Origin of the sequence: Pseudomonas sp. IT-P4 (assembly GCF_949767755.1) — a bacterium.
GTDB classification, from domain to species: domain Bacteria; phylum Pseudomonadota; class Gammaproteobacteria; order Pseudomonadales; family Pseudomonadaceae; genus Aquipseudomonas; species Aquipseudomonas monachiensis.
The window spans coordinates 1-54,509 of the sequence record NZ_CATKPX010000036.1 but is presented as its reverse complement, the minus strand read 5'-3'; the positions used below and the strand labels follow the sequence as shown (position 1 = coordinate 54,509).

At 59.0% G+C, this 54,509-nt stretch carries 52 protein-coding genes and 2 pseudogenes; 33 read left to right on the top strand and 21 right to left on the bottom strand.

The genetic code is table 11. The annotated features are described in order from the left end of the window. The 8 genes from ACM6IT_RS16560 to ACM6IT_RS16525 all read left to right on the top strand — a co-directional run. The coding region (locus ACM6IT_RS16560) for a hypothetical protein (protein ID WP_414918359.1) at nt 1–235 on the top strand (235 nt) is incomplete at its 5' end. Nucleotides 236–248: 13 nt separating this feature from the next. Continuing rightward, nucleotides 249–1,040 (top strand): enoyl-CoA hydratase/isomerase family protein, encoded by a 792-nt coding sequence (locus ACM6IT_RS16555; RefSeq protein WP_056725050.1) that lies wholly within the window; start codon nt 249–251, stop codon nt 1,038–1,040. A gap of 40 nt (nt 1,041–1,080) precedes the next feature. Continuing rightward, a complete protein-coding gene (locus tag ACM6IT_RS16550) occupies nt 1,081–2,241 on the top strand; it encodes an acyl-CoA dehydrogenase family protein (RefSeq protein WP_414918358.1) in 1,161 nt (386 codons plus the stop codon). Nucleotides 2,242–2,259: 18 nt separating this feature from the next. After that, entirely contained in the window at nt 2,260–4,359 is a 2,100-nt protein-coding gene (locus ACM6IT_RS16545) for an acetate--CoA ligase family protein (RefSeq protein WP_414918357.1), read from the top strand. A gap of 10 nt (nt 4,360–4,369) precedes the next feature. Next, nucleotides 4,370–5,977 carry a 5-guanidino-2-oxopentanoate decarboxylase gene (locus ACM6IT_RS16540; protein ID WP_414918362.1) on the top strand — a complete coding sequence of 536 codons (1,608 nt, stop codon included), beginning with the start codon at nt 4,370–4,372 and terminating at the stop codon, nt 5,975–5,977. Between the two features lie 24 nt (nt 5,978–6,001). Next, nucleotides 6,002–7,192, top strand: coding sequence for a pyridoxal phosphate-dependent aminotransferase (locus ACM6IT_RS16535; protein WP_414915047.1), 1,191 nt, complete (start codon nt 6,002–6,004; stop codon nt 7,190–7,192). Next, entirely contained in the window at nt 7,185–8,600 is a 1,416-nt protein-coding gene (locus ACM6IT_RS16530; protein ID WP_056725041.1) for an aldehyde dehydrogenase family protein, read from the top strand. The genes ACM6IT_RS16535 and ACM6IT_RS16530 overlap by 8 nt, the downstream gene beginning before the upstream one ends. A gap of 88 nt (nt 8,601–8,688) precedes the next feature. Further along, entirely contained in the window at nt 8,689–9,387 is a 699-nt protein-coding gene (locus tag ACM6IT_RS16525) for an NAD(P)H-dependent oxidoreductase (protein WP_414918356.1), read from the top strand. A 116-nt stretch (nt 9,388–9,503) separates the two neighbouring features. Here the strand turns inward: ACM6IT_RS16525 and ACM6IT_RS16520 are convergent, their stop codons facing one another. Further along, nucleotides 9,504–10,604, bottom strand: coding sequence for an RHS repeat-associated core domain-containing protein (locus ACM6IT_RS16520; protein WP_414918355.1), 1,101 nt, complete (start codon nt 10,602–10,604; stop codon nt 9,504–9,506). A gap of 655 nt (nt 10,605–11,259) precedes the next feature. Here ACM6IT_RS16520 and ACM6IT_RS16515 point away from each other — a divergent pair. From ACM6IT_RS16515 to aspT, 4 genes are all read left to right on the top strand, one after another. Continuing rightward, complete coding sequence (locus ACM6IT_RS16515) at nt 11,260–11,622, top strand: DUF6124 family protein (RefSeq protein WP_414918354.1); 363 nt, start codon at nt 11,260–11,262, stop codon at nt 11,620–11,622. A gap of 205 nt (nt 11,623–11,827) precedes the next feature. Beyond that, a complete protein-coding gene (locus ACM6IT_RS16510) occupies nt 11,828–12,283 on the top strand; it encodes a hypothetical protein (protein WP_414918353.1) in 456 nt (151 codons plus the stop codon). A 228-nt stretch (nt 12,284–12,511) separates the two neighbouring features. Then, nucleotides 12,512–14,122: a mechanosensitive ion channel family protein gene (locus tag ACM6IT_RS16505; protein WP_414918352.1), complete on the top strand. Its 1,611-nt coding sequence runs from the start codon at nt 12,512–12,514 to the stop codon at nt 14,120–14,122. A 25-nt stretch (nt 14,123–14,147) separates the two neighbouring features. After that, complete coding sequence (gene aspT / locus ACM6IT_RS16500; protein WP_414918351.1) at nt 14,148–15,839, top strand: aspartate-alanine antiporter; 1,692 nt, start codon at nt 14,148–14,150, stop codon at nt 15,837–15,839. 153 nt (nt 15,840–15,992) lie between these two features. Here the strand turns inward: aspT and ACM6IT_RS16495 are convergent, their stop codons facing one another. The 9 genes from ACM6IT_RS16495 to ACM6IT_RS16455 form a co-directional block, all read right to left on the bottom strand. After that, the gene (locus ACM6IT_RS16495; protein ID WP_056725031.1) at nt 15,993–16,493 is read right to left on the bottom strand and encodes an outer membrane beta-barrel protein; all 501 of its coding nucleotides are present in this window, start codon (nt 16,491–16,493) and stop codon (nt 15,993–15,995) included. 70 nt (nt 16,494–16,563) lie between these two features. Continuing rightward, on the bottom strand, nt 16,564–18,159 hold the full coding sequence (locus ACM6IT_RS16490) for an EAL domain-containing protein (protein WP_414918350.1): 1,596 nt from the start codon (nt 18,157–18,159) through the stop codon (nt 16,564–16,566). A gap of 264 nt (nt 18,160–18,423) precedes the next feature. Further along, entirely contained in the window at nt 18,424–19,437 is a 1,014-nt protein-coding gene (locus ACM6IT_RS16485) for a helix-turn-helix domain-containing protein (RefSeq protein ID WP_414918349.1), read from the bottom strand. 127 nt (nt 19,438–19,564) lie between these two features. Further along, entirely contained in the window at nt 19,565–19,897 is a 333-nt protein-coding gene (locus ACM6IT_RS16480; RefSeq protein ID WP_056725025.1) for a hypothetical protein, read from the bottom strand. Between the two features lie 177 nt (nt 19,898–20,074). Next, nucleotides 20,075–20,365: a hypothetical protein gene (locus ACM6IT_RS16475; RefSeq protein WP_223541199.1), complete on the bottom strand. Its 291-nt coding sequence runs from the start codon at nt 20,363–20,365 to the stop codon at nt 20,075–20,077. Between the two features lie 193 nt (nt 20,366–20,558). Beyond that, entirely contained in the window at nt 20,559–21,041 is a 483-nt protein-coding gene (locus ACM6IT_RS16470) for a hypothetical protein (RefSeq protein ID WP_056725023.1), read from the bottom strand. Further along, the gene (locus ACM6IT_RS16465; protein ID WP_414918348.1) at nt 21,038–21,859 is read right to left on the bottom strand and encodes a winged helix-turn-helix domain-containing protein; all 822 of its coding nucleotides are present in this window, start codon (nt 21,857–21,859) and stop codon (nt 21,038–21,040) included. Before ACM6IT_RS16465 ends, ACM6IT_RS16470 begins: the two co-directional genes overlap by 4 nt. Nucleotides 21,860–22,514: 655 nt before the next feature. After that, entirely contained in the window at nt 22,515–22,976 is a 462-nt protein-coding gene (locus ACM6IT_RS16460; RefSeq protein ID WP_082562968.1) for a YMGG-like glycine zipper-containing protein, read from the bottom strand. A 115-nt stretch (nt 22,977–23,091) separates the two neighbouring features. Then, on the bottom strand, nt 23,092–23,772 hold the full coding sequence (locus ACM6IT_RS16455; RefSeq protein ID WP_056725017.1) for a DUF3313 domain-containing protein: 681 nt from the start codon (nt 23,770–23,772) through the stop codon (nt 23,092–23,094). A gap of 307 nt (nt 23,773–24,079) precedes the next feature. Here ACM6IT_RS16455 and ACM6IT_RS16450 point away from each other — a divergent pair, with 307 nt between their 5' ends. Then, nucleotides 24,080–24,880: a transporter gene (locus tag ACM6IT_RS16450; protein ID WP_409079243.1), complete on the top strand. Its 801-nt coding sequence runs from the start codon at nt 24,080–24,082 to the stop codon at nt 24,878–24,880. A 34-nt stretch (nt 24,881–24,914) separates the two neighbouring features. Further along, the gene (locus ACM6IT_RS16445) at nt 24,915–25,307 is read left to right on the top strand and encodes a GFA family protein (RefSeq protein ID WP_056725014.1); all 393 of its coding nucleotides are present in this window, start codon (nt 24,915–24,917) and stop codon (nt 25,305–25,307) included. An 84-nt stretch (nt 25,308–25,391) separates the two neighbouring features. Here ACM6IT_RS16445 and ACM6IT_RS16440 read toward each other — a convergent pair whose 3' ends face one another. Next, nucleotides 25,392–26,345 (bottom strand): diiron oxygenase, encoded by a 954-nt coding sequence (locus ACM6IT_RS16440; RefSeq protein WP_414918347.1) that lies wholly within the window; start codon nt 26,343–26,345, stop codon nt 25,392–25,394. Between the two features lie 188 nt (nt 26,346–26,533). Between ACM6IT_RS16440 and ACM6IT_RS16435 the strand changes: the two genes are divergently transcribed. Further along, nucleotides 26,534–27,490, top strand: coding sequence for an AraC family transcriptional regulator (locus tag ACM6IT_RS16435; RefSeq protein WP_056725010.1), 957 nt, complete (start codon nt 26,534–26,536; stop codon nt 27,488–27,490). Nucleotides 27,491–27,544: 54 nt separating this feature from the next. Here the strand turns inward: ACM6IT_RS16435 and ACM6IT_RS16430 are convergent, their stop codons facing one another. Beyond that, nucleotides 27,545–28,129, bottom strand: coding sequence for a DUF4157 domain-containing protein (locus ACM6IT_RS16430; protein WP_414918361.1), 585 nt, complete (start codon nt 28,127–28,129; stop codon nt 27,545–27,547). A gap of 190 nt (nt 28,130–28,319) precedes the next feature. On the opposite strand from ACM6IT_RS16430, the pseudogene ACM6IT_RS16425 reads away from it, so the two are divergent. Beyond that, nucleotides 28,320–28,424: pseudogene (locus tag ACM6IT_RS16425) on the top strand (DUF2628 domain-containing protein); the annotation flags it as partial. Between the two features lie 8 nt (nt 28,425–28,432). Here the strand turns inward: ACM6IT_RS16425 and ACM6IT_RS16420 are convergent. After that, complete coding sequence (locus ACM6IT_RS16420) at nt 28,433–29,254, bottom strand: helix-turn-helix transcriptional regulator (protein ID WP_414918360.1); 822 nt, start codon at nt 29,252–29,254, stop codon at nt 28,433–28,435. Between the two features lie 96 nt (nt 29,255–29,350). Between ACM6IT_RS16420 and ACM6IT_RS16415 the strand changes: the two genes are divergently transcribed. From ACM6IT_RS16415 to ACM6IT_RS16390, 6 genes and pseudogenes are all read left to right on the top strand, one after another. Continuing rightward, on the top strand, nt 29,351–30,307 hold the full coding sequence (locus tag ACM6IT_RS16415; RefSeq protein ID WP_056725004.1) for a threonine dehydratase: 957 nt from the start codon (nt 29,351–29,353) through the stop codon (nt 30,305–30,307). 110 nt (nt 30,308–30,417) lie between these two features. Next, nucleotides 30,418–31,113, top strand: coding sequence for a tRNA (adenine(22)-N(1))-methyltransferase (locus ACM6IT_RS16410; RefSeq protein WP_409079222.1), 696 nt, complete (start codon nt 30,418–30,420; stop codon nt 31,111–31,113). 100 nt (nt 31,114–31,213) lie between these two features. Next, nucleotides 31,214–31,648 carry a hypothetical protein gene (locus tag ACM6IT_RS16405; protein ID WP_414915040.1) on the top strand — a complete coding sequence of 145 codons (435 nt, stop codon included), beginning with the start codon at nt 31,214–31,216 and terminating at the stop codon, nt 31,646–31,648. A gap of 255 nt (nt 31,649–31,903) precedes the next feature. Beyond that, complete coding sequence (locus tag ACM6IT_RS16400) at nt 31,904–32,554, top strand: hypothetical protein (protein WP_223541201.1); 651 nt, start codon at nt 31,904–31,906, stop codon at nt 32,552–32,554. A gap of 91 nt (nt 32,555–32,645) precedes the next feature. Beyond that, nucleotides 32,646–32,762, top strand: a pseudogene (locus ACM6IT_RS16395) (peroxiredoxin); the annotation flags it as partial. Nucleotides 32,763–33,207: 445 nt separating this feature from the next. After that, the gene (locus tag ACM6IT_RS16390) at nt 33,208–34,668 is read left to right on the top strand and encodes a multiheme c-type cytochrome (protein ID WP_056725000.1); all 1,461 of its coding nucleotides are present in this window, start codon (nt 33,208–33,210) and stop codon (nt 34,666–34,668) included. Nucleotides 34,669–34,785: 117 nt separating this feature from the next. Here ACM6IT_RS16390 and ACM6IT_RS16385 read toward each other — a convergent pair whose 3' ends face one another. The 4 genes from ACM6IT_RS16385 to ACM6IT_RS16370 all read right to left on the bottom strand — a co-directional run bounded on the left by ACM6IT_RS16385 (nt 34,786) and on the right by ACM6IT_RS16370 (nt 36,805). Continuing rightward, nucleotides 34,786–35,253, bottom strand: coding sequence for a thiol-disulfide oxidoreductase DCC family protein (locus tag ACM6IT_RS16385; protein WP_414918346.1), 468 nt, complete (start codon nt 35,251–35,253; stop codon nt 34,786–34,788). 51 nt (nt 35,254–35,304) lie between these two features. Continuing rightward, nucleotides 35,305–35,511 carry a co-regulatory protein PtrA N-terminal domain-containing protein gene (locus tag ACM6IT_RS16380; protein WP_056724998.1) on the bottom strand — a complete coding sequence of 69 codons (207 nt, stop codon included), beginning with the start codon at nt 35,509–35,511 and terminating at the stop codon, nt 35,305–35,307. A gap of 83 nt (nt 35,512–35,594) precedes the next feature. After that, on the bottom strand, nt 35,595–36,248 hold the full coding sequence (locus ACM6IT_RS16375; RefSeq protein ID WP_056724996.1) for a hypothetical protein: 654 nt from the start codon (nt 36,246–36,248) through the stop codon (nt 35,595–35,597). A gap of 278 nt (nt 36,249–36,526) precedes the next feature. Then, on the bottom strand, nt 36,527–36,805 hold the full coding sequence (locus tag ACM6IT_RS16370; protein WP_056724994.1) for a DUF2790 domain-containing protein: 279 nt from the start codon (nt 36,803–36,805) through the stop codon (nt 36,527–36,529). 583 nt (nt 36,806–37,388) lie between these two features. On the opposite strand from ACM6IT_RS16370, the gene ACM6IT_RS16365 reads away from it, so the two are divergent. The 9 genes from ACM6IT_RS16365 (at nt 37,389) to ACM6IT_RS16325 (ending at nt 46,909) form a co-directional block, all read left to right on the top strand. Further along, complete coding sequence (locus tag ACM6IT_RS16365; RefSeq protein WP_409079226.1) at nt 37,389–39,515, top strand: TonB-dependent siderophore receptor; 2,127 nt, start codon at nt 37,389–37,391, stop codon at nt 39,513–39,515. Between the two features lie 252 nt (nt 39,516–39,767). After that, nucleotides 39,768–40,445, top strand: coding sequence for a thermostable hemolysin (locus tag ACM6IT_RS16360; RefSeq protein ID WP_223541169.1), 678 nt, complete (start codon nt 39,768–39,770; stop codon nt 40,443–40,445). After that, on the top strand, nt 40,435–41,916 hold the full coding sequence (locus tag ACM6IT_RS16355; RefSeq protein ID WP_414918345.1) for an AMP-binding protein: 1,482 nt from the start codon (nt 40,435–40,437) through the stop codon (nt 41,914–41,916). Before ACM6IT_RS16360 ends, ACM6IT_RS16355 begins: the two co-directional genes overlap by 11 nt. Further along, complete coding sequence (locus ACM6IT_RS16350) at nt 41,913–42,587, top strand: TenA family transcriptional regulator (protein WP_414915034.1); 675 nt, start codon at nt 41,913–41,915, stop codon at nt 42,585–42,587. Before ACM6IT_RS16355 ends, ACM6IT_RS16350 begins: the two co-directional genes overlap by 4 nt. Further along, entirely contained in the window at nt 42,574–43,383 is an 810-nt protein-coding gene (locus ACM6IT_RS16345) for an SDR family oxidoreductase (protein ID WP_414918344.1), read from the top strand. The genes ACM6IT_RS16350 and ACM6IT_RS16345 overlap by 14 nt, the downstream gene beginning before the upstream one ends. Then, nucleotides 43,380–44,024, top strand: a complete 645-nt coding sequence (locus tag ACM6IT_RS16340; RefSeq protein ID WP_056724963.1) for a tetratricopeptide repeat protein — start codon at nt 43,380–43,382, stop codon at nt 44,022–44,024. Before ACM6IT_RS16345 ends, ACM6IT_RS16340 begins: the two co-directional genes overlap by 4 nt. 11 nt (nt 44,025–44,035) lie before the next feature. After that, nucleotides 44,036–44,698 carry a response regulator gene (locus ACM6IT_RS16335; protein ID WP_056724962.1) on the top strand — a complete coding sequence of 221 codons (663 nt, stop codon included), beginning with the start codon at nt 44,036–44,038 and terminating at the stop codon, nt 44,696–44,698. Continuing rightward, a complete protein-coding gene (locus ACM6IT_RS16330) occupies nt 44,695–46,062 on the top strand; it encodes an ATP-binding protein (protein ID WP_414918343.1) in 1,368 nt (455 codons plus the stop codon). Before ACM6IT_RS16335 ends, ACM6IT_RS16330 begins: the two co-directional genes overlap by 4 nt. A gap of 145 nt (nt 46,063–46,207) precedes the next feature. Then, on the top strand, nt 46,208–46,909 hold the full coding sequence (locus ACM6IT_RS16325; RefSeq protein WP_414915032.1) for a response regulator: 702 nt from the start codon (nt 46,208–46,210) through the stop codon (nt 46,907–46,909). Here the strand turns inward: ACM6IT_RS16325 and ACM6IT_RS16320 are convergent. The 4 genes from ACM6IT_RS16320 to ACM6IT_RS16305 all read right to left on the bottom strand — a co-directional run bounded on the left by ACM6IT_RS16320 (nt 46,906) and on the right by ACM6IT_RS16305 (nt 52,824). After that, nucleotides 46,906–48,396 (bottom strand): sensor histidine kinase, encoded by a 1,491-nt coding sequence (locus ACM6IT_RS16320; RefSeq protein ID WP_414918342.1) that lies wholly within the window; start codon nt 48,394–48,396, stop codon nt 46,906–46,908. The genes ACM6IT_RS16325 and ACM6IT_RS16320 overlap by 4 nt on opposite strands. A 419-nt stretch (nt 48,397–48,815) precedes the next feature. Next, nucleotides 48,816–50,081, bottom strand: a complete 1,266-nt coding sequence (locus tag ACM6IT_RS16315) for an MFS transporter (RefSeq protein WP_056724954.1) — start codon at nt 50,079–50,081, stop codon at nt 48,816–48,818. A gap of 51 nt (nt 50,082–50,132) precedes the next feature. Further along, nucleotides 50,133–51,203 (bottom strand): sugar phosphate isomerase/epimerase family protein, encoded by a 1,071-nt coding sequence (locus tag ACM6IT_RS16310; protein WP_414915029.1) that lies wholly within the window; start codon nt 51,201–51,203, stop codon nt 50,133–50,135. 112 nt (nt 51,204–51,315) lie between these two features. Then, nucleotides 51,316–52,824: a PLP-dependent aminotransferase family protein gene (locus ACM6IT_RS16305; protein WP_414915028.1), complete on the bottom strand. Its 1,509-nt coding sequence runs from the start codon at nt 52,822–52,824 to the stop codon at nt 51,316–51,318. A gap of 296 nt (nt 52,825–53,120) precedes the next feature. Here ACM6IT_RS16305 and ACM6IT_RS16300 point away from each other — a divergent pair, with 296 nt between their 5' ends. Together ACM6IT_RS16300 and ACM6IT_RS16295 are read left to right on the top strand one after the other, a co-directional pair. Continuing rightward, nucleotides 53,121–53,993, top strand: a complete 873-nt coding sequence (locus tag ACM6IT_RS16300; protein ID WP_414915027.1) for a DNA/RNA non-specific endonuclease — start codon at nt 53,121–53,123, stop codon at nt 53,991–53,993. A gap of 198 nt (nt 53,994–54,191) precedes the next feature. Further along, a partial coding sequence (locus ACM6IT_RS16295; protein WP_414918341.1) for an Orn/Lys/Arg decarboxylase N-terminal domain-containing protein occupies nt 54,192–54,509 on the top strand: 318 nt, incomplete at its 3' end.

The window sequence follows — 54,509 nt, the reverse complement described above, 5'->3', positions numbered from 1 at the left end:
TCCCACATTGGTTTTGTGGTGGGCAAAAGATCTGCGGCTGACGTCCTGTCACCAGTTGTTCGAAGTTGTAACAGCGCCAACGGCTTACGCTCGCCCATCTATAAATAAATCAATAAAACCAATGTGTTACATGATTTTTGAGCTTGTTACAGCTCATCTCCCCGCCGATTGCCGCCTTACTGAACACTCGTTTAGTATGGCCTCAAGTCGCATCACCTCAGACCAATCACAATAATTCGAGGATTCCCATGACCACTCAATCGTCGCTGCTCAGCCAGGTCGAAGCAGGCGTTGCCTGGATCACCCTCAATCGCACTGCCCAGCGCAATGCGCTGGACATTCCGACGCTGAAAAACCTGCATGGCCTGCTCGACGCTTTCAACGCCGATCCGGCGGTGCGCGTGGTGGTGCTCACCGGTAGCGGCCGCAGCTTCTGCGCCGGCGCCGACCTCGATGAATGGGCCGATGCCGAAGCCCGGGGCGCGCTGGAGACCTACGGCTGGACCGAAACCGCCCACGCCCTGATGACCCGCCTGCACAGCCTGGAAAAACCCACCATCGCCGCCATCAACGGCACCGCCGTCGGCGCCGGGATGGACCTGACCCTGTGCTGCGACCTGCGCATCGCCGGGCAATCGGCACGCTTCAAGGCCGGCTACACCAGCATGGCGTACTCGCCGGACGCCGGCGCCAGTTGGCACTTGCCGCGTTTGATTGGCAGCGAACAGGCCAAGCGCCTGCTGTTCCTTGACGAGTTGTGGGGCGCCGATCGTGCCCTCGACGCCGGACTGGTCGGCGATGTCTGCGCTGACGATCAACTGCTGACGGTCACCAGCGAACTGGCCGCACGCCTGGCCGCCGGCCCGACCTTCGCCTTCGCCCAGACCAAAAAACTCATGCGTGAAGGCGCCGAACGCAGCCTCGCCGAACAACTGCAAGCCGAGCTCGCCGCCGGCCTGCTCTGCGGTCGCAGCGAAGACGGCAACGAAGCCCTGCGCGCCGCCATGGAAAAACGCCCGGCACGCTTCATCGGTCGTTGATTCCTCTCCATCTCCCAGAACACGAACAACAGGTAGCAGCATGAATTTCCAACTGACCCAAGAACAAGAAATGTTGGTGGACTCGGTACGCAGCTTCGTCGAGAAGGAACTGCTGCCCTATGAAGAACAAGTCGACCGCGCCGACGAGGTCTCTCCGGAACTGGCGGCGCAGATTCGCGGCAAGGCGATCGCCGCCGGCTTCTACGCCTTCAACATGCCCGAGGAAGTGGGCGGTGGTGGCCTGGACTACCTGTCCCAGGCGCTGATCGAACGCGAGCTGTCCAAGGTGTCCTGGGCGCTGCACGTGTTCGTCGCGCGGCCGTCGAAAATCCTCATGGCCTGCACCGGCGACCAGATCAACGACTACCTGTTGCCGTGCATCCAGGGTGAGAAGATCGACTGCTTCGCCCTGACCGAACCGGGTGCCGGCTCCGATGCCAATGCGATCAAGACCCGCGCCGTGCGTGAAGGCGACGACTTCATTCTCAACGGCAGCAAGCATTTCATCAGCCACGCCGGCCATGCCGATTTCGCCATCGTCTTCGCCGTGACCGACACCTACGAACACAACGGCAAAAAGCGCAACGCCGTGACCTCGTTCCTGGTCGACCGCAACACCCCGGGCATGACCATCCGCCGTGGACCGAAGTGCGTGAGCAACCGTGGTTATCACACCTTCGAAATGTTCTTCGACGACTGCCGCGTGCCGGCCAGCAAAGTGCTGGGCGAAGTCGGCAAGGGTTGGGACGTGGCCAACGCCTGGCTGACCGCCGGGCGCGTGATGGTCGCGGCCAACTGCGTCGGTCAGGCCCAGCGTGCACTGGACGTGTCGCTGCAATGGGCGGCGGACCGCAAGCAATTCGGCCAGCCGATCGGCACTTACCAGGGCGTGTCGTTCAAATTGGCCGACATGGCCACGCAAATCCGCGCTGCCGAACTGCTGACCCTGCACACCGCCTGGAAAATGGACCAGGGCACCATGACCGATGGCGAGGCCGGCATGGCCAAGCTGTTCGCCAGTGAAGTACTGGGACGCGCCGCCGATGAAGCGGTGCAGATCTTCGGCGGCATGGGCCTGATGGACGAAGGTCCGGTGGAGCGCATCTGGCGCAACGCACGGATCGAACGGATCTGGGAGGGCACTTCGGAAATCCAGCGCCACATCATTTCCCGCGAGTTGCTGCGGCCGTTGCTGCGCTGACCGGCCCGGAGAATTCCCATGTCCCAAACCATTCGTGACAACCTCAAACGCATGCTCGCGCCGCAACACGTGGCGTTCGTCGGCGGCCGCAGCATGGCCCGCGCCCTCAAGCGCTGTGCCGAAGGCGGTTACCAAGGGCAAATGTGGCTGGTCAACCCGCAACACGACAGCCTTGAAGGGGTGCCGTGCGTGCGCAGCGTTGCCGAACTGCCTTGCGGCCCGGACGCCGTGTTCATCGCCACCAACCGCGAACTGACCCTGACCTGCGTCGCCGAACTGGCCGCCATCGGCGCGGGCGGCGCGATCTGCTACGCCTCCGGCTTCGCCGAGACCGGCGCCGAAGGCCAGGCCCTGCAACAGCAACTGCTCAAGGCTGCGGGCGACATGGCCTTGCTCGGCCCCAACTGCTACGGCCTGCTCGACTACCTGCACAGCTGCGCGCTGTGGCCGGTGGCCCATGGCGGCAAAGCGGTGGAGAAGGGCGTGGCGGTGCTGACCCAGAGCGGCAACTTCGCCTACAACCTGTCCATGAGCGACCGCTCGCTGCCGGTGGCATACATGGCCTCGGTGGGCAATCAGGCGCAATTGGGCGTGGCTGAACTGATGGACGTGTTGCTCGACGAACCTCGGGTCACCGCCATCGGCCTGCACCTGGAAGGCCTGAAAAACGTGCCGGGGTTTGCCCGCGCCGCGCACAAGGCGCTGGAGAAAGGCATCCCGATCATCGCCCTGAAAACCGGCGTGTCGCAGATCGGCGCCGAACTGGCCTTGAGTCACACCAGTTCGTTGTCCGGCTCCGATGCGCTCTACGACGCGCTGTTCGACCGTCTCGGCGTGATTCGCGTCAGCGGCCCGGTGAGTTTTGTCGAAACTCTCAAAGCCGCGGCTTGCGGCAACCTGCCGGCGGGCAACAGCCTGATCGCGCTGGCCTGTTCCGGTGGCGATGCCGGGTTGATTGCCGACTACGCCGAACGCAACGAACTGGACCTGCCGCAACTCGATCAAGGGCAGGTCGGCGAACTCGCACAAGTGCTGCCGACCTACGCCAACCTGGTCAACCCGCTGGATTTCACCACGGCGATCTGGGGCGACGGCGAAGCCTTGAACCGCATGCTCGACAGCGCGCTGCGCACCGAAGCCGATGCGGCGATGCTGGTGCTCGATTACCCGTCGGAGTTCACCGGCGAGCGCAAGGAATGCGACCTGCTGCTGGAGTTGTACTGTGCGGCACTGCAACGTCACGGCAAGACCGGCTTCGTCACCTCGGCTTTCCCCGAGCTGCTGCCGGCCCATGCCCGTGAGCGTCTGCACGCCCAAGGCGTCGCGGCCTTGCAAGGTGTTGAAGATGGCTTGGCCGCGTGGGGTCGCATCGCCGGTTATCAGCGCAATCGCCAGGCTTTGCTGGCGCTGGGGGAATCGGCGTTGGTGCCGTTGTGCCCGCAAGCGCTTGCAGGCGAGGGACGCTTGCTCAATGAGTGGGACTCCAAACAGGCGTTAAAAGCCTTTGGCCTGCCGACGCCGAACGGCGTATTGAGCACCCCGGACAAGGCAGTGAAGGACGCCGAGGCATTGGGCTATCCGCTGGTACTCAAAGCGGTCAGCGCTCAACTGCCACACAAGACCGAGGCCGGTGCCGTGGCGCTGAACCTCAAGGACGGCGTGGCATTGAGCGCTGCGCTGGAGAAAATGCGCGCCAGCATTGCCGCTTATGCCCCGGGCGTAGCCTTCGACCAGCTGTTGCTCGAACCCATGGCCAAAGCGCCGCTGGCTGAACTGATTGTCGGCGTCAAGCGTGAAAACGATTTCGGCCTCGCGCTGGTGATCGGTGCCGGCGGCATTCTGGTGGAGTTGCTCAAGGACAGTCACAGCCTGTTGCTGCCGACCACCGACGGCGCGATCCGCAATGCCTTGCTCAGCCTGCGCAGCGCGCCGTTGCTGCAAGGTTTCCGTGGTCGCGAGCCTGCTGACCTGGACGCCTTGGTGACCGCCATCCGCGCCGTGGCCGACTATGCCTGCGAGAACGCCGCTCACCTGCTGGAACTGGATGTGAACCCATTGTTGGTCGGTGCCCAGGGCACAACTGCGGTCGATGCGTTGATTCGCCTCGGCCAGGAGTGAGGACATGAATATGCAAAGCAAAACCTTGACCGGTGGCCAGGCCCTGGTGCGTCTGTTGGCCAACTACGGCGTCGATACCGTGTTCGGTATCCCCGGCGTACACACCCTGGAACTGTATCGCGGCTTGCCCGGCAGCGGCATCCGCCACGTGCTGACCCGCCATGAGCAGGGCGCCAGTTTCATGGCCGACGGCTATGCCCGGGTCAGCGGCAAACCCGGCGTGTGCTTCGTCATCACCGGCCCCGGCGTGACCAACGCCGCCACCGGTATCGGCCAGGCCTATGCCGACTCGATTCCGATGCTGGTGATTTCCAGCGTCAACCACAGCGCCAGCCTGGGCAAGGGCTGGGGCAGCCTGCACGAATGCCAGGATCAACGGGCGATGACCGCGCCGATTACTGCGTTCTCGGCAGTGGCACTGACCGCCGAAGACCTGCCGGAGCTGATCGCCCGTGCCTACGCGGTGTTCGACAGCGAGCGCCCGCGCCCGGTGCACATCTCGGTGCCGCTGGACGTGTTGTCGGCACCGATTACCCGTGACTGGAGCAACGAGGTGGTGCGTCGCCCGGGTCGCGGCCCGGCTTCCGCCACCGCCATCGATCAAGCCGTGGCCAGACTGAAGGCTGCCAAGCGCCCGATGATCATCGCCGGTGGTGGTGCGCTCAATGCCACCTCTGAACTGCAAGAAATCAGCACCCGACTGGCCGCGCCACTGTTCACCAGTGTTGCCGGTAAGGGCCTGTTGGCACCGGATGCACCGTTGAGCGCCGGTTCATCCCTGTGTGTGGAACCGGGCTGGAACCTGATCGCCGAGGCCGACGTGGTGCTGGCCGTCGGCACCGAAATGGCCGACACCGATTTCTGGCGTGAACGCCTGCCGCTCAATGGCGAACTGCTGCGCATCGACATCGACCCGCGCAAGTTCAATGACTTCTATCCGTGCGCGGTTGCCTTGCACGGCGATGCACAACAAACCCTCAGCGGTGTGCTTGAGCGCCTGCCATCCGACGTACGCGACGCCGGCGCCGCCACTGCCTCGGTGGCCGCGCTGCGCGACTCGGTCAAGGCCAGCCATGGCCCGTTGCAGTCGATCCATCAATCGATTCTCGACCGTATCGCCGCAGAGCTGCCGGACAACGCCTTCATCAGCACCGACATGACCCAGCTTGCGTATACGGGTAACTACGCCTTCGATAGCCTGGCCATCCGCAGCTGGCTGCACCCGACGGGCTACGGCACCCTGGGTTACGGCTTGCCCGCAGGCATCGGCGCCAAATTCGGCGCGCCGCAGCGGCCCGGCCTGGTGTTGGTGGGCGACGGTGGTTTTCTCTACACCGCCCAGGAGCTGGCCACCGCGGTGGAAGAACTGGACAGCCCGCTGGTGGTGCTGCTGTGGAACAACGACGCCCTGGGGCAAATCCGCGACGACATGATCGGCCTGGATATCGAGCCCATTGGCGTGCTGCCGCGCAATCCGGATTTCGCCGCCCTCGCTCGTGCCTTCGGCTGCACCGTTACCCAGCCGCAAAGTCTCGCCGAGTTGCAAACCGACCTGCGCCACGGCTTCAAGCGCAACGGCGTGACCCTGATCGAGCTCAAGCACGCCTGTGCGCAGTGATTTGCATTTTAAGGGGATGAAGCGATGCGCTTTTCCGATCTGACTCAACGAATCGCCGGTGACGGCGCCGCCGCGTGGGACATTCACTACCGCGCCCTGGCACTGCGCGAACAGGGCGAAGACATTCTGCTGCTGTCCGTGGGCGACCCGGATTTCGACACGCCACAGCCCATCGTGCAGGGTGCTATCGACAGCCTGCGCAGCGGTAACACTCACTATGCCGAGGTGCGCGGCAAGCGTGCCCTGCGTGAAGCCATTGCCAGGCGTCATCAGCAACGCAGCGGCCAGTCCGTTTCGGCGGATCAGGTCACCGTGCTGGCCGGGGCGCAATGTGCACTGTTCAGCGTGGCCCAATGCGTGCTCAATCCGGGTGACGAGGTGATCGTCGCCGAACCGATGTACGTCACCTACGAAGCGGTGTTCGGGGCTTGCGGCGCCGTGGTGGTGCCGGTGCCGGTACGCTCGGAAAACGGCTTCCGTGTGCTGCCCGAAGATGTCGCCGCGCGCATCACCCCGCGCACCCGGGCGCTGGCACTGAACAGCCCGCACAACCCGTCGGGCGCGAGTCTGCCGCGTAGCACCTGGGCCGCCTTGGCTGAGTTGTGCATCGGCCACGACCTGTGGCTGATTTCCGATGAGGTCTACAGCGAACTGCTGTTCGAAGGCGAGCACGTCAGCCCGGCGAGCCTGCCGGGCATGGCCGGGCGCACCGCGACCCTCAACAGCCTGTCGAAGTCCCACGCCATGACCGGCTGGCGCGTCGGCTGGGTGGTGGCACCGCCATCCCTGGCCGCGCACCTGGAAAACCTCGCGTTGTGCATGCTCTACGGCTCGCCGGATTTCATTCAGGACGCCGCCGTGGTGGCCCTGGAAAGCAACCTGCCGGAACTCGAGGCCATGCGCGAAGCCTATCGCCAGCGTCGCGACCTGGTGTGCGACAGCCTGGCCGATTGCCCCGGTGTGCGGGCGTTGAAACCCGATGGCGGGATGTTCGTGATGCTCGATATCCGCCAGACCGGGCTCAGCGCCCAGGCGTTTGCCGACCGTCTACTCGATCGCCACGGTGTGTCGGTGCTGGCGGGCGAGGCCTTTGGCCCGAGCGCAGCGGGGCATATTCGCCTCGGTCTGGTGGTCGGTGCCGAACCGCTGCGCGATGCCTGCCAGCGCATTGCCCGTTGTGCTCAAGAACTGATGGAGGCCCAGGTTCATGCTTAATCACAAGACACTGTTTATTGGTGGTCGCTGGCAAACCCCTTCGGGGCAGGGCATCGCCGAGGTGATCAATCCGGCCACCGAGGAAGTCTGCGGTAGCGTTCCGCTGGGTGATGAACTCGATGTCGAAAACGCCGTGGCGGCGGCTCGCCGGGCCTTCGCTTCGTGGTCACGCACACCGTCCAGCGTGCGTGCCGGATATATCCGTGCCCTGGCCGAGCAACTGCGCAATCGTGCCGATGAGATGGCCGCGGTCATCACCACGGAACTGGGCATGCCGGTGCAGTGGTGCCGCTCGGTGCAGGTCGACGGGCCGATCATCGGCCTTGAGCAATACGTCGAACTGGCTCATCTCATGGACGAAGTGCGCGAAGTCGGCAATTCGCTGGTGATCCGCGAGGCGGTGGGCGTCTGCGCGTTCATCAACCCGTGGAACTACCCGCTGCATCAGTTGATCGGCAAACTCGCCCCGGCACTGGCCGCCGGTTGCACGGTGGTGGTCAAGCCGAGCCAGGAAACCCCGCTGCATGCCTTCCTGCTGGCGCAAATGATCGAGGACATCGGCCTGCCGGCCGGGGTATTCAACCTGGTCAGCGGCCCGGGTTCGAAAGTCGGCGAAGCGCTGGCCAAGCACCCGGACGTGGACATGGTGTCGTTTACCGGATCCACCGGCGCCGGCGTTCGCGTCGCGCAGGCGGCGGCGCCATCGGTCAAGCGGGTGTGCCTGGAACTGGGCGGCAAGTCGCCGTTGCTGATCGCCGAAGACGCCGACCTGGCAGCGGCGGTGCGCTACGGCGTGCAGGACGTGATGATCAACTCCGGCCAGACCTGCACCGCGTTGACCCGCATGCTGCTGCCGGCCAGCCGTTACGCCGAGGCCGTGGAACTGGCACTGGCGGAAACCCTGAGCCTGCCCATGGGCGACCCCCTCGACCCGCAAAGCTTCCTCGGCCCGATGTGTTCGGCCGGGCAGAAACGCACTGTGCTCGACTACATCAAGGTCGGCCAACAGGAAGGTGCACGGCTGCTGTGCGGCGGTGACACGCCGTCCGCGTTCGAGCGCGGCTTCTATGTCAGCCCGACCCTGTTCGCCGATGTCGACAACCGCATGCGCATTGCCCAGGAAGAAATCTTCGGCCCGGTGCTGTGCCTGATTCCCTACGCCGATGAGGCGCAAGCGATCCAGATCGCCAATGACTCGCCGTTCGGCCTGTCCAGCGGTGTCTGGGCCGGCAGTGCCGAGCGCGCCTTGCAACTGGGGCGGCAGATGCGCGCCGGTCAGTGCTTCCTCAACGGCGCGGCGTTCAATTATCAGGCGCCGTTCGGTGGCTACAAACAGTCGGGTAACGGTCGCGAATGGGGTGAGGAGGGGTTGAACGAGTTCGTCGAAGTGAAGGCGATCCAGGTGTGACGGTTGGCGATTCAAACTGTTCGTCAACCACGATGGTTGCTACTCCACACCGTCAACCGATACGCGGGAACAAATCTAAGGAATCACCATGAAAGTACTGATCGTCCACGCCCACCCGGAACCGCAATCCTTCACCGCCGCCCTGCGGGACCAAGCCGTCGCCACCCTCCAGGCCCAGGGCCACGAAGTGCAGGTCAGCGACCTGTACAAAATGAACTGGAACCCGGTGGCCAGCGACGCGGACTTCTCGAATCGGGAAAACCCCGAATACCTGGTCTATGCCCTGGAACAACGCCTGGGCGTGAAGAGCCAGTCACTGGCGGCGGACATCCAGGCTGAACTGGACAAACTGCTGTGGGCCGACCTGCTGATCCTCAACTTCCCGATCTTCTGGTTCTCCACCCCGGCCATGCTCAAGGGCTGGATCGACCGGGTACTGGTGTCCGGCATCTGCTACGGCGGCAAGCGCTTCTACGATCAGGGCGGATTGGCAGGCAAAAAGGCGCTGGTGACCGTGACTCTGGGCGGACGTGAACACATGTTTGGGGAGGGCGCGATTCATGGGCCGTTGGAAGACATGTTGCGGCCGATCTTGCGTGGGACCTTGGCTTATGTCGGTTTTGATGTGCTGGAGCCGTTCGTGGCGTGGCATGTGCCGTACATCAGTGAAGAGGCGCGCCAGCAGTTTCTGGTTGATTACGGGCAGCGGTTGCAGCATCTGAGCGATGATCAGCCGCTGGTGTTTCCGAAGTTGGCGGAGTTTGATGAGAAGCTATACCCGTTGTGAAATGCAACTGCTGTAGAAGCCTAGTCTGTTTAACCATTACCATTACCATTACCATTACCATTTCCCTGTCGGGGAGTGGTTAAACAGACTGGTGTGAAGAATTATTGTTTATGACCTCAGCTAATTAGGTATTTGTTATAAATTCTAAGCTGTTCGCCTCTTAGTCTTGATACTTCTTTAGGTATGGCTGTTCTTATTCTTTTTATGTATGTGTTGATTTGTATTTTGTTTGCATAAGATCGCTCTAATAACTGGAGCTTGGTCAATGTGTTTGGGCCGATGACGTTGAAGTCGTCCATGGCCGTGAACAAAGGGGCGTAACTTGCCTGTTCGAATTCTGCACCTCTTTTTATAATTTCTGATTCAGACCAACTGAATTTAGCTGCTATATTTTTTGGGGTTTGAAATACGTCAGCCTCAGACCGCAGGCTCTTATAGGAAAGCTGCTCAAGAAGGGATGGAGATTTTTTGTCATGGCTAATGCTAGCTATTACCGTAGCCTTGTCTTGGTTGAAGGTATCGAGTTGCGCCTGATCTATGCTTGTTTTTATCTTGTTTTTTAATTCCTGTACGCGGGTATACGCCTGTCTTCCTTTCCTGGCTGTGACGCCAGGCTTGGACCAAATGCCGTCTCCATAATATGTTGACTTTCTACCCAGTTGTCTCGCAATCCAACTAATAATGCTGTGTCCCGTTGGATCTGTATTGTTGATTGGATCCGCTTTGCAATACGCATATGAATTCAACCCTCCCTTCCCAAACGGACTCAAACTGTCCGGACTATTAAAACGCATCAACACCGGACTAAACGCCCGATACCCATTACCCAACAAATAATGCCCGGTCACCGGATCCGGCCGTTCACCGTTGAACCCCAGCAAACTGGTCAGGCCACTTTCGGCGAGACGATGGCCGTAAGGGGAATAGACGATGGGTTGTGCTTGTCGGCCGCTCTTGAGCGTGTGCAGCACCGAACGTTGCAGGTCCGTGGCTAGCAGGGTGGAGTCGAGCAATCCATTCTGGCGCTGATGTTGCGCCAGCAACAGGTCACCCTGCTGGACAATGGAGTATCCGATGGCACCTTGTATCTCGGTGGCCAGGCGGTTTTTGCAGTAGAAGCGATGACGTTCCGGGGTATCGGACAGATTGTGGCTGGTGAGGCGATCCAGGGGATCATAGCGATAACTGCAATTCAGGACTTTTTGAGGGGAAGACATGGCGACTCCTACTCTCATGGAGGTGAAAGCCTGAGTTTGGGCTCAATAGTTTTCGGCGGGTACTAGCAGAACTGATAGTCGGAGGGGCGATAATAGCGCGGGCTGCACTGACGCCATCGCGAGCAAGCTTGCTCCCACAATGATTGGCGTTGTCGCAGATACCCGGGTACCCACACAAATCCTTGTGGGAGCGAACTTGCTCGCGATGACTGACTACCAGCCAATATAGATGTCGACTGACAGTCCGCTATCGCGAGCAAGCTCGCTCCCACAGGGGCCGTGTATTGGTTGCCTGAATCGAGGTGTGTTTAAGAGTTGTTTAGCGGCTGTCAGCGTTACTTCCCGCAAGCTACGACGGCTTGCGTCATTGCCTACAGCTACGCCAGAATCCGCCGGCTTGTGCGCCTTGGAGCCGAGTTCTATCGTTTGCCGGTCGCTGGAAAACAGCAGCGATCGGGTTTGGTAGCCCGGTGTTACAAGGTGCAATGCGTCGCTATCAGCAGCGTTTTTCTGCTCTGCTACATGGTGGCCATGCACAGGGCGTCTTCGGGCGCGCCGGTCCTTGTACCCGGTCTACCAACCTGCGTATGGCCACCACCCAACGTTTGGTAGCGTGAGAGTGATGGCTCCTTTTTACGGTACAAGGAGTTTCACTATGTTCAAAGTCACACCCAACCCGCCGGACACCGATCCGACATCCCCGTACGAAAGCCTCGACTCCCAAAAACTCCACGAAGCCGCCGAGCGCGCCCTCGATCATTACCTCAACCGCGGCCCCGACATCATGGCCACGCCGCGTAAACCCAGTTCCATGTTCATCGTCAATCCCGAACTCAATGTCGAGACTTTGCTGGTCCATGCCTGTGAATCGCTGGCGTCGGCCAATGTCATGGCCACCGATCTGGTGGATCATCTGCAAGGAACCAGCCGCAATGCGCTGCTCGGCATTGCGCAGGTGATCATGCTCGGCGAACTGGCGGTCAATCGGGCGCTGGATCGGCTCGATCCGCCGGAGTAACCGAACATCACCAGTAAACCTGTGGGAGCGAGCAGGCTCACTCCCACACAACTCCCACCGCCTGTTCGGAAGTCCATCCTTGCGGGGTCGTTGAACTACACTTTTCAGTTGTTCCACCCGATCGGCAGGGCGACGCATGACGTCGCTTGCCATCCGCCAGTCGCCCCAAGGCTTGCCCATTGTTGCAAGCCTGTCGGAGGTCATCATGAATAGGTTTTCACCGGTCAGTCTGTGCATCGCATTGTCGGTTTTGAGTAGCCCGGGATGGGCGCAATCGGTGGTGCCGATGAAAGGGCAAAGTTCTCAACAAACCCAGGCCGACATCAACGAATGCAACAGCATTGCCGCCAGCCAGGGCACCTCGACGTCCTCCTCGTCTTCCGGCGGGCGGCTCAAGGGGGCCGCTGTGGGGGCTGCCGCTGGTGCGGCCGGGGCCCAGGTGCGCGGCAATCAGCACGACGACGCTTATGATCGTGTCAACGATGACAGGAAACAGGACTATCGCCAGGACCGCGCCAAGGAGACGGCGGCCGCCGGGATGGTGGTCGGTGGGTCACGTCAGCGTCAGGAACGCCGGGCGGATCAGAAAACCACCCAGGCCAATACCGCGTCGGCCTACAGCAGCTGTCTGCAGGGCAAGGGTTATCAGGTCAATCCTTGAACTGACCCTGAACCGGGCGCCGGCCGCCTGAACAGACCTCAACCTGTGGGATCTTCAGTGTTTCAAGAATCCGGTCACGAGCACAGCTTCCGGGGCTTGAGCTCGCTGTTTCAAGGAAACAGACGGATAAGGAAACTGCCTGTAGCCCAAATCTGACAACCGTTCATCGGTGAACTACGCTGCGGTACGTACCCTCGATCTGAATTTCGTGACGTAAGGATCCGACACATGCGGAGCAGGCTGCTCGCTGTAATGTTTACTGTTTTCGGGATGTTTTGGTCGGTGCAACTGTGGGCCGAAGATGCGCCGAAAGTGGTTGATGCTCCCGTTGAATTGAAAGTGGCCAACCGCAGCATCATGGTGTTTCGCGCGACCATCTTCGGAGAAGCCCCGGTGTCGCGGGTCAAACGGGCGAAAGCGGTGATCGGTGAGGCGCTGGATGACACCGACGATCTCAATGTCTCAATCGACCCGATCATGAAAAGCTACATGGTGCTGCTGGGCAGCCGGCGCGCCTTTATCGTTTCGCCCAATGATTTCGACGCGACCGAATTCGACACGGTACAGCAGGCCGCCGAAGCCGCGGCCGACCGGCTGCGCCAGGTCGTGGCCGAAACCCGGGAAGCCCGTAACCTGCAGTTGATCCTGCGCTCCGTAGTCGCTGCGTTGATCGCCACCGGCGTTTACATCGCGCTGCTGTTCGGCATGTCGTACCTGCGGCGCAGAGTGCTGAAGAAACTGCCCGAGCTGATGCATCGGCACACCCAGGCCCTGAAAGTCGGACGGGTGCCGCTGGTCGACGCCAATTACCTGTATCCGCTGGTCAGCCGCCTGCTGGAGCTGGTGCGCTGGGTCGTCGTGTTGCTGCTGACATACGAATGGCTGGGCTTTGTGCTGTCGCGCTTTCCCTATACCCGTCCCTGGGGCGAAAGCCTCAACAATTATCTGCTGGAGCTCGCTGGCTACCTGCTGCAAGGGATCGTCGGTGCCATACCCGGGCTGGGCGTGGCGCTGGCGATCTTCTTCATTGCCCGCGGCGCCACCGCGTTCATGCGCCGGATACTGCGGCGCATGGCGGCACCGGGCACCCTCAGCTGGCTCAACCATGAAACCCTGCAACCGACCCAACGCCTGACGTCCCTGGCGATCTGGCTATTTGCCCTGGCCATGGCCTATCCGTACCTGCCGGGTGCCGGCACCGATGCCTTTAAAGGCTTGTCGGTGTTGATCGGCCTGATGATTTCCCTGGGCGCCACCAGCGTGGTGGGGCAGGCGGCGGCGGGGTTGATCCTGACCTACACCCGAACCCTGCGCCCGGGCGAATTCGTGCGCATTGGCGACTACGAAGGCACGGTGACCGAACTAGGCATGTTCACCACCAGTATTCGCACCGGACTGGGCGAGGTGCTGACTTTGCCCAACTCGATGATCACCGGCACCGTCACCAAGAACTACTCGCGGGTGGTACAAGGCCCCGGCTACGTGGTCGACACTATCGTGACCATTGGCTATGACACGCCGTGGCGACAGGTGGAGGCGATGTTGCTGGAGGCCGCGAAGCGCACGCCGGGGATTCTCGAAGTGCCGCCGGTCCAGGTGTTCCAGACGGCCTTGTCGGACTTCTACCCGGAATACCGGCTGGTGGCCCAGGCCATTCCCAGCCAGCCTCGGCCGCGAGCGGTGCTGCTGAGCATGCTGCACGCCAACATCCAGGATGTGTTCAACGAGTACGGCGTGCAGATCATGTCGCCGCACTACCTGGGCGATCCGCAACAAGAGAAATGGGTGCCCAGGGACAAGTGGTACCCGGCCCCTGCACAAGAACCGAAGGAATCCTGATTTCGCCTGAAAGGGAGTTCGCACCATGCTTGAGTTCATTCTCCGCGCCCTGCGCACTGACCCGGAAATCGCGGTGTTCCTGGCCATCGCCCTGGGCGTCTTCATCGGGCGCATCCACATCGGCAGTTTCCACCTCGGTTCGGTGGCCGGTGCGCTGTTGATGGGGCTGCTGATCGGCCAGATCGGGCTGGAGGTGCCGACCGGATTGAAGTCGGTATTTTTCGTGATGTTCATCTATGCGGTCGGCTTCAAGAGCGGGCCGGAGTTTTTCGGCAGCCTCAATCGCGGCACGCTGAAACTGGTGGTGTTGAGCGTGGTGCTGTGCGGGACCGCGCTGGCGACGATCCTGCTGATGAATGCGGTGTTCGATTTCGATGCCGGTTTCACCGCCGGGCTCGGGGCCGGCGCATTGACCGATACGGCGATCATGGGCACCGCCACCAGCGCCATCAATCAACTGTCGATCGACACCGCGGCCAGGGCCCAACTCAACAGCCACATGGCGATTGCCTACGCGATCACGTACCTGTTCGGCACCATCGGGCTCATCGTCTTCGTCGGCAGCATTGCCCCGAAGTTGCTGGGCGTGGACCTCAGGGAGTCGGCGCGGGAGTTGGAGCTGGAGTTGGGTATCGCCAAGGAAGAAGACGCGATCACCGTGCCCTACACCCGCATCGTCGTGCGTGCCCATCAGGTGGCGGCCAATGGTTCGGCGAATGGGCAGCGTATTGCCGAGGTGGAGAAACAGCACGAGTCGCTGACCGTCGAACGCGTGGTACGTGCAGGAAAAATCTTCGAGCGAGACGAAGCGTTCACGCTGATGGCCGGGGATATCGTCGGGGTCTACGCCTTGCGTGAAGCCGTGGGCACGCTCACCCAGTGGATCGGACCGGAAATCGACCATGCCGAATCCTTGTCTTTCCCCACCCGTGAGGTGGACATCGTCGTGACCTCGCCTGAGTTCGCCGGCAAGACGATCCACCAGGCGAAAAACCGGCTGGAAAGCGCCAGGCGCCTGGGCTGCTTCATCAATACCATCACCCGCCAGGGCTACGAGTTGCCCTTGCTGCCCAACACCGTGCTGCGTCGAGGCGACGTGATCACCCTGACCGGCCGCACCGCCAGTGTGGAAGCCGTGGCCAAGCGGTTAGGGCGAATTCGCGAGCACAACTACAAGAGCGACATCGCAGTGCACACCCTCGGCATGGTGCTGGGCTCGTTGCTGGGGCTGTTGTCGACCCATGTCGGGATGATCCCCGTGGAACTGGGCATCGGAGGCGGGGTGTTGGTCGCCGCGCTGGTGATTGGCTGGTACAACTCGCGTCACCCGGAAATCGGCGCGTTGCCGCCCGCCGCGCAATGGGCGTTTTCCGAGTTCGGCCTGACCGCGTTCGGCGCGGTGGTCGGCTTGCTGGCCGGTCCCGCGGCGTTTGCCGCGATGAAGGAACAAGGCCTGGCATTGCTGCTGTCCGGCGCCGTGGTCACCATTGTGCCGCCGTTGGTGGCGCTGTACTTCGGCCGCTATGTGTTGCGCCTGCACCCGATGATCCTGTTCGGCGCCCTGGCCGGTGCGCAGACCGAAGCCGCTTCGATGAACAAGATCATCGAGCAGTCCGGCAGCAACACCCCGGTGATTGGTTTTACCGTGTGTTATGCGATTTCCAATGTGTTGCTGGCGGTGTGTGGGCCGATCATTGTGTTTGTCGTTGCCGGCTAGCAATTTTGCAACCGCAGTGACTTCTGTGGCGAGGGAGGGCGCATTGCGGGAGCAAAGACGCACCTGAGCACCGGTTATCGGACCCGGTGCCAAGGTGGGGGCATCGCACAGAGTGCGTTGAGCGACCGGCAAGGCCGCTCGGTTGCAGCGGTATCAGAAAAGCATGTAGGCGGATGCGGTCGTCTGATTCAGGTCGATCTCTCCGACCTCCAGGACTTCGTATTCGGCGCGCAGGCCGATGTTGCGAAAGACATCGAGCTCGACGCCGACACCGTAGGTCAGGTCAACCCCGGTATCGTCGTCGGTGGCATTGCCGTCGGCGTCCCAGGCGTGAGCGCCGACACTGCCGAACACCCGCAGCCGATCACCCAGCGGAAAGCCGACATGGGCGGCAGCCTGGGCCGATTTACCATCGAAGTCGACGTTCTTGTCCTTGAACTGACCGAGGTCGACATAGGCGCCCTCGAAGGCCAGGTAGCTATTGACGCGATACCCGGCAAAAACCTTGTAGCTGGTGTCGTCGTCATCCAGTCTGGATTCGTCGGTCTGAATGCTGCTTACGCCAGCTCCAAGATATAAACCTTTGTCATCAGCGAGCGCCTGAAAAGACAGCAGCGATAGCAGTGAAGCGAAGCCAAGGTTTCGAAGTAGCATGTTGAGTGGAGTCCTTGTACAGGGTTGTCTGGTGTTAGGGTTCGGCGAGCATTTGAGGGACCATGAGGGGTTAATAGAAGTCATTGATTGATATTTTTGGGTCGTAGGGCGGGATGTTTTCCGGACATTGAAAGTAGCGTCTTGCCAACGCTTGAATCGGCAGTGCTTTGGAGAACAACCAGCCTTGCGCCAGTAGAACCCCTTCCGAAACCAGATGCGGAAGTTGTTCCTGAGTCTCCACACCTTCGGCCACGACCTTGAGCCTTAGCGATTTGGCCAACTGGGCAATGTGGCGCCACAACGCATCCTTGGCCGCGAACTTGTCGCCTGCGATGAACGAGCGGTCTATTTTCAGAATGTCGAAAGGCACTGAATCGAGGAGCGAGAGGTTGGAATAGCCGATGCCGAAGTCGTCCACGGCAATGCGGTGTCCGCACGCACGAAGCCGTCGCAATTGCAGGGCGGCGGGCTTCTGATCGAGCATGGTCCTTTCGGTGATTTCAAAGGCCATGGCGGACACAGGCATGTTGTAGGTTGCCAGCACGCTGGCCACATAGTCCGGGAAGCTCGGGTCCTGAATATCCTGGGCGCAAAGATTGACCGTAATGTAGAAGTCCTTGCACGCCCAAAGGTAGGTGCTGTAATCCTGCGCCACTTGTCGAATCACCGAGCGCGTAAGTTTGCGGATCAAGTCAGACTTCTCCGCCACCGGGATGAAAACATCCGCCGGCACTTGGGTACCGTTGTCGTTCCAGTGGGAAAGTGATTCGGCGCCCACCAGATAGCCCGTCGTCAGATTGACGATAGGCTGGTAGTGAACGCCCAGCGTGTTGGCTTTCAGGGCTTTGCGAAGCCGTACGGCGGTAGAGGTGTAATGTCGTTGAATACACCTTGCGAGCAAGAGCAGGGCTGTAAACAGGCACGCAAGGCCAATGAATAATTTGAATTTGAGACCAGTCAGGTAGCTCAACGGAAGAGAAACGACAGCGATCAGTTCATTTCGGTTGCCCGCAAAGGCGATCAGGACCTTATCTGCCGAGATAACCAGTTCTTCCAGGTGGAAGGGTTTGTGCATCGTCAGCGGTGTATGGCCGGTGGAGGCGATGGGCACTGCGCCGCCGGGGCCGATGAGGTCCAGTTGCAGGTCCTCGGGAAACTTCAGATTATCGAGCAGGATCTTCTTGTTTGCCCAGACGTAGGTTGACTGTTCCGACACAATGATAAAGTCGGTGTCCGCGGAAACCCTGTGGCCAGCATCCACCCAGTAGGTTCGCTTTCCAACGGAGAACTTGCGTTTCTCGCTACCGGCCAGTATCGACGGGAGTTCTTGTCCGTAGGAGGAACAGATCTTGCCATTGGGCAACTGGATTGCCGCTTGATCAACAAATCGCAGGTTCTTGACCAGGTCAGCCAGTTGCGAGTATTGCTCGACGGAGCATTCCTGACCCGAACGATCAAGATCGTCGAGGGTTTCCAGTACTTTGTCGATCTGCGCATTGGGTTCCACTTGAGCAGCACGCAGATCGGCATAAATGTTATTCAGCTTCCGTGCAATGAATGGCTCCGCCAGTACTCCAGCACTGAGCCATGCGGCCCAACCCGCTGCAGCAATCAGACAGACAGTGACTGCGTGCCTTCCAAGTAACGCTTTATATGCGGCAACCATCGACAAACCTCGAGGTATCATTATTTCACTGTGCATCCTGCAGTCGCGGATTAAACGACTTCAGTACCAGTCAATTACCCAGGCCAATAAGATGCCGCTTGCATAGACGACCATGCACAGTGCGATTTTCTGCTTGAGTGGCAGTGTGTTTATTCGATGATGCATGCTTATCTCCCTTGAGTAGGCAAATAAGCAATTTTGGATACCTGTGGTTAATCAAGGGAAATCATTAATCATCATTTACGGGGCATTTATAAATACCGGTTAACGATGATTTCTACCCTCGGCGACCTGATTGTAAACGGGAGAGACCGTGCTCCTGGGCCTGGCTGAGTTGCGCCTGGCCGTTTCCGACGGCGTCTCTCCGTAAGCCAACTGATACGCCTTGGAAAACCGGCCCAGATGATGAAAATTCCAGAACATCGCGGTTTCGGTGACGGTGGGCCAGGTTTTATTGATCAGGTCGCGACGGGCGCTGGCGAGTCTCAAGTTTCTGATGTAGGCGATAGGCGACATGCCGAACGTTTCAATGAAGCCAAAGTGCAGGGTGCGGGTGGTGGTTTCCAGTTGCCTTACGAGCGACTTTATAGTGAGCGTTTTTTTTGTGTTTTCATGGATGTACTGTATGGCTTCTATCGCCACTTTTCTTCTAGTCGGGACTTTGCGGCTGAAACCGCCTGCGGGTGTCAGCGATTGCAACAATGAAGCAAGCACTGCACTTCCAATCGCAGATCGCTGTGCGTCATCGCATTCTGCCGAAGCCGTGTCGCTGATATCGACACAGCAAGCACTGATGGCTTGAATGGCCGATTGAATGAATTGAAAGTTTTCAGCCTGATAGCTGTGGTTTGTCCGGTTTGCAAGGATATCTATGACAGGGTGATCTTGGCGGTATCGGTCATAGTGTTCCAGTGTCGTGGTGAGGGTGAAAAGTGTTTCATTCGGTTCGCAGGTGTAATGCACCGTTTCATCGCTGTGCAATACGATGACTTCGTTAGGCCGCAGTTTGTGATCGTTGACGACGGGGCGACCAATCGGCGCCTGGGAGATGGCGAATGTCACGAATCCGGCAGGGACAGAACTGACCAGGGTCACGGATGAGTCGAACTCAAGACGACTGCACTGCAGTTGCGGGCTGTGAAAGAGTTTGTGTTGCCGAATGCGCGCCTCATGCTCGGCCGGAAAAAGGCTCATTTCCCAATTGCCTATTGTTCTATTCAGTTGGCTCGGCAAGGCGGAAGACAAATGAAAGATCTCGTCGGGCGGTGCGATACTCATGAAATTGAAGGCTCATCTGTTAAATGAATAGGGTCAAGCCTGACGGGCAGTCACGGAGAAGATACGCGATTGGCCGTTCTTGCTGTCGGTAAGCTCGACCTCGTTTCCATTGGCTTTGAACGGGGTGTCAGAGGCCCCGGATCAGTTCCAGTTCCGCAGAAAATGCGTACTTGCTGTCCAACGCTGAGTCGTCCATGTGTTGAACATTGCGCGGATCGATTTTCGAACTGAAGATCTGCGATTGGGGTTTCATCGGGTCAATGGCAGCTGCTGTAAAGGCGTGAAAGTCGTCGATACGATAACCGGTTTTTACCTGATAGCCAGTTTTCACGGTACTTGGGGCCTTCTTGTTGGTTTCGATACTCGTCAATTTGGCACTGTAGAAGCCCTTGTCGTCGGCCATGGCCTTGAGGGAAAGCAATAAACCAAACGACACGGTGACGAAGTTTTTCAGTAGCATCGAGGCGATTCCTTATTAACAGTTTATTCAGGCAGAACAGAATGTCAGCTGTATCTCTGCCACGACTTGGGCTGTAAATAATCTCACTTCGATTGTCCCTGCCAAAGTCAATAACTCATATTTGCCAGGTCGCCGGAAGAGGTCAGTCAGCGCTTGCCCCTGCGGATACAACGCTCCTCAAAGTAGTATGAACCAGTTGGCGTAGCTCATGCCGGTATCACTTTGTGGTGGAGCAGGGAGAGCAGAATCACTGTTCTGTTCGTCCGTTTGATACTCATTCTCACTGTGGATTTTCAGATGCGACAGTTTCTGACTGTCATCCGGGCTTGTTTCAATTTCATAATATTCAATGGTCGTGCTTTCGACGGAGCGCTCGTCGTGTGCCAACGAATAAAGTGGCATGGCAGACAGAAAAAAGACCGCCAGGTATCCGAAAGTCGTCGTTCTATGGGTTCGCAGGAAATGCATGGTTTTCACTTGATTCTCCTGTATAGGGCATTGTCCCGGGCGAGAATCAAGCAAGCTCGATTCCAAGGATTATCGGCGAGGGATTTTTGGCAGGAGAGACGTATGATTCAAATCAATAAGTGTTATTTTTGTTTGAAGGGTTCTTTGATGTGAACCTGTGCCAGGTGGGTGTCGAGTCGCTACCTGAGGCCGATTAATGGCTCATGCAGCGCAAGCGGCCAAGTTCATGGATGTAAAAACACGCGGCGCTTTTATCCTGGGTCGGAATCAACTCGTAGTTAAGAATGGCGCCTTCTTGCAAGACATACTGACGCCTGAAGAACAGGTCAGGGGTCTTTTCAATGGCAAAAAGTTCATTGTCCTGGCTGAGTTTGACATTACTGACTTTGATCTCGACGTGTGTCTTGCTTTCTCCGATTATATTCGCCGAGATGGTCGCATTACGGATTTTTCCATTCAGGCTTTCCAACGTGGTTCCCGTGAGTCGACCATGCCCGATAGTGAGGTATTCTTCGGTATTGAGTTGGTTGAGATCCTCCAGCCATTGTCGGGATTTTGTCTGGTAGCTGATATTTTCCATGTAATGCGAAGGAGAGTAAAAAATGGAAAAAATGCACAGTGCATTGATCAAGCCTATAAGAGGCCAGTGAACGGCCTGCGGAATTTCAAACTTCATAAGGTGACTTCCAGACATTGACGAATCATCAAGGCGAGGTCTCTTTCGCTGCTGTTCAATTGCAGATTTGCAGTGCTTTGATCCTGGCGGATGCACGAAACGGAATAATTGGCTTTATACAGGTTGATCCAGACCTGGCCCTTCAGGTTTGGCGGTAGCTGTTCAGTTTGTTTGGCCGACAGGTCCATCAGCGCTTGAGCCTCGGCAAGATCGCTGCCCACGGCGTGTATGACCAGTCCACTCTTGTCGAGACTGGAAATTTCAATTTTTGGCGCGTCGAAGTCGAATTGAAAAATACTAAAGGCAACGACTGCCAGCGTAACGACATAAGCGATCAACTGAGCCTTTGTAATACGCGTGGATTGACTGGTTTTACCAGAAGGCGCCAGTCGTTCATCACCACCCGGTGGCGGTAGTTGCCCGGTGAAGGCCTCGGGTGGCTGTGCCGTTTCCTCTTGGGGTGTCGTTACATCTGCTTGTGCATCGACGACACATTGCCGGTTGAAGCAATATCCTCGTCGAGGAACCGTCATCAAGATCTCGTGATCCCGACTGTCATTGAGAATATTGCGCAGTGAGAAAACCGTCTGGTTCAAACTGCCGGAGGCAACCACGCGGTCATTCCAGGTGTACTCGATGATTTCATCGCGGGTTTTAGTGACACCTGGCTCCATGAGCAGCAGGTCCAACAGGCGCGACTCAGCTCTACCTAGCGTGGAATTCTGTACATCTCCATGGGGTGTTGTAATGGAAAGCATGGCGTTGTCGGGGTCGAATACCGCCACGGCGCCATTTTTCAACTTGAAGGTGTAGCTCATAGAAATCTTCCGTTCAGGCGGTGCTGGCCTGAGTATAGGGGCCGGATTTGGCTCGGTACATTCTGGTCTGGGAGGTGAGCGAAGATGAGGGTCGGGCGGAAGGTGCGCTGCGTGTCGCATTTACAGTGCCGGACTGGCTCGTGTCAGAGGCGTGCGGTTCGGCAAACAGCCGGGCCTGTCAGTGGTATCAGTTCAATCAAACAAAAAAAAAGCATTGCTGGATGATCCATGGTTTTCGATTTGGACACCATGAATAATGCTTGGAATGGATTAACGGCGCTATCCGAAAACTGCAAGCTGGAGCAGGTGGACTTGCGCGCAGGCACGCCTGAGTGAACTAACGTCGCTGTTGCGACAGGTTTCAATTTCAGCCTGAACTATCAGGATACAAATCAATGGTTGTGTTTTTCTGAGCTGGGTTTGTTAAAGATTATTTTTGATTCTTATTAGCTTTGAACCAGAGGCGTTACCGATTTAAATGGCTCTCGAGGAGCGTTGACGCACATCGCGCTCATGCTTTGTTTGTCGCGGCGTAAACGATCCTCACCTCTCGTTCTACGGCTTTGCCCCGGGTCCTTTCTTGAAGGGCCCGGGGCTTTTTTTGAGCGCGGTAAAAGACAGGGGCACGAACACTCAAGGCCATCGTCGTCGCCGATCAGGGCAAGACATCGTAGCCACGTTGTTGCAGGCAACTGTTGTAGACGGAGTTGTTGGCGGTGACGCTTTGTTCGCTCTCACTCAGGTTCTGCCGGCGCTCCTGGCGTTGTCTGGAGCCCCCGACGACGGCACCGGCAGCCGCGGCACTGTGTGCCCGGTTCTGGCGATAGTCTTGCTTGGTATCGTCGTCGATCTGGTCATAGAGGTTTTCATGTTGGCGACCGCGAATTTCTGCCGCCGTGGCACCGGCGACCGCGGCGGTGGCGGCGCCCTTGACCCGACCACCGGAGGGCACGGTGCCTTGCACCGGATGTTGCGCGTTGGCCTGGGACTGGCAGGCACTGGTGTCCTGCTGGATGGTCTGGGAAGTCTGACCTTTGAGGGGAATCACGGTCGCAGCCAGGGCGCTGGTGCCCAGCAACATCGTAGCGAGCGCTAAGGTATTGGCCAGTATTTTCATCATTGAGTCTCACGTCAGGCGTCGGTACGGTTAACGGTTTGTCAGAGGGAAAACACGGCAAGGTATCACATTGAAACCCCATGCAGGTCTGCTTGCGATGGGGTTTGCCTGAGCATCAACGCTTGAGGAGGAGGGCCTGCATATCGTCTGTCATGCCTTTGAGTGCAACCTTGAAGTCATTGGCAACAATCGGCTGTTCGGCATTCTTGATGGTCTCGCCGAATACCTTGCGCACGATCTTCGCGACCGGCATACCGGTCTTGGCGTCGATCAGGTTGGCTTCGATGTACATCTCGGCGGTCTGGTCCCGATGCCCGGTGGCGGCTTGTGTCGCCCCGACAATGGCCCCGATTGGAACGGCCTCATACCAGTGCATGCCTTCATTGTTAGCGCTGACGTGGGTGATCGCCGCCTGCAGGATCAGTGACCGCGAATCGGTCGGCGCCAGCTGCGGATAAGGGACGATCGCATAACGACGGGCAAAGGCGGTCTTGACGCTGTTACTGGCCATCAATTGCAAGTCTTGCAGGGTCTTCAGGCTGACGCGCGCGGTCGGCTGCGGCGATGGATACAGTTCCATCTGCCTGAACACTACTGTGGAATACGTGCGTGGATCGAACCCTGGCGATACCCAGCGCAATACTTTCTGCTCACTCGGCGTAGTTTGCTCCTCCAGGCCCTGGTAATTGCCCAGGAAGCCCGAGTATTGCTCTTGCTGCGCGACTTTCGAGACACAGCCGACCTGAAATACACAGCTCAAAGCAATACCCGCAATCCATTTGTTCGACATGCCCATGTGTTTGGTTCTCAAGTGATTAAAGTTGTCATTCGGGTTCCGACCTGGCCCCGGGCATTGGTCCGGGCACCTTGTATCCAGGCACTGGTACTCGCCGGTCGGTTACGCAAAGCAGGTGCTTGCACGCCGGTCAATGCGGGCCGAATGCTGCACGTAGCGGCGGGATAATCCGAATCAATAACTCTCAAAAACTGTTAAATACCCGAGCGGAAAAAATTGCACATCGATCACAGTTGCCTACGCTAACCCTTTGCAATGCCGGCTTTGGCGTCTACAGGTGAGTGAGATGGATTTGAAAGAAGGATGGATGGGTACCGCGTCGACACTCGTCGTTGCGTTGGGTTTCATCCCGATGGCTCAGGCCGACGATTCGGCGGAATTGGCGAAGAAAGCCCTCAACCCGGTCGCGGCGATGTACAGCCTGCCGGTGCAGTACAACTGGGACCAGAAGATGGGGCCGACCGGGGAGGGCATGCACAGCGTCACCAATATCCAGCCTGTGCTGCCGTTTGCCTTGAACGAAGACTGGAACCTCATTTCCCGGACCATCCTGCCGATCATCGACCAGCACGGCCTGGCCCCCGATGGCGCGGCGGACAAATCCGGCAGCGGCGATATCACCCAGAGTTTTTTCTTTTCGCCGACCAGGCCCACGGAAAGTGGCTGGATACTCGGTGGTGGCCCGGCGTTGCTGATACCGACTGGCAGTGATGAGTTGCTCGGCAGCGAGCAATGGGGCCTGGGCCCGACGGCCGTGGCGTTGAAACAGTCCAATGGCTGGACCCGAGGCATTCTGGCCAACCATATCTGGGGCCTGGACGACAGCCCGCCGGACGACAAGGAAAAGGTCAACCAGACCTTCCTGCAACCCTTTCTCTCGTACACCACCCATACGTACACGACCTACGGGGTGAACACCGAGTCGACCTACAATTGGCAATCGCGCGAATGGTCGGTACCGGTCAACCTCACGGTCACCCAACTGCTGAGGATCGGCGGTCAACCATTGACGGTGCAGGCCGGCCCGCGCTATTGGCTCGACAGCCCGGAAGACGGCCCGCAAGGCTGGGGCTTTCGCGCCGCTGTGACGCTCCTGTTTCCACGCTGACAGGCCGTTTCCGAGGGCCTGGAGGAGACACCCCATGGACCGATTCGCCGGCGGTTGTTTGTGCGGCAAGGTGCGTCTTGTCGCATCGGGGCGCCCGTTCCGGGTTGGCGTTTGTCACTGTCTCGACTGTCGCAAGCACCATGGGGCGCTGTTCCACGCGTCCGCGATATTTCATCAGGATGCCGTGACAGTCGAGGGCGAAACCCGTGACTACGCCGGGCGGTATTTCTGTCCCCACTGCGGTTCGTCCGTGTTCTCGCGCAGTGCAGACGAAATCGAAGTGAACCTGGGATCCCTGGATGCTCCTGACCAGTTGACGCCCACCTACGAGAGCTGGACTGTGCGCCGTGAGGCCTGGTTGCCGGCGTTTGCGCTCACCCGGCATTACGAGCGCGATCGAGATTCCACGGGGCGTTTTGAAGACTAACGGGCACATACTCCATCCTCAACAAATCAATATCAGCCCGTTATCCCCAGCGCGACCGACGAGCAGTCGATCGCGTGCTGTCGGTCATTTGCTCATGATGGGTGCCAGTGCAGCCTGAATCCGGGACATCTGTGCCGGCGTTGTCATCTGCGTCAGCAGTCGGCCGAAGTGTGGATGCCGTACACCCGAGATAATGTATTGCCAGCGGTAGGCGCTCAGCACGCTGGCTTTGATTTGCGCTGTCTCATCGATATTGAACGATCGTGAAGCATTACCAATGAAGTAGTCGGCATCGGCTGCCGCTTGTGCCTGCAGGATTGTGTCCACGGCCGCCACCAGCGCAATCAGGTCATTCACTGCCTGGTCGCGCTCGGCTGGCGAGAGTTTCACGTGCTCGTCCCGCCACTCCAGTTCATCGAGTACCACGTGGCGGCTTTCATCCTTCCAGTGGAATTTGAAGACATCCTTGAACAACGGGCACAGCTCCTCGCGCGGGGCGATGCTTTGCACGTAGTGCGCCTGTACGAACAGTTCGATATGACAGGTCAGCGCCAGTACCGACCAAGTGCTGGCCGCGAGTACCGCGCGCGCGACCTCGTTTGGATCGGCAACCTGACGATATCCCGCGGGCAATTTCGAACTCATCATCGTCTCCATGCGCCGGAACAACTCCTGGTGCTTGATCTCGTCGTTGGAAAAACGCACCAGTGCTTCAAGCGCCAGTTGATCGTCAAACACATGGGCCCGACCCTGATCGAGCATCTTGGCACTGATGAAACGCTCGACCAGGCCAAAGATATACGCGTAGGTCCGGCCCTGGATCTGACTGAGCAGGCGTGCCTCGGCCGCATCGAGAAAAGTCAGGCGGTCGACCTGTGACAGTCCGTCGGGCAGGAATTTGCGCGAGAAGTCGAAACTGCGGTCCTGGAGCAGATCGCGATCGATCTGCCATTCGGTTTTTTTCGAAGACCTGACCATTTGCGCATAACGGGCGGTGTTGCCTGACGCTGAGCCGGGTAGGGTAACGACGCTGTTCATATGGATCTCCTGCTGCCCTGGTTGAGTTGGTATGGGGCAATTTCGGTTGACGTCGGAGCCAGTGAACCTCTGGGGACAATCTCGATCGCTGAGTCCGCGTTGGTGCTAATCTAGGCGTCGCAGTCCAGGCGGTGAATGACCGTTGCGCCTGAATACCTGCTCCGGACTCCGGAAAGGATGGCGATCAAGTGTTGGATGCGCTTTCTGATGTGTTGCGTGTGATTCGGCTGTCGGGAGGGGTCTTCCTCGAGGCGGAGCTCACTGCGCCCTGGTGCATCAACGGCAGAATCTCGACGGATGATTGCAAGCCGTTCCTGGCGGCCCCTCGACACATCATTGCGTCGCACTTTGTCGCCGCGGGGCACATGCAAATTCAAATCGACGGTGGCGCCGCCATCGAGGTAGGGGCAGGCGAACTTGTTTTGCTTCCCCGCAACGATGCCCATTCCTTTGGCAGCGACCTGAGCATTGCGCCCATGCCGGCCCGGGAAGTCATCCAGCCGCCAGAAGTCGGCGGCATTTCACGTATCAGGTACGGCGGGGGCGGCGAGGCCACGCAGTTGTTGTGCGGGTTCCTCGGTTCGGAAACTCCCTTCAGTCCACTGCTTTCATCGCTGCCTTCCTTATTGAAGCTGGACCTGCGGGCGACGGCTTCGGGCACCTGGATCGAAAGCTCATTCCGTTTCGCTGTCAGTGAAATCGCGGCGGGCCGCGTCGGCTCGGCAACGGTCATCGCCAAGCTATCGGAACTGCTGTTCGTCGAAGCCGTCGGCCAGTATGTCGCCAGCCTTCCCGCTGAGCGGCGCGGGTGGCTGGCGGGTTTGCGCGATCCGCATATCGGGCGGGCACTGGCGTTACTGCATGCTCGCCCGACCGAAGGCTGGACCGCAGAAGCCCTGGCGCTTGAGGTAGGCATGTCGCGCTCTGTATTCGCCGAACGCTTCACGGCATTGGTCGGACAGCCACCGATGCAATACCTGACGCTGTGGCGCATGCACGTGGCGGCCCAACAGCTGCGCGAAGGTCGCGGCAATGTGGCGCAAATCGGCTTTGCCGTTGGCTACGACTCCGAAGCCGCGTTCAGTCGCGCATTCAAGCGCCAGTTCGGCACATCCCCCGGCACCTGGCGCAGACAATCAGCGTGAGAGGGGCCGGTGCCGGCTCTCCATGGTTACCTGACCAGGCTTGCTCCTTTGAATTCAAGGAAGCCGAGGCAATTGCGCCCGAGCCTGGCTGGCTCGCAGCGTTTTGGAGACCTTGGCTTGAATCTCGTAGGCAGGCGCCTCGACGGCTTCGTAATCACGGGTATAGCGAGTGGCAAACTCGTGATTGCCCCATTGCTGGTACTGCTGCACGTGTTTCAACTCATGGGCCCACAGCGCGACATCGTTCAGTGCATCTTCGGCATTTCGAAACACGATGATGTCGATAAGGGTGACCGCACGTATATCGGGATTCTGCAGCATGGTGTTTGCGGCGTTCAGTTCCACATCATCGCCGACTTTGTAGCGCGCCGAATCGAGCACTTGAATGTCATACCAGGGTTCGAGCTGGGCCCGGATATTCAGCGGGATTGGCAGGATATCGCCCGTTGCCGCGGATTCGCGCGATTGCACAATCCAGCTCTGCAATCCAGAGGCGGCCATCTGGTTCATGTCGTCGAAGATCGATCCAGCGTCCTCTTCGGAATCCGGAGCACAAAAACAAGCGACCATGCAGACCTGGGACTGGCCGGCCGGACAGGCGAAAACCGAAGATGAGGTGCCAGTGCAAAGGAGCACCATCGCTAACCGGAAAACCTGACGCAAAAATACAGCTGACAATGGGTTCTCCCCTGGGTAATGGCGGTCGGCAGGCGATACGTTGGGCATCTTGTGCCCATTGTCCTGCCGCGTGTTGGACCGCTGCGACACCGTTCGATTCCCTGGGTTCCACAGTATTTTCAACATCACCTGAAAGGCCGTGCCTGTGAGCATCAACGCCAACATCATTGCGTTCTTCTTCGGGCCGATTTACCTGGTTGTGCTGGGACTTGGGAAAGAAAACCTGACGCTGATTGCGATCATGGTTGCAATTTCCTTCGGGCGCTAACGTAACCCCAAAGACTGACGCAACTGCGCCGGACTCACTCCAAGGCGTTGTTTGAAGGTGGTCGCCATGTGCGCCTGGGAGTTGAAACCGCAGGTGTAGGCGATCTGCGTCAGGGTGGCGGTCGAATCGCGCATCAGGGCGCGGGCCCTGGCGAGGCGGCGGTCGATCAGGTAACTGTGGGGGCTTTTGCCGGTGGCGTTTTTGAAGGCCCGCATGAAATACCCCTCGGACAATCCAAGCAGGCTCGCCATCGCCGGCACGCTCAACGGGCCATCGAGGCCAGCGTCAATGAATTCATCGAGCAAGCGCATCCGACTGCCGGTTATCGAGCCATGGGGGGCTGTCGACATCGCTTCGCTACCCGTCGCCCGCTCGGACAACGCCAGTGCCCAGGCTTCCCAATCATCCTCCACGCAAGGGTGCAACAGCGCGGCACGGATTCGCCACGCGAGGGCGGTGGCCTGCTGGTCGATGCGATTGTTGAAGGCGCGATCCCCCGTCAATGCCATACCGTCGGTGCGAATTACCCGCAGGTATTCACCGCCCTGGGGGGACTCGGACAGCACGTCACACCCAGCGGGGACGAACGCCAGGCCGTTGGGCACGGCATCGAAGGGGCGTATTCGGTCACTGCCGATGGCGTGCAGGCCTCGCTGGCTGTCGAAGGCGAAGCCGATTCCCGACCGGGTCGCGACATAGCGGGTCGCGTAGGCGCAGCCGGGGAGCAATTCGATTGCCCAAGGGCCGGCCTCGATACGACGGACCGGCTCGGACAGCAGGGGTGGCGGCGGGCGATTTCGATGACTCATGGACACCATAGTAGTGAAGAGGGGGGACAAAAGTCAGGTCGGTTTTTTGAAAGCCGCGGTACCGCGCCATTGTTCAGACTGGACAAAATCTCAAGGAGACCACTCATGCACAGACTGACTCGCGACGATATCGAACAGGCAGCTCGCCTGGTTTACCAGGTCATGCCCGCCACGGCCCAGTACCCTTGGCCCTTGCTGGCTCAACGGTTGGGTTGCACGGTGTGGGTCAAGCACGAAAATCACACGCCTACCGGTGCGTTCAAAGTGCGCGGCGGTATCACGTTCATGCACTGGCTCAAGCGCGAGCACCCGGGCGCGAAGGGCATTGTCAGCGCTACCCGCGGCAACCATGGCCAAAGCCTGGCATTGGCGGCTCGCACGCTGGGTTTGCAGGCGTTGATCGTCGTGCCGGAAGGTAACTCGGTGGAAAAAAACAACGCCATGCGCGGCTTTGGCGCTGAAGTGGTCGAGTATGGCCGCGATTTCGATGAGGCCCGTGAAGAGGCTGCGCGCCTGGCGCAGACCCATGACCTGTTCCTGGTTCCGCCGTTTCACACCGAGCTGGTCAAAGGCGTCGCCACCTATGCGCTTGAGCTGTTCAGCGCCGCGCCGGACCTGGACACCGTTTATGTGCCGATTGGCTGTGGCTCGGGGATTTGCGGGGTGATCGCCGCCCGCGATGCGTTGGGTCTGCAAACAGAGGTGGTTGGCGTGGTTTCCACGGAGGCGGCGGCTGCACAGTTGTCGTTTGACGCTGGCGAGATATGCGAAACCGCCTCGGCCAACACCTTTGCCGACGGCCTGGCCGTACGCAAGCCGATTCCCGAAGCCTTTGCCGTCTACGCGGCAGGTGCGGCACGGATCGTATCGGTCAGCGATGAGCAGATCGCCGAAGCCATGCGTGTGTATTACACCGATACCCATAACCTTGCCGAAGGGGCCGGCGCGTCGGCGTTGGCAGCGCTGATCTCGGAGCGTGAAGCCATGTCGGGAAAAAGGGTGGGGGTGATTCTGTCCGGTGGCAACGTCGACAGAGCGGTGTATGCACGAGTGATTGCGTGAAGGCGGCCATGGCCCTGGTCACATAAATTTGAAATGCGCGGCATTGCTCGACAGAATCACGCCCCGATCCGGCCAAAGGCGCCGGACGTTCGTGGTGAAAGGGGCCGCCGTTGAACCAACAGACATTGTCCATGCGCCTGGAACGCGTGGCGGCACAGGTGCCAGCCGGTGCGCGCCTGGCCGATATCGGCTCGGATCATGGCTACCTGCCTGTGGCATTGATGCGCCGGGGCGCCATCGCGGCGGCGGTGGCCGGCGAAGTGGCGTTGACGCCGTTCCACGCGGCCAACCGCACCGTGCGCGAGAACGGCCTGGACTCGCGGGTCACCGTGCGCCTGGCCAACGGCCTGGCGGCAATCGAGCCGGGAGACGGGATCACGGCGGTCAGCGTCTGTGGCATGGGCGGCGAAACCATCCGCGACATCCTCGACAGCGGCAAGGCGTACCTGAGTGGTCAGGAGCGCCTCATCCTGCAACCCAACGGCGGCGAGCAGCCACTGCGCCAATGGCTGATGGACAATGGCTACCGCATCCTCTGCGAGGAGGTGCTGCGGGAGAATCGTTTCGACTACGAGATCATCGTCGCCGAGCGCTCCGGACCAGTGATCTACACCGCCCAAGAACTGTACTTCGGTCCGTTGCAAATGCAGGCCCGCAGTCCGGCGTTCCTGGTCAAGTGGCAACGCAAGTTGCGCCAGAAACAAAAGACCCTGAGCCACTTTGCCCGAGCGCAGCAGGCCGTGCCCGAGGAGGCGGTGCAGGACATCGCGCGGCAGGCCCGGTGGATCACCGAGTTGCTGGCTTGAGCAAGCCTGGGGCACAGCTTCTCAAGCACCTCGCTTCAGTGTGGGTGCGAAAGAGTCGTTTCCATTCGGCGTGAACCGAATGCGGCAGGCGTTCACGTAGGTGCTCACCAGCGAACAGACGCTCCTTGCGCGAGAGAAAGATCGCATCGTCACCGGAGTCGTCCGACGGCTTTGCTTTTCAAACGTAGCAGTTCCGATCCTGGATACTGTATTGCCAGTACTGAATTTGCGCTCGATTGGAAGTGGTTTGCTGATGACTGCAGGCGACTCGAGCGTGCTGGCAACCGGTAGGAAATTGTGCCACTGGTCGGGTCTGGCGACGAAAGTTCAGCGCAAAAGCGGTTTTTTTTTCGGCGTGGAGCAAAAAACGATTCAGCCGCATAGCGACGCGGGTTTCAGCCAAAGCGGCAGGTGTCCACAAGTGCTGGAAATAGTACCGTTTGTCGATGTTTGTGCTCAAAAAATGAACGATCGGGATATGCTGGGCTCTGATTTCCCAGCAGGCGGATCCTTAGGGTCCCGCTGCACTCACTAGTAAAATGGACGTATACCTCATCTGCATTGAATGAAATGCACATGGGGATTTTTTTTACCTGAGACCTGGAGTGATAGTATGCCGTCATCACTGACTCGCTGGGCGAGTCGCTCTCTCTTGTAATACCAAATTATTTAGTTGCTTCAATCTTTGCCAACTTGACCTTGCAGGTGCGAATCAATAATTCGCACGCCTGGGGCATGGTCAATTCGCACTGCTGCTATAAGTGGAGATGTAGTCTTGGATATTAATACAATGATCGGCCTGATCGGCCAGAAAGAATCCATGGAGTTTTTGCGTTTAGGCGTTGTGTACGTTCATCTGTTGGCTTGCTGCGTAGCTATTGGCCTGGTGTTTGCCAGCGATGCGGCAATGGTGAAGGACTTGTTGAAAGGTCGCGTGTCGTCGGGGCACGATAATGAACATATGGCCAGTCTGCAGAAGTCTGTTGCCAATGCGTTGATATTCTTGTGGGTTACCGGAGCTGCGGTAATAGGCATTGATTACCTTGAAAAAGGCATGACCTATTTTGCCAATCCAAAACTTCAAGCCAAAGTTATTATTGTATTGTTGCTGACGTTCAACGGCATGTTGTTGCACCGCTATGTATTGCCTGCAATGTTGAAGGCTGGTTCGTTGCTTGATCTTCAAGTCAATGTACGTATGTTTGCCCTGTTCTCTGGCGCACTGTCAGGCGTGTCCTGGTTGTATGCCGCCATGCTCGGTGTCGGTCGACCGCTGGCCTGGAAGTATTCGCTCACCGAGTTGCTGATGGCCTATCCGGTGTTGATCGTACTCGGCTTTGCGATGATGGTGACGCTGACCCAGTGGGCGCGTAAACGCAACGCTGCAACGCAGGTTCAGGAATCTACCTGGATGTTTGCCGGAATTCCTGCGCTGCGTTGAACTGACGTGAATCCAGGAAAGGACGGTTGAAACCGTCTGAACCTTTCAAACATCAGACCCCTCCTTGTGAGGGGTTTTTTGTGGGTGCGGGCACCCGAAAGCCGAGCAACTGTTTGCCGGAGCATGGTCGGCCTGCTACATGGCAGCGGTGGGGCTGGCCGCCCAACAGATGAAATTGACACTGCCGACCGACATGGCCGTCGGCCTGACCTACACGCAATATATCTCCCTGGTTGCGCTGTGGGAGGAAGAGTTTGAGATCCAGTTCCGGAGGGCAATGCAGCTATCGGATGTTCTGCGGTGGTTGTACCGCGGGACTGAGTCTTGATCTGAATCCCCCCGATTTCGGCGTGATTTCCCCCCGCTAATGGGCACGATTCCCCGGCAAGACTCGCGTCTCCATCCGCTCGGGAATTTCAAACTCCGAGCAATGTTTGCGGGGCGTTCAGGTATGCCGACAAATTTTGTTACATCAATGGCAGGGTAATTGCTGAGCGAGGCTATCCCGTTCATGAAAGGTGTCGGGACGCCGTGGAGCTGCAAGTACCCCCATTGAACGATCGATGTAACCGTCGGGTTGCATCACGAGACACCCCTGGCGACTCAATGGAAGTGCTGCGGTCATCCTCTGCAACTGTCCAGGGGAAGTCGTTATGATCCACTCCAAGGTAGTGCCGCTGCGACGTCTGTTGTGCTTGCTGGTTTGCCTGTTGACGGCCACGCTGGTGGCGGCCGACGAGCCTCAGGGCAATGACAATCAAAGTAACGATAAGTGGGTGGAGCCGGCACGCTCCAGGCTCATGCATGTGATTGGCGGTATGCCGTTCTTTCCCCATCGGGCCAATACCACCGGCAACCTGGTCTTGAATGTGAAGGACTTCGACAATGCCCAGGTCTGTGGCGCCTGTCATACGGAGATCTACAGGCAGTGGCGCTCGTCGATGATGTCCCAGGCCTGGGATGAACCCATCTATCGGGCCTTGCTCAAGCGTGCGAGTGCGGCCACCGAGGGCAAGGTCGATAACTTCTGCACCGGCTGCCATACCCCGATCGGTCTCACGACCGGGCAGATCACTTCGCAAGTCAACCGCTCCTCGATTGAAGACAGTGCGAAGAACCATCCGATGCCCGGGGTCGATTGCGAGACCTGCCACAACATCAGTGCCCGCACGGGCCTCGATAACGGCGCCTATGTCCTGAGCCCGCGGGCCCACGGCAAACCGACCAAGTTCGGCCCGCGCAGGGATGCCGTTTCGCCCTATCACGACACCGTCTATTCCGCTCTGCACACCCGCTCGGACTTTTGCGGCACCTGCCACAACGTCACGCACCCCTTCAGCAGCGTGGCGGTGGAGCGCACCTATGATGAATGGCAGGAGAGCACCTACAGCCTGAACAATGTGACTTGCCAGAGCTGCCACATGCCGGGTTTTGCGGGCAAGGCCGCGATCATGGGGCCAGACCGCGAGGAGGTCGCTTCGCATTGGTTCAGCGGGGCCAACGCGATGATGCTCAAGCATCTCGGTCAGGAGGAGGGCGCGCAACGCGCACGCGACATGCTCGGGCGCGCCGGGGACATAAAGTTCGAGCAAGTGCCGGCAGCCATGACGCCCGGGCAATACACCTCGGTAGCGGTCAAAGTGACCAACGTCGGCGCCGGGCACAAGCTGCCGACCGGCTTTCCCGAGGGGCGGGAGATGTGGATCGATTTTCGGGTGCGCGATGCCAGTGGTCGCGAGATCTATCGCCTGGGTTCGATCAAGGACGGCAAGACCGAGGTCAACACGCGAAATTTCAAGGTGCACATTGGCGACAAGGACGGCAATCCGCTGGACGTCGAGGTCTGGAATGCCACGCAGATTCTCTCGGACAACCGCATTCTGCCCAAGGGCTACGATATCGGGGAGTTCTCCTTCCTGGTGCCGGCCGACGCCGTCGGGCCGCTGACCCTCACAGCCGATCTGAACTACTGGCCGTTCTCCCAGAAGCTGGCCGACTACCTGCTCGGCAAGGATCAAGTGCAGGTGGAAATCACCCGGATGGCCAACGTCACGCAGAGCGTACCCCTGTCGACCAGCCTGTCGGTTGTCGGGCCAGATACGGCGCACTTTTAGCGGTGCTGCGTCGACCTCCAGGCGGGTCTCTGGCATTTAAATCGAGACGCTTGTCCTGAGTAGCGTCAATGAATTGTATCGGAATGATATGTATTTGCTTAGAAGGGATGATCGTTATTAATTGCGCGATGATTCAGGCAAAGACTTCAAAAAACGCTGTTCATGATCAGGATCCGGTAACAGACAGGCGTCGTATTTTCCGAAGAGCCGATAACGATTAAGCGCAATGCGGTCGTATGTCCAATCTCGAAGTTTACGAGGGAAGATGCGCAGCAGAGACACGGGGCGCCAGCGTGGGGGAAGTTGGGCGATGACTTCGAAAAAAGCTTGCGAACGCTCCCAGTAGCGTCGGTCGCGGATCACCGCCATGGTGTGGAATTGATCCATGGGCAAACCTGCCCATGCGAGCAGAGCCTGCCCCTCGGGTGACTGAACCGCCGCCAACCGCAGGCGCCGCTGGCGGTCATGGCGAATCAAGAACCTCACCCAGCCATTGCACAGTTTGCAGACACCGTCGAACAAGACCACCGTCTCTCCTGGTTCGAGCAGGGGCGCGGGTGAGGGACGGATTTGCGAGACTGGCATTTGAGACTTGAGGCCGCACATTTCAGTTAACCGGGGGGCGCGCTACACAGATCAGCTTTTGGCGCGATCGGTTGCCTTGGCTTTGCTTTCAGCTACAGCGCCTTCAGTTTTCTGTTTCTGTGCTACCTGGTAGGTGTCCATCGAGACTTTGCGGGCCGACTCCATGCGTGCGAAGGTCTTATCACCACCACCTGTGGCCATCGCCAGAGAAGAGGCGGTCAGAGTGGCAACTACGAAGAGGGCTTTCATGGATTTCATTTGGGTATCCTCAAGTGAGATTTAGTTAATAGATAACAGCAGGATTTATTCGCAAAACTAGAACTTCCTGGTTCAATCTGGCTTCACCATCCAGCCAGGGCGGCGTTTCCTGGTGACCAGGTGCCTTGCTCCTTGCGCTCTTGCGCGTCTCTGCTTTTTGCCCAGGCAGTGAGCAGTACCATCGCCCCGAATCCACCGACGATGAGCACCGGATAGGCTGCCAGCAACTCCACCAGCGAATACTTCCAGGCCAGCGGACGACCGACACCCAACATGGCGGCATAGAACCACGACACGCCAGAGAGGGCGCCGGAGAACAACGCCAGCATGCGCAGGTTGAAGGAGAGATTCAGTAGCGAACCGGCTTTCTTCAGCGCCGGCAATACAGCGCTATGCAACAGGAAACCGTTAAAGGTCAACAGCACAACGATGCCGATCTTGGCTTGCAGTTTGGGATTGAGGAAATACTCCATCCCCTTGCCGGCATAGTCGATCCCTACAATGCCAATGCCCGTAATCCAAAGCGCTACAAGTGCAAGCGATACGGTTTTTTGAAGGCTTTCCATGTGCGCGTCATCGTGGTGACTTGAGGCATCGCCCTTCAGGAGTTGCTTGACCATTGCAATGTCACTGGTCAAGACCAGCCCGATTGCCACGCAGCAGGCGATAAGATGAAAATATACAACGCCCAAACGCACATATTCCACGGTGGACGAAGAGAACATACTAAGTTCCATGGTGACCTCTTGGCTTCAGTGAATCAGTAATGCTTTCGGCACGGCTTAGTTGGAGTTTGCCGTTGCTGGTTGCAATCAGGATTCAGCAATTATTATTAATTAATCTTGCGACATTACGCCGCCAAGATAACGGTGAGTTTCTCGAATGAACTTTTAGTCATTCGATAATGTCCATTTTCAGGTAACAAAAAACATCATTCGCACTGGGCGCAGTATGAGGTTTAACTTCCGCTTCTGGGGGTGGGCAGTCGAGGCCCGGAACTCTATTGGCGAGTGGATCAGGCAATACTGTCGGGGTTGGCCGGACTTGCGCCCCACTCGAGGAAACGGATCTTGTGAACCTCGCCCTTACTGTCCAGATAGACAACAGTCACCGGTACCACGCCGGTCTTGTCGGATGTATCGGTACGCTGCAGTACTTGTTTCACATCGATGTCCATTCCGTAGTGGTAATCGACGGCCGAGACATGCGCGCCGGGTTCTTGCAGGCCGTTCTGGTCGAAGACGCTTGGTGCGAGACTGGAAATCACGGCACTTACTACTGTGGCCATGCTCATTAGGCTGTACCTCTGCTGAAGTTCGCTTGACGGGGACCTAATGTGACATGTCTTGAAACTGAAGTTCACTTCACCGCGACGAACGCGCCCGCCTGAAAAGCCTGTAGTGGCTGCAAACTCCCGGGAATTCCCCGCGCTTGACGCCTCTTGACCATTCGTCCTTTAACCCCCGTATTTGTTGGGTAAAGTCCGTTTTTTCAGGAGGTCATGACATGTCATGACGGATTTTCACGCAAGATGAATCAGGGCTTTCATTTCGGTCGGCGTGAGTCCGAGGGATCGCGGCGCGAGCATTATCCAAGTCCATCCGGCACTGGAAAAACAAGGTAGCCGAACAGATTCTGGCCCAATTCGACACCCAATTGTCCTGGTCGACCTAGTGGGGCCCTTCGGGGCCCTTTTTGATTACGCAGGCGGCTTCGACAGGGGAGGCTTGAACCATCGGCGATTTGAAATGAACCAGGTCGCCTTCAGAAAATACAAATGAGAATACGTATCAAAACATAACGGCATGGTATACCATGCGCCGCGATTTGTTGGCATGTATGCCGTCCTGTTTGGCTATTTTCACAAGGTTTCCTAGATGCGTCGTACTTTGATGTCTATCTGCGTGCTTCAGGCGTTTTCCGCTTCCTCCTGGGCGGAGCAAGCCACTACCGATAAATCCAGTCTGGAGTTGCAAGCGACAGACATCATTGGCACCGCAGACTTTGAAACCGCCCTGGGGCCGGTTGACGGCTATCGCGCGACGCGCTCGGCCAGCGCCACGCGCACCGATACGTCGATCCACGAAACGCCACAGTCCATCACCGTGGTCACCAGGGATGTCGTCGAGGACATCAGTGCCACCCGCTTGCAGGACGCCCTCGATTACGCTGGCGGGGTGGGGCGGGCCAACAATTTCGGCGGCCAGGGCCTGACCACCTTTACCGTGCGCGGCTTTACCACCGGGGAGTTCTATCGCAACGGGTTCCCGATCAACCGTGGTTATCCGAACATGCCCGATGCCAACACCATCGAGCGACTGGAAGTACTGCGAGGGCCGGCGACCATGCTCTATGGCCGAGGCGATCCGGGCGGTACCTTCAACGTCATCTCCAAACAGCCCCTGGCCGTGCCCACTGTGACCCTGGGCAGCCAACTCGATGACCAGGGCATGAAGCGTGGCACGCTGGACGCCTCCGGTCCGTTGGACGAAGAGGGCCGCCTGGCCTATCGCCTGAACGTGGTGGGCGAGGGCGGTGATACCTTTCGCGATCATGTCGAAACCGAACGCTACGGCGTGACCCCGGTGCTGTCCTGGCAGGCCACCGACGACACCAAGGTAATTTTCGAAGGCGACTTCATGCGCAACAATCACCCGCTCGATCGCGGCGTGACGCGCTATCCGAATCAGATTGGCACCGCGTCCCGCGATACTTTTTTCGGCGAAAAAGACGTCGGCAAATTGCACAACGACAACAACATGGCGCAGCTGCGGTTTGAGCATTTGTTGAGCGATAACTGGACGTTGGGCGGCGGATTCCAATGGCTCGACGGCACCCTCGAGGGGAATGCGGTCGAAGCCAACGGTGTGGCCGCGGACGGGCGCACCCTGGGCCGTAACTTCAACTACCGCAAGCTGGAGTGGACGGACAAGGACACCCAACTCAACCTCACCGGACATTTCACCGCAGGTGGTTTCGATCACACCCTGCTGACCGGTGTCGAGTACGAGGATTACGACTACAAGTCGATCATCCAGCGCTCCAGCGGCGCGGTGAGTGCCTACCCGATCGATATCTTCAACCCGGTGTATGGCCAACCGCGTCCAGCCCTGACCCGAACCCCGACCAACGACAAGGAAAATCTCAAGACCTACGCGGCATTCGTCCAGGATCAGGTGGCCTTGACCGAACGTTTGAAAGTATTGGCCGGGGCCCGTTTCGAGCGCTTCGAGCATGATTACCAAACCTTCGTGCCCGGCGGCAGAAGCTGGGAGGCCAGCGACAATGCGGTGACCCCGCGCGTTGGCGTGACCTATGACCTCACCGACACCGTGGCGATCTATGCCGATACGGCTCGCTCGTTCAAGCCCAATACCGGCGCCAGTCGCCAAGGCGGTGGTTTCGAACCGGAAAAGGGCAAGTCCTATGAACTGGGTATCAAGTGGGAAGCGCTGGATAGTCAATTGAGTGTCGACGCGGCGATCTACCAGATCGAAAAGCGCAACGTTCTCACCACCGATCCGGTGGACTCGACGTTCAGTGTGGCGGCAGGCGAGGTGCGCAGCCGTGGTTTCGACCTGAACATCGCCGGCAACCTGACCCCGCAATGGCGGGTGATTGGCGGCTACGCCTATGTCGATGCCGAAGTGACCAAGGACAACGTCATCAAGTCCGGCACCCGGCTGATGAACATTCCGCAGAACAGCTTCAGCCTGCTCAATGTCTACGAGTTCCAGGATGGCGCACTCAAGGGGCTGGGGCTTGGCACCGGGCTCAAGTACGTCGATGAGCGTGCAGGGCAGACGGCCAACACGGCGTTTTCGATGGGCAGCTACACCGTGGTCGACCTGCTGAGCTATTACAAAGTGAACGACAGGGTCAGGCTCAACCTGGATGTGAAGAACCTGACGAACGAAGATTATGAGGAGGGCGCATTCGGCAACGTCTACGCCTATCCAGGGGCACCGAGAACGGTGCAGGTCGGTGTTTCCTATACGTTGTAAAGGTGAAGTCAACTTGACCGCGACGAACGCGCCGGCCTGAAAAGTCCGTAGTGGCTACAAACCCCAGGCAATTTCCCGCGCTTCACGCCTATCGACCATTCGTCCTTCCCCCTTCGTATTTGTTGGTCAAAGTCCGTCATGACATGTCATGACGGACTGTCGCTCAAGGCGACAATCGTTTCGTCACCTTCAGACTTCGTTAAGAAATACCTTTGATACTTCTCCCCAATAGATCCGGGGAGATGTTTTTCAATGTCCGATTTCAACTGGAACCTTCAGTTGCCGCTGCACTTTGGCCTGACCGAAGCACAGCAGATGTATCTGGTCAGGGCCTTGCCGGACGCCCCCCAACGGGGCGCCTTCGAAGCCTTTATCCAGCAACGTTTTCGTAAGGCCCACGGTGCCGATATCCGCCATTTCATGCCGGAGCTGTTTGGCATGAGCGATGCGTCCGGCGCGCTTTGTGCGGTGGTCGGGGTACGTCTGGCGAGCACCGGGCCGCTGTTCCTGGAAGGTTATCTGGACGAGCCGATCGATCCGCTGATCAGTGCCGCGGCCGACCACACCGTAAGCCGCTCGGACATCGTCGAGGTAGGCAACCTGGCTGCCAGCGACACCGGCAGCGCACGGATGAGCATCATCGCGATGACCTACCTGCTCGCCATGGGGGGGTTGGAATGGGTCGCTTTCACCGGAAACCTGGGGCTGGTCAACAGCTTTCATCGCCTTGGCTTGAAGCCCGTGACCCTGTGTGCTGCCGACCCGGCGCGCCTGGGCGAGGACCGCCATGCCTGGGGCAGTTACTACGAAAGCAAACCCTGGGTTCATTTCGGCAATATCCGCTCCGGTTTCATTCATTTGCGCAACACTGGCCTGTTCAGTCGCCTGGGCTTGCCGACCTCCATTGAAGGGGACTGCCATGTCGCCTGAAATGGAGCATTTCAAACAGGCCCTGCGTCATCATGCCGAGCAAAAAACCAATGCCATTGCCTTGTGGGGCGATCATCTGAAGCTGGACTACGCCACGCTGTATGCCGAGGTCATTTATCGCCAGCAGCGCCTGCGCGATGAGCAGGTCAGGGTGGTCGCCCTGGCGCTGGACAATGGCGTCGAAGCCATGCTGTGGGACCTGGCCGCGTTGTTCGAGGGATTGACCTGCGTGGCCTTGCCGCCTTTTTTCAGTCCGGCGCAACGCAAGCATTGCCTGGAGCAGAGCCAGGCCGAACATGTCATTGCCGAACCGCAATTGCACGACGAGCTGCAAGCGGCTGGGTATCAGAAGGACGGCGAGTTCTGGCTCCGTACCTTCAATGGCCCGAACCGAATGCCTGAAGGCACCGCCAAGTTGACCTTCACCTCGGGTACCACAGGCACGCCCAAGGGCGTGTGCTTGAGTGCCGACAGCATTCTGCGGGTCGCTCGCGAGCTGCACCTGGCCAGCCAGCCCACCGACCCGCAACACCACCTGGCGTTGCTGCCGCTGGCCATTTTGCTGGAAAACATCGGTTGTTACGCCGCACTGTATGCCGGCGCTACCCTGAGCCTGCCCAGCCAGAAAGCACTGGGGATTCAAGGCGCCAGCGGTGCGGATGTGACCCAGCTGTTGGGGTGCCTGGCCAGCCGTTCGCCCCAGAGCCTGATTCTGGTGCCGCAGTTGTTGCTGATGCTGGTCAGTGCGGCCGAGCAGCAGGCTTTCGACCCACAGCATCTGCGTTTTACCGCCGTGGGCGGTGCCCGGGTCAGCGAAGATCTCCTGCATCGCGCCCAACGCGTGCGCATACCCGTCTATGAAGGTTACGGGCTGTCCGAGTGCGCGTCGGTAGTGTGCCTCAATCGCCCGCAGGCACAGCGCCCCGGCAGTGTTGGACGGCCATTGCCCCATGTGCAGATTCGCCTGGCGCACGACGGTGAAGTGCTGATCAAGGGTTCAACCTTGCTGGGCTATCTGGGAGAGCCGCCGCATACCGCCCAGTGGTGGCCCAGCGGCGATCTCGGCGAGTTCGACGCCGAAGGTTTTCTCTATCTCAAGGGACGCAAGAAACATCAGTTCGTCACCAGTTTCGGTCGCAACGTCAACCCCGAGTGGGTGGAAGCCGAATTGACCCAGCGTGGGCCCATCGCCCAAGCCTTCGTCTATGGCGAGGCCATGCCTCACAACCATGCGCTGCTCTGGCCCCATCGCCCGGACTGCACCGACGAACAACTGGCCGCCGCCGTAGCCCAGGCCAACGAGGCTTTGCCCGAGTACGCCCACATCCATCACTGGAGCCGGCTAGACCAACCCTTCACTGCCACCAACGGCTTGCTCACCGCCAATGGCCGGCCCCGCCGTGACGCCATCATCGAACGCTACCGGGGGCATTTGGCCGAATCTGCATTTTCCGAGGAATCCGCACCATGAGTTTTTTTGACAGGCTGCAACAAGCCACCGAGCAAGAACGCAATGAACTGTTCAACCTGCCGATCATCCGTGATGCGCTGCAGGGCGACGTCAGTCTGGAAAGTTACCGGGCGTTTCTGGCACAGGCCTATTACCACGTGCGCCATACCGTGCCATTGATGATGGCCTGCGGTGCGCGCCTGCCATTGCGCCTGGAATGGTTGCGCAAAGCGGTATGTGAATACATCGAGGACGAATACGGCCATGAACAATGGGTACTCGATGACATTCAAGCCTGTGGCGGCGACAGGGACGCTGTACGCGACGGGCGCCCGTCATTGCCGATCGAGTTGATGGTCAGTTTCCTCTACGACCTGATCGCCAGGGACAATCCGGTGGGATTGTTCGGCATGGTCAACGTGCTCGAAGGCACGAGCATCGCCTTGGCCACCCACGCCGCCGGCAGTATTCGCCAACGCCTGGACTTGCCGGAAAGCGCTTTCAGCTACCTCAGTTCCCACGGCTCGCTGGATATCGAACATATGCAGACCTACCGTCGACTGATGAACAGCCTTGAAGACCCGGGCGACCAGGCCGCCGTCATTCACGCCTCCAAAGTGGTGTACCGGCTCTACACCGATATGTTTCGTGGCTTGCCGCGTAACGGGGAGAGCCTGCATGCGCCTGTCTGAAGCTCGCGTCGTGTTGACCGGTGCCAGCGGCGGCATCGGCCTGGCCATCGCCACCGCACTGTGCGCCAGTGGTGCCCGGGTGCTGGCGGTTGCTCGGCATCGGGAACCCTTGGTGCCGCTGCTTGAGCTTTATCCCAGTAACCTGAGTTGGGTCCGCGCGGACCTGACGCTGCTCACCGACCGCCGAGAGGTATTGGCGCGGGCGCAGGGCATCGGCGGCATCAACCTGCTGATCAATGCCGCCGGGGTCAACCATTTCGCCATGCTCGAACAACTGGACGACAGTGAAATCAATTCGATGCTCGCGGTGAACATTGGCGCGCCGATGTGCCTGACAAAACTGATGTTGCCACTGCTCAAGCAAGCCGACAGTGCCATGGTGGTGAACGTCGGTTCGACCTATGGCTCCATTGGCTACCCCGGCTACGCCAGCTACTGCGCCACCAAGTTTGCCCTGCGCGGGTTCTCCGAAGCCTTGCGTCGAGAGTTGGCAGACACCCGGGTCAGTGTGCTTTACGTCGCCCCGCGAGCGACCCGTACCAGCATGAACAGCCCGCAGGCCCAGGCGCTGAACGATGCGCTCAAAGCCAATGTCGACGATCCGCAAACCGTGGCGGCCGCGGTGATTCATGCCATTGCCGGTGAACGTCGCGACTTGTACCTGGGCTGGCCCGAGCGTTTTTTTGTACGCCTGAACAGCCTCCTGCCCCATCTGGTGGACCGTGGTTTGCGCAAACAATTGCCGCTGATCCGCCGCCTGAGCCAGAAACCCGACCAGGAGAATCCCGAACCATGAAAAAGATCATCGCTTGCCTGCTGCTTGGCGCCTTGAGCCAGAGTGTCTGGGCGCTGGATGCTGCCGACCAGCAGCGTCTCAACAGTATCCAGCAAAGCTGGGCGCACATTCAGTACGAGTTACCCGAGGGGCAACGAACCGCGGCTTTCGAAAAACTGGCCGCCCAGGCTTCGAGCTTCAAGCAGGAACGCCAAACGGTGGCCGAGGCCTGGATCTGGTCCGGCATTGTCACCAGTAGCTGGGCGGGCGCCCAGGGGGGACTGGGTGCGCTGGGCAAGGTCAAGGATGCCAAGGCCGACCTGGAAAAAGCCCTGGCCCTGGACCCCAAGGCCCTGCAAGGCTCAGCCTATACCAGCCTGGGGGCGCTCTATGACCGCGTACCCGGTTGGCCCATCGGTTTCGGCGACGCTGACAAGGCCGAGCAGTTGCTCAAGCTGGCATTGCAAATGAACCCCAACGGCATCGACAGCCTGTACTTCTGGGGCGATCACCTCTACCGTCAGAAGCGTTATGTCGAAGCCAGGGCTGCGCTGCAAAAAGCCTTGCTGGCTGCGCCTCGACCTGGCCGCGAGAGCGCTGATGCCGGGCGCCGCAAGGAGATCGAAACGCTGTTGGTGGACGTGAACAAGAAACTTGGCTGACAGGAGACCCTGTGCGTTTATTACTCATAGAGGATGACGTGGCACTCGGCGAGGGCATTCATCAGGCCCTCGGCCGTGAAGGTTATACCGTCGACTGGTTGCAGGACGGCAACAGCGCCTTGCACTCGTTGCTCAGTGAAATCTTCGATCTGGCGGTGCTCGACCTTGGCCTGCCTCGCATGGACGGTCTCGAAGTGCTCAGGCGCTTGCGCGACAGCGGTTCCAACCTGCCGGTGTTGATCCTGACCGCGCGCGATGCCACCGAAGACCGCATCGCGGGCCTGGATGCTGGCGCCGATGACTACCTGATCAAGCCTTTCGACCTGGCAGAACTGAAGGCGCGCATACGTGCGTTGCTTCGGCGCAGCGCCGGGCGTGGACAATCGCTGATCGAGCACGCCGGTATCAGCCTGAACCCCGGCACCCAGCAAGTGAGCTACAAAGGCGAGCCGGTGGCCCTGACACCCAAGGAGTACCAGTTGCTCCACGAGTTGCTCTCGCCACCGGGCCGGGTAATGACTCGCGACCATCTGATGCAGTTGTTGTACGGTTGGAACGAAGAGGCCGAAAGCAACACCCTGGAAGTGCACATCCATCACCTGCGCAAGAAGTTCTCCACCGATCTGATCCGCACCGTCCGTGGTATCGGGTACCTGGTGGAGGAGCGTCGATGAGTTCGATCCGGCGTCGCACCCTGGTCCTGATCATCGGTCTGATGCTCGCCGGCCTGGGCGTGATCAGTGTGTTCAATCTGCACGACAGCAATCACGAAATCGCCGAAGTCTATGATGCCCATCTGGCCCAGAACGCTCGCCTGCTGCAAGGGGTCATGCGCATGCCCATGGTGAGCAAGGACCATGCGGACCTGTACAAGGCTTTCAACCAGGCCCTGAACGAGGCGACGCCCAGGGCCGAAGGGCATCCGTATGAAACGAAGATTGCGTTTCAGGTATGGAACGCCAGGAACGAAGTGCTGGTACATACGGCCAGCTCTCCGTCCTTCAGCACACCGCCGGTCACACCAGGCTTCAGCGATGTAGTCGATCTGAACAATCGGCTTTGGCGCGCCTTCCTGCTTGAAGACAAGCAGAACAACCTGCGCATCTGGGTGGGTGAACGGGACGACGTGCGAATGGACCTGGTGGACCGGATCGTACGCCACACGCTGTGGCCCAATATCCTGGGGAGTCTGTTGCTGGCCGCCATGATCTGGCTGGCCATCGGCTGGGGATTGAAGCCGCTGGTCAACATGGCTGCAACGCTGCGGGCCCGCAAGCCCGGCTCGCTCGAACCCCTGCAATTGACGCCGCTACCCACTGAGCTTGAGCCCATGCAGGCGGCCCTCAATCGCATGCTCGCGCAAATTCAGGAAGTCATGGGGCGCGAGCGACGCTTTATCGCCGATGCCGCCCACGAAATGCGTACACCCCTGGCCGTGCTCAGGATCCACGCGCAAAACCTGATGGAAGCGGGGAGTGAAGAGGATCGTCGCGCATCGCTGGAATTCCTGATTGCCGGTGTGGACCGTACCAGTCGACTGGTCAATCAATTGCTGACGATGGCTCGTATTGAGCCTGGAGCAGGGACTGAACCGCCTGCATCTATTGATCTGGCCAGCACCGTTCGCGACAGCCTGGTCCAGTTGACGCCCTGGTTGCTGAGCAAGGGGCTGGAACTGGTTTTTGAAGTCAGCGACGACATCATCCTTGCCAGAGTCGACCCGGCCGCGATCGATATTGCCTTGAACAACCTGGTGACCAATGCGGCGAATTTCTCCCCTCGGCATGGCGTGATCACTGTAAGGCTGGTCGAGAAGGAAACCCGCTACGAACTGTCTGTCGAGGATGAGGGCCCGGGCATCAACGAGCAGGATCGCGATCGGCTTTTCGAGCGTTTCTACAGCCGCGGAAATGATCAGGGTGCAGGGTTGGGGCTGACCATCGTCAAGGCCATTGCCGATCGCTTTGGTGGGCAGGTCAAACTGGAGAACCGCCCCCCTGGAGGGTTACGCGCGACGCTGGAAATCCGTCGCTTTTGACGTTGTTCCTGGTTTTGCCTGGTGCAACGTCCAGGGGAGCGATTGTTGGTCGGATGAAAACATACGACTGGTGACCGGCGTGCCCCCGGGTTCCCTGCTATTAATCAATGAATGTTCGAGTGCTTATCCGTTCGGGAGCCGCGTCATGAGTCCATCCATTCGCATCGGCATAGTCGACGATCATCCGATGTTACGTGAGGGCGTTGCCAATACGTTGAGAAAACGGGCGGATCTTCAGGTCGTGGAGCAGGGTGCCAATGCGCAGGATGCCAGGGATATCGCCCAGAGGGTGCGCCCGGACGTGATGCTGATGGACGTCAATATGCCGGGGGATGTGTTCGCCGCGGTGCGCTTCATTTCCACTGAACTGCCGGATGTGAAGGTGCTGATGCTGACGGTTTCGGAGTCTGAAGATGACGCCTTTCTGGCACTGGATGCTGGCGCGCGCGGGTATGTGTTGAAGGGTGTCAGCGGACCGGACCTGATCCTGGCGATCAGGTCGGTTGCCAAGGGTGAGACCTATATCACCCCCGAGTTTGCCAACAAACTGCTGAGTAACAGCAAGAAGCACGAGGCGCAAACGCCCAACTTTGATTTGACCCACCGCGAGGAGGAGGTCATTCGAGAAGTTTCAAAGGGTCTGACCAACAGGGAAGTCGCGACAAGGCTGTCGATCAGCGAAAAAACCGTCAAGCACCACATGGGCTGCGTGATGCACAAGCTGCACGCCCGAAATCGTGTCGAAGCGGTCACGGCTCTACGGCGTTATTGGGAGCGTGAAGCTGTCGGGCGCCTTCACAACGGTGAAGGGAAAACCCCAATGGATGCCCACAGCAGCTCTGACTAGAGCTTGAACTGTGCATTGACCGACGTACCCGAGGCGCTGGAGTCGATGCTGAACAACCCGCCCAGGGATTCAACGCGATAACGCAAACCGGCGAGCCCCAATCGGGTTCTGCCGGATGTCTCGAGCAGCATGGCGTCCTGCGCCATGCCCGGACCACCGTCCCTGACGCTGATGTTCAATACCTCATCAACGTATTGCGCACGGATGACCTGGCCTTCGCCGTTGGCATGACGGAAAGCGTTGTTGAGGGTTTCTTGCACAAAACGGTACAAGCAGAGTTTGAGCGGCAGTGGCGCGGCCTCCGGTAGCCGCCCCATGATTAATGTGACCCGGGTGCCAGTGCGTTGCTCGTGCCGTTGCGCCACCAGTTGCAACTCTTCCTCCAGGCTCAGGTCGTTGATTTCCGGAAGCGCCAGGCCTCGTGATAAATCGCGGACCTCGCTCAATGCGTCGGTGGCGGCGCCACGAATGGTTTCCAGCGACTCCTGATCGACAGCGGAGCAGTTTTCGGCCAGGTCGTCGAGACGGATCAGAATCAAGGTCAACAACTGCGCCGGCCCATCGTGCAGGTCTGCACCAATGCGCCGCAAGGTGAGTTCGTTGATCCGGGAAAACTCCTGGGTAGCCGTCGCCATCTTGTGCTGGAGTTCGGCATTGCTGAGATGCAGGCGGGTTTGCTCCTGCAACCGCATGCGCAGTGCCACTTGCTGTCGCAGGATAATCTTGTCACTGCGTCGCACGATGAAGAAGAGCAGCGTCAGCATCGCCAGTGTCGCGGTGCCTACGTCCACCCACACCTGCTGCCGGACGCGATTGATCTCGCGCTTGAGGCTATCGGCCTTTTCATAAAACTCGCCCACCGCAATGATATCTCCGGTGCGTGAGTCGCGAAGGGGCGCGTAGATCTCATAGAGCGGCATGTTGAGTTTGCGCTCGAACTCGTTCTCATCCTCCTCCTTCAGGTCTTTGAGGTCGGTAACCACATTGCCCTTGAGGGCCTCGGTGATTTCATCGAGTGGGAATTTGCGGTCAGTGATGGCTTTGTTCGTGCCGTAGATCACCGTGCCATCTGCTCGCCAGATCTTGATCGAAACAATGTGCTGTTTGAGCGAACGACTTTCCGCGAGGCGATCGAGGGACTGGACGCTGGCAGCCGAGAGGGCGTTGTCCCGGCTCATTTCCTGCACATAGGGCTCCAGAAACGTATCCATGTACTGAGCGGCAGCTTCTGCTGCGCTGTGCACGGCGGCGTTTTCTATCCGTTCGCTCACCAGATTACCGACGAAGAACATGGTCAGCCCCAGGATCACTGCAGCGACAATGACAAACTGGGTCGAGCGACTGAGTTCGCGCGCCTGGCCCCCGAAGCGAGTGCGCCTGATGCCATTGCCAGCCACTTCGCAAACAGGGGCTGGTTCGCCCGGGGCCTCAGTCTCCTGCGCGGTAAACGCCTGGTTTTTTGATTCGGCTCTTGCATCTTTTTCCATCGGCCTGATTCCGTGATCATCGTGATATGTCGGTTGGAAACCCTGCAATTCGATGGATATCTGGAGATTGGCTGTGGGCGCCATGCCCATGACTGACAGTAGTTCACTGTATAGCGATCCGACGCCCGCCCTGTGCAATTTCAGGCAAGGCGTTATGCCGTGCGTCAGTTCAAGCCGGCCGCACCGCCAGGATTTGTTCGATCAGCCACGCCAGCACCGGCTCATGTTGGCGTTGCGCCAGATACACTCATCGGGGTGGAACGAGCCGACGTCGAGCGGCAACTCGAACACCTGCAGCGGCAACAGCTGCGCGAACCGAATGGCTAACCGGGGAAGCCGTTTTCGCATTTTGATGGCTACGCCGTGCGGCGGTAACCGAGAGACTCCGGTTACCGCCGCGCTGCATTCACTGTCTATGTTCAGGCTTGCGCGGCGCTGACCTTGCCAGTGATCGTGGCATTCTTGCGGACCGCTTGATACAGCAGGCTGGACACCATGAACCCGACAATGGCCAATACGCTCATCAACGAGAACACGTAGTTGTAGCCTTGTTGACCCGGGAAGTGGTCAAGGATGGCGCCATAGATGACGTAGGCAAACATGCCGGGTGCATAGCCGATCAGGCAACCGATCCCGAAGGCTGAGCCGGTGATGTGCTGGGGAATGCCGACTTCACCCATGGGGGCCCAGAACACGCCGCGCATGGAAAACACAATCAGCGCGAAGGAGAGGGTGGCCGCCATGCCTGCGTAGATGTAATCCGGGCTTTTCGGGATGAGCATGATGACGCCCATCAGCGGCAACAACGCCAGGAACGCCCACTTCAGATAGCGGCTGGAACTCTTGAACTGTTTGTCGGCGATGAAGCCACCGGCAGGGCCGCCCAGGATCTTGAGGAAGTACTGGTTGATGATGCCGTAGGCGCCCACCAGGGCCACGGGCAGTTCGTACATTTCCTTGAGGTAGGGAATGAAATAAGTCAGGCCGCAGTACACGATGTAGACCATGAACACATTGAGGCTGACCAGCCAGATGCCCGGCACCTTGATGGCCTCGAGCAGGTTCGACAACCCGTTCTTCGGCTTGACGGTCGACTGGGTTTTGCCGCTCTTGAGCAACAGCCAGGTCAGGGTGCCGGCAAGAATGTCGATGACCGAGTAGAAGAGGATCGCCGATTTCAGACCGTTTTCACCGGAGCCCATGGCGACGAAGACGCCCAGCGCAGAGAAGGCGACCAGGGTATCGATGACGCCACGCCCGCCTTCGAGCAGGCCGAACAGGCGCCCCTGTTCCTTATCGTCGCCCAGGTTGCGGATGGCTTTGAGCAGCGAAGGCCAAAAGAGGCAGTCGGCACACACGGCCAGCAGGCAGAACACCACCAACAGATTGCTGAAGGGCGGAAAGGTCGCCAGGTAGAGCCCGAGGCCGCCGGTACCGATCAGGCCCAGGGGGATCAGCTTGCGCGTGTCGTAGCGGTCGGCGAGCATGCCGCCCACCACGAACAGCGCCGTGGCGATGATGGCGTTGGCACTCAGCAGCACGCCGATTTCAGTGTGGGACAGCCCCATGAATTCTTGCATGGGGATGTAGAAGGCGTCTTTGAGATTCGCCAGCTTGTAGATGGTGCCACCACCGAGGATGAGAATCAGGAATCTGAGCCATTTGGCCTTGTCTTGGGATGTCATTATTGTTCTCCAGGCTTGATTGGGTAGGCAGTGCCGATGGGCACGTCAGGTTCAGGCGTCAGGGCATTGGGCCAGGGTCAACTCGGCCAGGGTGCGGAACTCGGCCAGCAGGCCTCGTACGTAGGCCACCTGGTTGTTTGCCCAACGGTGCTCATCGGCCAGCATTCGCTCCAGCGAGAAGCCTTCCGGCAGCGCTGTTTCACTCATTTCCCGGTACGCAATGAACGGGTCGGCGGCTTCGTCGAGCTGGCGGAACGCCGGGGCGACGTAGTGGTTTTCCTGCTCGAGAATGAAGGCGATCACCTGTGGGGTTGATTCGCCGAGCATCAGCAATTCGAACAGCATGCGTGCGCTGGGCAGATCGTCTTCGTCACTGCCTTGCAGCACGCCGTAATGCCCGAAGCCGTTTTGCTCAGGCACGATGCGCACACCCTTGAGGTGGGTCTGGCGTATGTGCGGGGCCAGGGCGCGCAGTGCCGCCAGGGGCTGTTCGCAGGCATTGATCATGTTGCCGAAGTCGAACAGGGCGTGCAGGCGAGGGTGGTTCAAGCGGCTAAGCAGTTGTGCGATCTCGCCGCTCTTGAGTTCTTCATGTTGCTCGAAGTCGAAGAACAGATCGTGCTCGTCTGCCTGTTGCGCGAGGTAGTGCAGGTCTGACTCGATCACGTCCATGACCCGGGACAGCGCCCCTTCGTAGCGTGAGTAGACACGGATATTGCGGGTGCCCAGCGCCCTGGCAATGGCGATCACTTGATCGACATCTTTTTTCAGGGTGCTGCTGATTTCCAGATGCACGTCCAGCCCGAGTGCATTGGCCTTGGCAGCGAACGCCTGAAGCTGCTCGGCGGTCATTTGACTGAGGCTGTTTTCCTCACCGTCAAGCAAGTGCAGGCTCAGGCCCTGCAATTCATGGCGATAGGCAAAATCCAGCAGGTCGCCTGGGGTGACACGGCCGTGGGTCAGGTTGGTCAGCAAGGGATAGGCATGGGCAAACAGGCGCAGTTGCGCCAGTCGGTCGAGCAACTGGCGGGCCAGCGCCTCGTTCAGTAGGGGGGGAGCCTCGGCCTCGACAGCCTTATGGCTGAGCAAGGCGTTGAATCGTTCCTGGATCTTATTGTTCATTCGAGTCGTTCCTGGTTCAGACACCGGGTCTACCGGCGCAGCCTTTATCGCGCCAGTCAGGAACTCTCGATAGATCCATTATCAGTTAATTCATAAGGCCACTTGCCTTGGGTCAAGTGGCCGGTTGCAGGTAGCCCATTTTGTCCAGGGCCTGGGCCAGCGCTTCGACGCGCGCTTGAGCCTGGTCCTCGGGGGTGCTGGCAAAGCCGATCAGCAGCGCCGGCGGCAAGACGTGTTCGACGCAGTAGTCGCTCAGGGGATAGGTATGAATGCCATGCTCGCCAAGTTCCCTGGCCAGGGCATCGTCATCGAGATGCGCGGGTAACCAGGCGATCAGGTGCATGCCGGCTTCCACTGGCGTGATCCTGAAGAAAGTCCCCAGGCGTTTGTGCAGGTGTTCCACCAGTGCCTGCTGGCGAGCCTGGTACAGGGCGCGCATTCGACGAATATGGCCGAGAAAGTGGCCTTCGCGCATGAAGTCCGCGGTGACGGCCTGGAGCAGGGTGGGCGGGCTGCGATCCATGACCGCCCGCAGGGTGCAGAAGGGTTCGATCAAGGCGTTCGGCAGTATCACGTAACCCAGTCGTAGCGAGGGGAAGAGCACTTTGCTGAAGGTCCCGGCGTAGATGACCCGGGCCCATTGGTCCATGGCATAGAGTGCCGGCAGGGGGCGGCCGTTGTAGCGAAACTCGCTGTCGCAGTCGTCCTCGATGATCCAGCTTTGATTCTGGGCGGCCCAGTCGATGAGTTCCTGGCGCCGCCCATAACTCATGGTGATGCCCAAGGGATGCTGGCGAGAAGGTGTGGTAAACACCAGGCGAGCGTCAGGACACACAGCCAGGCCTTGCCGGACATCGATCCCCTGTTCGTCGATACGCAACGGCACGACCCGGCCACCCTGGGCCTGGAGCGCAATGCGCGCCGCGATATGCCCCGGATCCTCCATCCAGAAGCTGTCCTGCGGGTTGAGCAACAGCATGCCCAGCAGGTTGAAGGCTTGCTGGGCGCCGGACACGATGACCACTTGATCGGCAGTGCAATCAATGCCACGGGCATCGAAGACGTACTCGGCAATCGCCTCGCGCAGGGCCAGCAATCCCTGCAATTCTCCATAACCGAGCATGGCCTTGGTCGGCTTGTGCAGGTGGCGGTTCAACAGGCGCTTCCAGACCGATTGCGGGAACGCATCGTAGGCGCTGTGACTGGGCAGGAACGAGGTCGGGCTGCCGGTCGCCCAGTCGGCATAGGAAACACCGCGAAAATGATCGCTGCGCAACGACAGCATGGACTGGCTCAGGTCGGACAGGCGAGGGGGCTGGCGCTTGTGCTCATCGTCGTCGATACCGCGGCTCTCCCATTCATGCCCCACATAGGTCCCGGCCCCGGTCCGCGACGTCAGGAAGCCTTCGGCAATCAGTTGATCGAACGCATTGAGAATGCTGATTCGCGACAGCTGCAGTTCCTTGCTCAGGGTCCGGGTGGAGGGCAGGCGCACGCCGCCCTGAATCCTGCCGCTGAGAATCTGTTTGCGAATCTGCAAGTAGAGTTGGCGGTACAAGGGGATGGAGCTGGCACGGTCCAGTTCGATACCTGACAACAGCAAACCTGCGGAGGATTTCATTTTTGGTTCGTCTGGATGAGTGTGGTTTGGCCTGAACTGCCGTCAGGTTCCCGGGTGCGAAAGGGTATCGAGGGGGGCTGGATATGTCATCCACCACAGCGTCACAATAATATGGCTGCCGAGTACGGCATTGCACTAACCGATCTTGTCATGGTCCATACACCCCGCATCGATAACTTGATCAAGGACCGCGAAAGCATGATCGCCTCCACATAATCAGCAACGCCCTCCAACCGGTTCCGTGAATCGGGCCTCGCCGCACGTTTATCCCTCAATTCCTTTCGAAGATTTAACCCATGTACCTACGCAAAATTGCAGTTGGGCTGTCGGCCCTTGTTTTGCTCTCGACCGGGGCGCAAGCCCGCAGTCTGCTGGACATCCTCAAGCCACCTGCCGCACAACATGAACAAACGTCCCGCTCGGGCTCGATCAGCCAGAACGCGGCCCTGGACCTCTATTCAAGCAAACAGAAACAGGCATCGTTTGACGGCTGCGCCGAGCTGTTCCCGGCAGCGAAACCGATCAACACGGCGACAGTGCCATCCTCCATGAAACCCCTGGCGCTGTGCTCCGACAACTTCGCGGTGCTGTACTCGCAAACCAGCAAGACCCCACTGGTGGTGGTCGAGCGTCTGAATGCGGCCCAGTTGCAGGATGCCAAAGGGGAGGAGCGTACCAACCAGTTCTACCCGGACCCACGCATTCCCAAGAGTGGGCGCGCCGAGTTGAGCGACTACCGCAGCCAGAAGCCGGCCGTGGACCGAGGCCATCAATCCCCGGCAGCCGATGCCCCGAGCCCCAAGGCAATGGCCCAATCCTTTGCGCTGTCGAACATGGTGCCGCAAGACCCGACCAATAACCGCAAGATCTGGAGCAAGGTCGAGTCTGACGTCCGCAAGTTTGCCAAGCGCGCCGATGGCAACGTGTTTGTCTTTACCGGCCCGCTCTTTGACCCGGGCCACTCGACCATCGGCGACAACCAGGTCTGGGTGCCGACCCGCCTGTTCAAACTGGTGTACGACGCATCGTCCAAACGTGCCTGGGCCTACGTGCTGCCTAACGCAGAAACCCGAATCGAGAAGCCGATGGACTATGAGACGTTCGTGAAGAGTACCGGGCTCAAGCTGCTCGGGAACCTGCCCGTGACAGGTTCCGCCGGGCGCACCTGATGGCTGGATGAGCAGCACCCCAAAGGTTGGAGGCAACCGATGGGGTGTTGCATTGACCGATAAAATTTCGGCAAGGGGTAACAAATTGTAAAAATGGACTATACCCAATAGGGCAATCGCTCCGGACCCGGGACATGATGCCCCTGAAGGTACTCGTCCCAGGAACTTCAACGTCAAGTAGACCGAGAGATTCTGGATATGAACGCTTTGAAAATCGCTGCCAGCGATGCGGTCCGGGATTGTTTTCGTAATACCCGTGAAGTCGTCCGGTTCGACCAGACAGACTTTACCGATGTCGCCGTCGCCGTACTCTGCATTGATGACCTGGCCGCCGGAGTGCTGGATGCCATCAAGCGCACCGGCTTCGATATCCCGATCTTCCTGGTGGCCTCTCAGGGCCGCAGCAATCGCTCCCTGGCGATCTACAAGCAACTGCGGGATGTCATCTTGCAGGTCAATGGCGTCTTCGACCTATCCAGCAATAATGCCGAGTACCACGGCAACCAACTGGAAACT

What these genes read in the sequence shown, in the direction of transcription:
- ACM6IT_RS16555 (WP_056725050.1), top strand. Translation starts at nt 249, where the DNA reads ATGACCACTCAATCGTCGCTGCTCAGCCAGGTCGAAGCAGGCGTTGCC.
- ACM6IT_RS16550 (WP_414918358.1), top strand. Translation starts at nt 1,081, where the DNA reads ATGAATTTCCAACTGACCCAAGAACAAGAAATGTTGGTGGACTCGGTA.
- ACM6IT_RS16545 (WP_414918357.1), top strand. Translation starts at nt 2,260, where the DNA reads ATGTCCCAAACCATTCGTGACAACCTCAAACGCATGCTCGCGCCGCAA.
- ACM6IT_RS16540 (WP_414918362.1), top strand. Translation starts at nt 4,370, where the DNA reads ATGCAAAGCAAAACCTTGACCGGTGGCCAGGCCCTGGTGCGTCTGTTG.
- ACM6IT_RS16535 (WP_414915047.1), top strand. Translation starts at nt 6,002, where the DNA reads ATGCGCTTTTCCGATCTGACTCAACGAATCGCCGGTGACGGCGCCGCC.
- ACM6IT_RS16530 (WP_056725041.1), top strand. Translation starts at nt 7,185, where the DNA reads ATGCTTAATCACAAGACACTGTTTATTGGTGGTCGCTGGCAAACCCCT.
- ACM6IT_RS16525 (WP_414918356.1), top strand. Translation starts at nt 8,689, where the DNA reads ATGAAAGTACTGATCGTCCACGCCCACCCGGAACCGCAATCCTTCACC.
- ACM6IT_RS16520 (WP_414918355.1), bottom strand. Translation starts at nt 10,604, where the DNA reads ATGTCTTCCCCTCAAAAAGTCCTGAATTGCAGTTATCGCTATGATCCC.
- ACM6IT_RS16515 (WP_414918354.1), top strand. Translation starts at nt 11,260, where the DNA reads ATGTTCAAAGTCACACCCAACCCGCCGGACACCGATCCGACATCCCCG.
- ACM6IT_RS16510 (WP_414918353.1), top strand. Translation starts at nt 11,828, where the DNA reads ATGAATAGGTTTTCACCGGTCAGTCTGTGCATCGCATTGTCGGTTTTG.
- ACM6IT_RS16505 (WP_414918352.1), top strand. Translation starts at nt 12,512, where the DNA reads ATGCGGAGCAGGCTGCTCGCTGTAATGTTTACTGTTTTCGGGATGTTT.
- aspT (WP_414918351.1), top strand. Translation starts at nt 14,148, where the DNA reads ATGCTTGAGTTCATTCTCCGCGCCCTGCGCACTGACCCGGAAATCGCG.
- ACM6IT_RS16495 (WP_056725031.1), bottom strand. Translation starts at nt 16,493, where the DNA reads ATGCTACTTCGAAACCTTGGCTTCGCTTCACTGCTATCGCTGCTGTCT.
- ACM6IT_RS16490 (WP_414918350.1), bottom strand. Translation starts at nt 18,159, where the DNA reads ATGGTTGCCGCATATAAAGCGTTACTTGGAAGGCACGCAGTCACTGTC.
- ACM6IT_RS16485 (WP_414918349.1), bottom strand. Translation starts at nt 19,437, where the DNA reads ATGAGTATCGCACCGCCCGACGAGATCTTTCATTTGTCTTCCGCCTTG.
- ACM6IT_RS16480 (WP_056725025.1), bottom strand. Translation starts at nt 19,897, where the DNA reads ATGCTACTGAAAAACTTCGTCACCGTGTCGTTTGGTTTATTGCTTTCC.
- ACM6IT_RS16475 (WP_223541199.1), bottom strand. Translation starts at nt 20,365, where the DNA reads ATGCATTTCCTGCGAACCCATAGAACGACGACTTTCGGATACCTGGCG.
- ACM6IT_RS16470 (WP_056725023.1), bottom strand. Translation starts at nt 21,041, where the DNA reads ATGAAGTTTGAAATTCCGCAGGCCGTTCACTGGCCTCTTATAGGCTTG.
- ACM6IT_RS16465 (WP_414918348.1), bottom strand. Translation starts at nt 21,859, where the DNA reads ATGAGCTACACCTTCAAGTTGAAAAATGGCGCCGTGGCGGTATTCGAC.
- ACM6IT_RS16460 (WP_082562968.1), bottom strand. Translation starts at nt 22,976, where the DNA reads ATGAAAATACTGGCCAATACCTTAGCGCTCGCTACGATGTTGCTGGGC.
- ACM6IT_RS16455 (WP_056725017.1), bottom strand. Translation starts at nt 23,772, where the DNA reads ATGGGCATGTCGAACAAATGGATTGCGGGTATTGCTTTGAGCTGTGTA.
- ACM6IT_RS16450 (WP_409079243.1), top strand. Translation starts at nt 24,080, where the DNA reads ATGGGTACCGCGTCGACACTCGTCGTTGCGTTGGGTTTCATCCCGATG.
- ACM6IT_RS16445 (WP_056725014.1), top strand. Translation starts at nt 24,915, where the DNA reads ATGGACCGATTCGCCGGCGGTTGTTTGTGCGGCAAGGTGCGTCTTGTC.
- ACM6IT_RS16440 (WP_414918347.1), bottom strand. Translation starts at nt 26,345, where the DNA reads ATGAACAGCGTCGTTACCCTACCCGGCTCAGCGTCAGGCAACACCGCC.
- ACM6IT_RS16430 (WP_414918361.1), bottom strand. Translation starts at nt 28,129, where the DNA reads ATGGTGCTCCTTTGCACTGGCACCTCATCTTCGGTTTTCGCCTGTCCG.
- ACM6IT_RS16420 (WP_414918360.1), bottom strand. Translation starts at nt 29,254, where the DNA reads ATGGTGTCCATGAGTCATCGAAATCGCCCGCCGCCACCCCTGCTGTCC.
- ACM6IT_RS16415 (WP_056725004.1), top strand. Translation starts at nt 29,351, where the DNA reads ATGCACAGACTGACTCGCGACGATATCGAACAGGCAGCTCGCCTGGTT.
- ACM6IT_RS16400 (WP_223541201.1), top strand. Translation starts at nt 31,904, where the DNA reads ATGATCGGCCTGATCGGCCAGAAAGAATCCATGGAGTTTTTGCGTTTA.
- ACM6IT_RS16390 (WP_056725000.1), top strand. Translation starts at nt 33,208, where the DNA reads ATGATCCACTCCAAGGTAGTGCCGCTGCGACGTCTGTTGTGCTTGCTG.
- ACM6IT_RS16385 (WP_414918346.1), bottom strand. Translation starts at nt 35,253, where the DNA reads ATGCCAGTCTCGCAAATCCGTCCCTCACCCGCGCCCCTGCTCGAACCA.
- ACM6IT_RS16380 (WP_056724998.1), bottom strand. Translation starts at nt 35,511, where the DNA reads ATGAAATCCATGAAAGCCCTCTTCGTAGTTGCCACTCTGACCGCCTCT.
- ACM6IT_RS16375 (WP_056724996.1), bottom strand. Translation starts at nt 36,248, where the DNA reads ATGGAACTTAGTATGTTCTCTTCGTCCACCGTGGAATATGTGCGTTTG.
- ACM6IT_RS16370 (WP_056724994.1), bottom strand. Translation starts at nt 36,805, where the DNA reads ATGAGCATGGCCACAGTAGTAAGTGCCGTGATTTCCAGTCTCGCACCA.
- ACM6IT_RS16365 (WP_409079226.1), top strand. Translation starts at nt 37,389, where the DNA reads ATGCGTCGTACTTTGATGTCTATCTGCGTGCTTCAGGCGTTTTCCGCT.
- ACM6IT_RS16360 (WP_223541169.1), top strand. Translation starts at nt 39,768, where the DNA reads ATGTCCGATTTCAACTGGAACCTTCAGTTGCCGCTGCACTTTGGCCTG.
- ACM6IT_RS16355 (WP_414918345.1), top strand. Translation starts at nt 40,435, where the DNA reads ATGTCGCCTGAAATGGAGCATTTCAAACAGGCCCTGCGTCATCATGCC.
- ACM6IT_RS16350 (WP_414915034.1), top strand. Translation starts at nt 41,913, where the DNA reads ATGAGTTTTTTTGACAGGCTGCAACAAGCCACCGAGCAAGAACGCAAT.
- ACM6IT_RS16345 (WP_414918344.1), top strand. Translation starts at nt 42,574, where the DNA reads ATGCGCCTGTCTGAAGCTCGCGTCGTGTTGACCGGTGCCAGCGGCGGC.
- ACM6IT_RS16340 (WP_056724963.1), top strand. Translation starts at nt 43,380, where the DNA reads ATGAAAAAGATCATCGCTTGCCTGCTGCTTGGCGCCTTGAGCCAGAGT.
- ACM6IT_RS16330 (WP_414918343.1), top strand. Translation starts at nt 44,695, where the DNA reads ATGAGTTCGATCCGGCGTCGCACCCTGGTCCTGATCATCGGTCTGATG.
- ACM6IT_RS16325 (WP_414915032.1), top strand. Translation starts at nt 46,208, where the DNA reads ATGAGTCCATCCATTCGCATCGGCATAGTCGACGATCATCCGATGTTA.
- ACM6IT_RS16320 (WP_414918342.1), bottom strand. Translation starts at nt 48,396, where the DNA reads ATGGAAAAAGATGCAAGAGCCGAATCAAAAAACCAGGCGTTTACCGCG.
- ACM6IT_RS16315 (WP_056724954.1), bottom strand. Translation starts at nt 50,081, where the DNA reads ATGACATCCCAAGACAAGGCCAAATGGCTCAGATTCCTGATTCTCATC.
- ACM6IT_RS16310 (WP_414915029.1), bottom strand. Translation starts at nt 51,203, where the DNA reads ATGAACAATAAGATCCAGGAACGATTCAACGCCTTGCTCAGCCATAAG.
- ACM6IT_RS16305 (WP_414915028.1), bottom strand. Translation starts at nt 52,824, where the DNA reads ATGAAATCCTCCGCAGGTTTGCTGTTGTCAGGTATCGAACTGGACCGT.
- ACM6IT_RS16300 (WP_414915027.1), top strand. Translation starts at nt 53,121, where the DNA reads ATGTACCTACGCAAAATTGCAGTTGGGCTGTCGGCCCTTGTTTTGCTC.